Annotated in this window: 45 protein-coding genes and 1 pseudogene (2 of these 46 running past the window's edge); 20 read left to right on the top strand and 26 right to left on the bottom strand. The window is 65.6% G+C overall.

Features of this window, described 5'->3' with window-relative positions; genetic code table 11:
• The 6 genes in view from E0H50_RS18585 to E0H50_RS18560 are tightly spaced (at most 45 nt apart) and all read right to left on the bottom strand, a layout consistent with a single transcriptional unit that may run on beyond the window.
• Positions 1-215, bottom strand: the beginning of a protein-coding gene (locus tag E0H50_RS18585; RefSeq protein WP_165547200.1) for a carbohydrate ABC transporter permease. It extends 637 nt beyond the left edge of the window; the window shows 215 of its 852 coding nt (coding positions 1-215); its start codon is at positions 213-215; the stop codon falls past the left edge of the window.
• Positions 216-260: 45 nt separating this feature from the next.
• Entirely contained in the window at positions 261-1,604 is a 1,344-nt protein-coding gene (locus tag E0H50_RS18580; protein ID WP_165547199.1) for an extracellular solute-binding protein, read from the bottom strand.
• Positions 1,605-1,639: 35 nt separating this feature from the next.
• Positions 1,640-2,641, bottom strand: coding sequence for a Gfo/Idh/MocA family protein (locus E0H50_RS18575; protein ID WP_131289948.1), 1,002 nt, complete (start codon positions 2,639-2,641; stop codon positions 1,640-1,642).
• Positions 2,642-2,678: 37 nt separating this feature from the next.
• Positions 2,679-3,503, bottom strand: a complete 825-nt coding sequence (locus tag E0H50_RS18570) for a carbohydrate ABC transporter permease (RefSeq protein WP_131289945.1) — start codon at positions 3,501-3,503, stop codon at positions 2,679-2,681.
• On the bottom strand, positions 3,500-4,399 hold the full coding sequence (locus E0H50_RS18565; RefSeq protein WP_131289942.1) for a carbohydrate ABC transporter permease: 900 nt from the start codon (positions 4,397-4,399) through the stop codon (positions 3,500-3,502). Before E0H50_RS18565 ends, E0H50_RS18570 begins: the two co-directional genes overlap by 4 nt.
• Before the next feature lie 12 nt (positions 4,400-4,411).
• Positions 4,412-5,743, bottom strand: a complete 1,332-nt coding sequence (locus E0H50_RS18560; protein ID WP_131289939.1) for an ABC transporter substrate-binding protein — start codon at positions 5,741-5,743, stop codon at positions 4,412-4,414.
• Between the two features lie 51 nt (positions 5,744-5,794).
• On the opposite strand from E0H50_RS18560, the gene E0H50_RS18555 reads away from it, so the two are divergent.
• Positions 5,795-6,574, top strand: a complete 780-nt coding sequence (locus tag E0H50_RS18555) for a GntR family transcriptional regulator (protein WP_131289936.1) — start codon at positions 5,795-5,797, stop codon at positions 6,572-6,574.
• Positions 6,575-6,686: 112 nt separating this feature from the next.
• On the opposite strand, the gene E0H50_RS18550 is transcribed toward E0H50_RS18555, so the two are convergent.
• The 6 genes from E0H50_RS18550 to E0H50_RS18525 form a co-directional block, all read right to left on the bottom strand.
• Complete coding sequence (locus E0H50_RS18550) at positions 6,687-7,466, bottom strand: glycerophosphodiester phosphodiesterase (RefSeq protein WP_131289933.1); 780 nt, start codon at positions 7,464-7,466, stop codon at positions 6,687-6,689.
• Positions 7,467-7,485: 19 nt separating this feature from the next.
• Positions 7,486-8,280, bottom strand: a complete 795-nt coding sequence (locus E0H50_RS18545) for an inositol monophosphatase family protein (protein WP_131289931.1) — start codon at positions 8,278-8,280, stop codon at positions 7,486-7,488.
• Between the two features lie 121 nt (positions 8,281-8,401).
• Positions 8,402-9,466: a LacI family DNA-binding transcriptional regulator gene (locus E0H50_RS18540; RefSeq protein ID WP_165547198.1), complete on the bottom strand. Its 1,065-nt coding sequence runs from the start codon at positions 9,464-9,466 to the stop codon at positions 8,402-8,404.
• 72 nt (positions 9,467-9,538) lie between these two features.
• Positions 9,539-10,360, bottom strand: a complete 822-nt coding sequence (locus E0H50_RS18535) for a carbohydrate ABC transporter permease (protein ID WP_131289925.1) — start codon at positions 10,358-10,360, stop codon at positions 9,539-9,541.
• Positions 10,360-11,322, bottom strand: coding sequence for a carbohydrate ABC transporter permease (locus E0H50_RS18530; protein ID WP_131289921.1), 963 nt, complete (start codon positions 11,320-11,322; stop codon positions 10,360-10,362). The genes E0H50_RS18535 and E0H50_RS18530 overlap by 1 nt, the downstream gene beginning before the upstream one ends.
• Positions 11,319-12,569, bottom strand: coding sequence for an ABC transporter substrate-binding protein (locus E0H50_RS18525; RefSeq protein WP_165547197.1), 1,251 nt, complete (start codon positions 12,567-12,569; stop codon positions 11,319-11,321). The genes E0H50_RS18530 and E0H50_RS18525 overlap by 4 nt, the downstream gene beginning before the upstream one ends.
• A 272-nt stretch (positions 12,570-12,841) precedes the next feature.
• Here E0H50_RS18525 and E0H50_RS18520 point away from each other — a divergent pair, with 272 nt between their 5' ends.
• A complete protein-coding gene (locus E0H50_RS18520; protein WP_131289915.1) occupies positions 12,842-13,549 on the top strand; it encodes an MgtC/SapB family protein in 708 nt (235 codons plus the stop codon).
• 74 nt (positions 13,550-13,623) lie between these two features.
• Here E0H50_RS18520 and E0H50_RS18515 read toward each other — a convergent pair whose 3' ends face one another.
• The 7 genes from E0H50_RS18515 to E0H50_RS18485 form a co-directional block, all read right to left on the bottom strand.
• Positions 13,624-14,805, bottom strand: coding sequence for an NAD(P)/FAD-dependent oxidoreductase (locus E0H50_RS18515; RefSeq protein ID WP_131289912.1), 1,182 nt, complete (start codon positions 14,803-14,805; stop codon positions 13,624-13,626).
• A gap of 11 nt (positions 14,806-14,816) precedes the next feature.
• Positions 14,817-16,301 (bottom strand): tripartite tricarboxylate transporter permease, encoded by a 1,485-nt coding sequence (locus tag E0H50_RS18510; RefSeq protein WP_131289909.1) that lies wholly within the window; start codon positions 16,299-16,301, stop codon positions 14,817-14,819.
• 13 nt (positions 16,302-16,314) lie between these two features.
• Positions 16,315-16,875 (bottom strand): tripartite tricarboxylate transporter TctB family protein, encoded by a 561-nt coding sequence (locus E0H50_RS18505; RefSeq protein ID WP_131289906.1) that lies wholly within the window; start codon positions 16,873-16,875, stop codon positions 16,315-16,317.
• Complete coding sequence (locus E0H50_RS18500; RefSeq protein WP_165547196.1) at positions 16,872-17,837, bottom strand: tripartite tricarboxylate transporter substrate binding protein; 966 nt, start codon at positions 17,835-17,837, stop codon at positions 16,872-16,874. The genes E0H50_RS18505 and E0H50_RS18500 overlap by 4 nt, the downstream gene beginning before the upstream one ends.
• Positions 17,838-17,906: 69 nt before the next feature.
• Positions 17,907-19,946 carry a hydantoinase/oxoprolinase family protein gene (locus E0H50_RS18495; RefSeq protein ID WP_131289900.1) on the bottom strand — a complete coding sequence of 680 codons (2,040 nt, stop codon included), beginning with the start codon at positions 19,944-19,946 and terminating at the stop codon, positions 17,907-17,909.
• Positions 19,943-21,568 (bottom strand): hydantoinase B/oxoprolinase family protein, encoded by a 1,626-nt coding sequence (locus tag E0H50_RS18490; RefSeq protein WP_165547195.1) that lies wholly within the window; start codon positions 21,566-21,568, stop codon positions 19,943-19,945. Before E0H50_RS18490 ends, E0H50_RS18495 begins: the two co-directional genes overlap by 4 nt.
• Positions 21,569-21,591: 23 nt before the next feature.
• Positions 21,592-22,722 carry an NAD(P)/FAD-dependent oxidoreductase gene (locus tag E0H50_RS18485; RefSeq protein WP_165547194.1) on the bottom strand — a complete coding sequence of 377 codons (1,131 nt, stop codon included), beginning with the start codon at positions 22,720-22,722 and terminating at the stop codon, positions 21,592-21,594.
• Positions 22,723-22,836: 114 nt separating this feature from the next.
• Here E0H50_RS18485 and E0H50_RS18480 point away from each other — a divergent pair, with 114 nt between their 5' ends.
• From E0H50_RS18480 to E0H50_RS18450, 6 genes are all read left to right on the top strand, one after another.
• Positions 22,837-23,709, top strand: a complete 873-nt coding sequence (locus E0H50_RS18480) for a MurR/RpiR family transcriptional regulator (protein ID WP_131289891.1) — start codon at positions 22,837-22,839, stop codon at positions 23,707-23,709.
• 214 nt (positions 23,710-23,923) lie between these two features.
• Entirely contained in the window at positions 23,924-24,865 is a 942-nt protein-coding gene (locus E0H50_RS18475) for a MurR/RpiR family transcriptional regulator (protein WP_131289888.1), read from the top strand.
• A 1,053-nt stretch (positions 24,866-25,918) separates the two neighbouring features.
• Positions 25,919-27,181 carry an alpha/beta fold hydrolase gene (locus tag E0H50_RS18465; RefSeq protein WP_165547193.1) on the top strand — a complete coding sequence of 421 codons (1,263 nt, stop codon included), beginning with the start codon at positions 25,919-25,921 and terminating at the stop codon, positions 27,179-27,181.
• Positions 27,182-27,657: 476 nt separating this feature from the next.
• Positions 27,658-28,128, top strand: a complete 471-nt coding sequence (locus tag E0H50_RS18460; protein ID WP_202868210.1) for an aldehyde dehydrogenase family protein — start codon at positions 27,658-27,660, stop codon at positions 28,126-28,128.
• 214 nt (positions 28,129-28,342) lie between these two features.
• Positions 28,343-31,075, top strand: a complete 2,733-nt coding sequence (locus E0H50_RS18455; RefSeq protein ID WP_131289880.1) for a glycosyl hydrolase family 95 catalytic domain-containing protein — start codon at positions 28,343-28,345, stop codon at positions 31,073-31,075.
• Positions 31,076-31,111: 36 nt separating this feature from the next.
• A complete protein-coding gene (locus tag E0H50_RS18450; protein WP_131289877.1) occupies positions 31,112-31,894 on the top strand; it encodes a FadR/GntR family transcriptional regulator in 783 nt (260 codons plus the stop codon).
• Between the two features lie 68 nt (positions 31,895-31,962).
• Here E0H50_RS18450 and E0H50_RS18445 read toward each other — a convergent pair whose 3' ends face one another.
• The 4 genes from E0H50_RS18445 to E0H50_RS18430 form a co-directional block, all read right to left on the bottom strand.
• Positions 31,963-32,112 (bottom strand): hypothetical protein, encoded by a 150-nt coding sequence (locus E0H50_RS18445; RefSeq protein WP_202868209.1) that lies wholly within the window; start codon positions 32,110-32,112, stop codon positions 31,963-31,965.
• Positions 32,109-33,290 (bottom strand): mandelate racemase/muconate lactonizing enzyme family protein, encoded by a 1,182-nt coding sequence (locus E0H50_RS18440; RefSeq protein ID WP_131289874.1) that lies wholly within the window; start codon positions 33,288-33,290, stop codon positions 32,109-32,111. The genes E0H50_RS18445 and E0H50_RS18440 overlap by 4 nt, the downstream gene beginning before the upstream one ends.
• A 286-nt stretch (positions 33,291-33,576) precedes the next feature.
• On the bottom strand, positions 33,577-34,857 hold the full coding sequence (gene larA / locus E0H50_RS18435; RefSeq protein ID WP_131289871.1) for a nickel-dependent lactate racemase: 1,281 nt from the start codon (positions 34,855-34,857) through the stop codon (positions 33,577-33,579).
• Positions 34,857-36,779, bottom strand: a complete 1,923-nt coding sequence (locus tag E0H50_RS18430; RefSeq protein WP_202868208.1) for a beta-L-arabinofuranosidase domain-containing protein — start codon at positions 36,777-36,779, stop codon at positions 34,857-34,859. The genes larA and E0H50_RS18430 overlap by 1 nt, the downstream gene beginning before the upstream one ends.
• A gap of 174 nt (positions 36,780-36,953) precedes the next feature.
• On the opposite strand from E0H50_RS18430, the gene E0H50_RS18425 reads away from it, so the two are divergent.
• The 9 genes from E0H50_RS18425 (at position 36,954) to E0H50_RS18385 (ending at position 50,919) form a co-directional block, all read left to right on the top strand.
• Entirely contained in the window at positions 36,954-38,723 is a 1,770-nt protein-coding gene (locus tag E0H50_RS18425) for an extracellular solute-binding protein (RefSeq protein WP_131289868.1), read from the top strand.
• A complete protein-coding gene (locus E0H50_RS18420; RefSeq protein ID WP_238151053.1) occupies positions 38,720-39,661 on the top strand; it encodes a carbohydrate ABC transporter permease in 942 nt (313 codons plus the stop codon). Before E0H50_RS18425 ends, E0H50_RS18420 begins: the two co-directional genes overlap by 4 nt.
• Before the next feature lie 4 nt (positions 39,662-39,665).
• Complete coding sequence (locus E0H50_RS18415; protein WP_131289865.1) at positions 39,666-40,688, top strand: ABC transporter permease; 1,023 nt, start codon at positions 39,666-39,668, stop codon at positions 40,686-40,688.
• Between the two features lie 118 nt (positions 40,689-40,806).
• Positions 40,807-43,698: a glycoside hydrolase family 2 TIM barrel-domain containing protein gene (locus E0H50_RS18410; protein WP_202868207.1), complete on the top strand. Its 2,892-nt coding sequence runs from the start codon at positions 40,807-40,809 to the stop codon at positions 43,696-43,698.
• 36 nt (positions 43,699-43,734) lie between these two features.
• Positions 43,735-45,213 (top strand): alpha-L-fucosidase, encoded by a 1,479-nt coding sequence (locus E0H50_RS18405; RefSeq protein WP_238151052.1) that lies wholly within the window; start codon positions 43,735-43,737, stop codon positions 45,211-45,213.
• A gap of 100 nt (positions 45,214-45,313) precedes the next feature.
• Positions 45,314-46,567: a bifunctional glycosyltransferase family 2/GtrA family protein gene (locus tag E0H50_RS18400; RefSeq protein ID WP_131289859.1), complete on the top strand. Its 1,254-nt coding sequence runs from the start codon at positions 45,314-45,316 to the stop codon at positions 46,565-46,567.
• On the top strand, positions 46,564-48,723 hold the full coding sequence (locus E0H50_RS18395; protein WP_131289856.1) for an ArnT family glycosyltransferase: 2,160 nt from the start codon (positions 46,564-46,566) through the stop codon (positions 48,721-48,723). Before E0H50_RS18400 ends, E0H50_RS18395 begins: the two co-directional genes overlap by 4 nt.
• A gap of 67 nt (positions 48,724-48,790) precedes the next feature.
• Complete coding sequence (locus E0H50_RS18390; RefSeq protein ID WP_131289853.1) at positions 48,791-49,492, top strand: response regulator transcription factor; 702 nt, start codon at positions 48,791-48,793, stop codon at positions 49,490-49,492.
• Positions 49,492-50,919 (top strand): sensor histidine kinase, encoded by a 1,428-nt coding sequence (locus tag E0H50_RS18385; protein WP_131289850.1) that lies wholly within the window; start codon positions 49,492-49,494, stop codon positions 50,917-50,919. Before E0H50_RS18390 ends, E0H50_RS18385 begins: the two co-directional genes overlap by 1 nt.
• A 397-nt stretch (positions 50,920-51,316) precedes the next feature.
• Here the strand turns inward: E0H50_RS18385 and E0H50_RS18380 are convergent, their stop codons facing one another.
• Entirely contained in the window at positions 51,317-52,552 is a 1,236-nt protein-coding gene (locus E0H50_RS18380) for an ATP-binding protein (protein WP_238151102.1), read from the bottom strand.
• A gap of 597 nt (positions 52,553-53,149) precedes the next feature.
• On the opposite strand from E0H50_RS18380, the pseudogene E0H50_RS44535 reads away from it, so the two are divergent.
• Both E0H50_RS44535 and E0H50_RS18370 read left to right on the top strand, forming a co-directional pair.
• Positions 53,150-53,761: pseudogene (locus tag E0H50_RS44535) on the top strand (hypothetical protein); the annotation flags it as partial.
• A gap of 376 nt (positions 53,762-54,137) precedes the next feature.
• Positions 54,138-54,917, top strand: coding sequence for a helix-turn-helix domain-containing protein (locus tag E0H50_RS18370; RefSeq protein WP_131289843.1), 780 nt, complete (start codon positions 54,138-54,140; stop codon positions 54,915-54,917).
• Positions 54,918-54,928: 11 nt separating this feature from the next.
• Here the strand turns inward: E0H50_RS18370 and E0H50_RS18365 are convergent, their stop codons facing one another.
• Together E0H50_RS18365 and E0H50_RS18360 are read right to left on the bottom strand one after the other, a co-directional pair.
• Positions 54,929-55,927, bottom strand: coding sequence for a nucleotidyl transferase AbiEii/AbiGii toxin family protein (locus E0H50_RS18365; protein ID WP_202868206.1), 999 nt, complete (start codon positions 55,925-55,927; stop codon positions 54,929-54,931).
• Entirely contained in the window at positions 55,825-56,406 is a 582-nt protein-coding gene (locus tag E0H50_RS18360; RefSeq protein WP_131289841.1) for a type IV toxin-antitoxin system AbiEi family antitoxin domain-containing protein, read from the bottom strand. Before E0H50_RS18360 ends, E0H50_RS18365 begins: the two co-directional genes overlap by 103 nt.
• Positions 56,407-56,740: 334 nt before the next feature.
• Between E0H50_RS18360 and E0H50_RS18355 the strand changes: the two genes are divergently transcribed.
• Positions 56,741-57,671, top strand: partial view of a restriction endonuclease-related protein gene (locus tag E0H50_RS18355; protein WP_131289839.1) — the 5' portion only. It continues 182 nt past the right edge of the window; only the first 931 of its 1,113 coding nucleotides appear in the window; it begins with the start codon at positions 56,741-56,743; its stop codon lies off the right edge, out of view.

The following is a 57,671-nucleotide window of genomic DNA, read 5'->3' as shown; positions in this document are numbered from 1 at the left end:
GTCACCGCCACCGCGAACAGCACGGTGAACTTCGCGGCGGCGAGGAACCCGGGATCGGTCAGGACGGTGCCGAAGTTGTCGAGGCCGGTGAAGAGCGTCTCTGGGTTCTGCAGTGAGAGCCCGTAGAAGCCGGTCTGGATCCCTTGGTAGACGGGATAGGCCACGAAAATCGCAGCGAACAGGATCAGTGGCGAACCCAGCACCCATTTCGGCACGTGGGACCTGGTTGGTGTCCTCAAGATGATTCGTTCCTCCGGGAATCAGCCGAGCAACTTCTGCAGCGACGCGTTCGCCGTCTTCAGTGCGGTGGCGGCATCTTGCTGGCCGACCCAGGCACCGCTCAGGGACTCGGCGATCTTGCTGTACGCCTGGAAGGTGTTCGGGAAGACCGGCACGGAGTAGCCGTACTTGTCGATCGACTCCGAGATCTGCCCGAACGCCGGATTGATCGACATGTTCGCCTTGAGCACGTCGGGCATCGCGGGGATGCCACCCGCCTTGGCGTAGGCGGTCATCGCGTCCGGAGTGGCCAGGTAGTCGAGGAACTTGGTCGCCGCCCCCTTGTTCTCCGAGTACTTGTTGAGTGCGACCGCGAGCGCGTGCACGTGGGTCTTCTGCCCTGGCACCGGCGCGATCGCGATCTTGCCGGCGACCAGCGGCGACTTGGTCTTGTCGTTCAGCTCAGCGAAGCCGGCCGACCACTGCAGCGCGAAGGCGGTCTTACCTGCCTTGAGTGCGGCCTGGGTCTCGGGGAACTCAGCCTGCGAGCTGTCCTTGGACGTCCAGCCGTTCTTGTAGATCGTGCTGTAGACGCCGACCGCCTTGACTGCCGCCGGGCTGTCCAGGTTTGCCTTTCCCTCGGGCGTGGTCCAGGAGCCGCCCTGTCCCCAGAGCACGTCGTCCCAGATCATCGTGTTGTAGAGCAGGTTCTTGGCCTGCAGGATCGTGCCGTACTGCGTCGGCGACGATGGATTCGCGGACTTGCTGAACCAGGCCGCCATCGCGATGTAGTCGTTCCAGTCCCACTCCGCCGCGGGCTTCGGGTCGCGCTTCTCGCCGATCGCCTTCGAGGCCACCGCCGCGTACGCCGGCCACTGGCTTTTCGCCGCGAGCAGGGCGTCGAGGAGGTCCTTGCGGTAGAGCAGGAAGTGGTTGGACACGTCGAGCGGCAGAGCGTACTGCTTGTCTTGGTACTTCAGCCCGTTGACCGCCACCGGGAAGTAGTTGCTCGCGTCGACCGAGGTGAGCGGGTCGAGTGAGTTCGCGTACTGGCCGACGTTGTAGCTGGCAACGAAGTAGATGTCCTGCTGACTCGACTTCGCCGCCATCAGTGTTGCCTCCTTGGAGAAGGTGTCCTGACGCGACAACAGGGTCATCTCGACCTTGATCTTGTCCTTCGCGCCCTGGCCGGCGTTGTACGCCTCGACCACCTTGCCCATGGCCTCACCCTCGGGGCCGGGCCACAGCACCATCTTCACGGTCCCGCTCCCGCTCCCCTGGTCGCCACCGGCACCGGTGGTCTTCGACCCGGTGCTCGGTGCGCAGCTAACCAGTGCCAGACCTGCGGCGAGGGCGACGACCAACCTTGCTGCTTTCACACTCATGCTCGGCTCCAACCGACGTAGACCACTGTTACTTGTCATTGACACTGGCGAACTGGGATGAGCCGCCCGCTGCGGATTGATTCCTCGATCGCGTCGACCACCATCACGGCCTGCGCCGCCTCGCGCATCGTGATCGGCAATGGTCCACCGTCCAGACAGCACTGGACGAAGGAGGCGAGCTCCTCCCGCAAGGCACCTTGGGCTCGGCCGTACATCGGGGCTCCCGCCGGCATCGGCAAGGCGAAGTGATCGGAGGTGACGTGAATACCGCTGTCGTACGAGTCGATGGACAGTTCTCCCGAGGTACCGACCAGCCTGAACCGAGCGTCGAGGTCGGTCGGGTTGTTCTCCGGCAGCGCCCAGGCCGCCTCCAGCTGGATCAGTGCACCGGACTCGAGGCCAAGTGTGGCCATGATTGCCGCCGCCTGCCGGCCGGAGGCGTCGCGGATCCGTGTCTCGCGTGCCTGGACGTCGACCACGTTGGCCGACGCGATCCACTGCAGCGCGTCGATGTCGTGGATTCCGAGGAAGTAGCCAACGCTGACCCGGCCTGCCGCACGGGCGGCCACGGATACCTTGTTGTTCCGCCTCAGATACCCGTGGACGATCTGTCCGAGTTCGCTGCCGGACACTACCTGGCGGGCGTGGTGGTAGCGGGGCTCGAAGCGCAGCGTGTGCCCCGGCATCGCCACCACGCGCGAGCTTTCGGCGATCGCCACGAGCTTCTCGGCTTGATCGGGTACGGCGGCGATCGGCTTCTCGAGCAGCAGATGCCGGCCAGCCTCGATGATCTTCTTCGCGTCATCGAAATGGACGTGGTCGGGCGTACAGAGACTGATCGCCTCGATGCTGTCGTCGGCGAGGACTTCGTCGAGCGACGACTTGAGCTTGGCGTCGGGCCAGCGGCTGACGTCCTCGGATGCCGCCGCGGGGTCGACGACGGCGGTGAGGGTGACATCACGCAGTGTGCTGTAGATGTCGCAGTGTTCGCGGCCGATCGCGCCGAGTCCGATGACGGCCACATTGAGGCTGCTCATGGTCTGTAGTGCTCCTGGGTAGTGGTGGTGCGGGCGATCACTTGACGCCGCCGAAGGTCAGGCCGCGGGCCATGTACTTACGAGTGAGCAGGGCGAACACCACGATCGGCAAGGTGCCAATGACACCCGCGGCAGTGAGGTTCGACCAGTTGGTCCCGACGAAGCTGAGGAACCCGGAGACCCGCACCGGGACCGTCTGCGTCGCCCCGTTCGTCAAGATGAGCGCGTACAGGAACTCGTTCCAGGACTGGATCAGCGCCAGGACCAGCGTTGCGAACATCGGCCCGACGAGGTTCGGGATCACACAGCGGCCGAGGATCCGCCACTCCCCGATCCCGTCGACCAGCCCGGCCTCGCGGATCTCCCGCGGGAAACCGACCAGGAACGAGCGGAAGATCAGGAAGGCGAGCAGTACGGCGTAGAACGCGTGGATCAGCGTGATACCGGCGATGGTCTGGGACAGCTGCGCCGCGTAAAGCGTCCGGAACATCGGAGTCAGCCCGAGGATCGGAGGCAGCGTGGTCAGCAGCAGAATCAGCAGAGTTACCCGCCCGGACGCCTTGGACTCGGTCGGCCACACTTGGGTAACCAGGTAGGCCAGCGGGACGCCACAGATCACGCCCGCCACACTGCTGGCGGTCGCGACCGTAGTGCTGATCAGCATGGCCTGCGACATTCCGCCTTCCTGCCAGGCGTTCAGATAGTTGCCCCACTGGGGCGTGAAGACCCAGACGGGGGTCGGACTGAAGGCCTGGACGTCCGACTTCAGCGACGTGCTGACCAACCACAGAATCGGGGCAAGGCACCAGGCCAAGAACAGGTAGACAAGCAGAGGGCGCACGGCCCCATGTAGGAATCTCATCGCCGTCCTCCTCGAGCCGGCCCCGGCCTGCCTCCGGTCATCAGCCGCCGGGCGAACGGGAAGATCAAGACGACGAGCGCGATCGACGTGACCAAGCCGAGAGCTGATGAGTAGCCGATGTCGAAGGTCTCGAACCCGACCCGGTAGACGTAGTTGCTGATTGCAAGTGTCGATGTGCCTGGGCCGCCCTTGGTCATTGTCTGCGTTAGCGCGAAGGTCTTGACCGCATCGATCGTGCGGAGCAGGACGACGATCGACAGCACGGGTCCCAGCAGTGGAAGTGTCACGTTCCGGAGCAGCTTCCAGCCGGTGGCACCGTCGAGCTGGGCGGCCTCGAACGGCTCAGCGGGCAGTGATTCGAGGCCGGCCAGGACGATGATCACGACGTACGGGGTGTTCTGCCAGACGTCGACCAGGATGACAGCCGCCAATGCGGTGGACGGATCAGCCAGGAACGCGTGATCGGATCCGAGACCGAGCAGGCCGAGCAGATAGTTCGCGGTGCCCGCGGTCGGATCCATCAGCAGGCGCCAGGTCAGGCCGGCGACCACCGGGGTGAGCACCATCGGAATGAGAACCAACGACCTGACGATGCCCTTGCCCCAGAAGTGTCTCCACATCAGCAGCGCCACACCGACACCGAGAATCGTCTCGCAGGCCACCGCGGCGACGACGTAGATCACCGTGACCTTGATCGAGGCTCGCAACGTCGCGTCGCTGATGGCGTGCTTGAAGTTCTCCAGGCCGACGAACAACTGGCTGGAGCCGGGCTCCAGCAGGTTCTCACCGTGCAGGGCGATCCACAGACCGCCAAGTGTGACGATGAGGACGAAGGGAAGGAGCAGCAGTGCGGCCGGCACGGCCAGCGACAGCCGCTGCAGTCGACGGACTAGCAAGGAATGCGCTCCCTAGCCGGCTTCGACGCCGTCGAGGTTCTTCGCCGCGGCATCGAGCGCGGCCTTGGCATCCGACTGGCCGGACAACACCGACGACAAGGCCTGGCCGGTCTCGACGATGATCTTGTTGCTGTCCTTCCCGCTCGGCAGGTAGTTCACGTTCCCGGTCGACACCTGGTCGAGCACCGCCTTCTGGAACTTCCCGTACCGCGCGGCGTAAGCCTGGCCCTTGAGCACCTTGTCCAGCGTCACACCGACAGACTCGACGGTCTTGACGGCGTTCGACTGCACCGCCTCGCCCGTGGCCCACGACAGGAACTTGTAAGTCGCGTCAGGGTTCTTGCTGAACTTGGACAGGTAGAGCGCGTGCACGTTCAGCGAGTTGTCGGTGTTATCAGCCGGCGACGGCGTCGTGCCCGCCGCATAGGGAACCGGCGCGTACCCGACCTTGCCGGCCACCGTCGAGCTCTTCGGATCCTCGTTGAACGGACCGTTCGCGGTGGCGTCGATCGTCATCGCGGCCTTGCCTTGGGTGAACGCGATCCGGTTCTGCTCCCAGTCGAAGTTGGCCGCGCCCTTCGGGCCGTAGTTCCGCAGCAGGTCGGCCCAGTACTGCGTGGCCTTGATCGCCTCCGGCGAGTTGATCGCGATCTTGCCCGATCCGTCGAAGAAGTTGCCGCCGAACGAACGCAGCAGGCCGGCCCACGGATACACACTCTGGATCCCGGGAGCACCACGCATCGTGATCCCGGCGACCTGTCCGCTCGTCGCCTCCGAGATCTTCTTCGCTGCCGCCTCGAGCTGATCGGTCGTCTGGGGCACCTGTGTGATGCCGTACTTCTGGAACAGGTCCTTGCGGTACATCAGGAACGTGCTCTCGCCGTACACCGGAAGCCCGAACACGGCTCCTTCCGACGTCGTCATGGGCTTGATGTACGGCTGGTAGAAGCCGTCGAACGACCCGTACTGCGTGTCCTTCGCGGCGAGCGGTTTCAGGTCGACGACATAGCCCGAGGCGAAGTACCCGCTGCCGAAGACGTTGTCGGTGAAGACCGCGTCGTAGTACGGCGATCGCTGGGTGAAGTTCTGCAGGATCTTGGCCGACATGTCGCTGTACGGCACCGTCTCGATCGTCACCTTGATCCCGGACTCCTTCTCGAACTCCGGCAGCATCGACTTGATGTTGTCGGTGTAGGAGATGTCCTCCATCAGAACCCGGACCTGCTTTCCCCCGCCATCGGCACCGGAAGCGCCGGTGCCGCCTGAGCAGCCGGCGGCTGCCAGCACCGCCACGCCGGCCACCGCCGCGAGAACATCGCGCCGTCCGACCCTTCTCGTACCCATGACGACCTCCGTACGTGATTCCCTAGTGTTTTCGGATTACCCTAGGGTTGCTTGACCGTAGCAGAGCCACCTGGCGACTGCCAAGGCGTCGTGGAGACTGATTGCATTAGGGTTGAGCGCTGGCTGCCGAATGAGGGGACACCGCCCATGCACAAGTACGAGGAGATCCTGCAGGACCTCTCCGGACGCATCGCGACGCTCGAATCAGGGGCACGAATCCCGACCGAGAAGGAACTCGCCGCCGAATTCGGTGCGTCGACCATGACGGTGCGGCGGGCACTGCAGATCTTGATCCAGAACGGCCAGCTGCGGGGCATACCCGGACGCGGCACGTTCGTCGCCCATCCCCGGGTCACCAAGATGATCGCCAGCGCCGCATCGTTCACCGACGCCATGCGTTCGTCCGGCCGCCGGCCCAGCAGCCAGCTCGTCGAAGCCACCGTTCGGCGCTCGACAGCAGAAGAGGCCCAGTGGGTCGATACGCCGCCGGGTGCGCAGGTGTACTCGATCAAGCGCGTCCGCCTGGGAGACGGCGTTCCGCTGGGTTTCGAAGTCGCCACACTCAACGCGCGGTTGTTTCCAGGACTGCTGGCAACGAACCTCGAGCAGTCGCTCTACGACACGATCGCCACCCAGTACGGCGTCACCATCGTGCGCAAGAGCATCGTGGTCTCGACCCGCTGCCCACGTCCGGACGAAGCAGCACACCTGCACATCGAACAGACGCTGCCCTGCCTGCAGACGATCGTGACCTCCGAAACAGGCGACGGAACACCGTTCGAACACACCGTCTCGGTCTTCCGCGGCGACCTGTACGAGATCTCTCTCTGACACCTGAGCCAAGCGGCGAGGAGGCCGCCTAGTGCGTCCCGCGCAGCCGGCGTCGGCGGCCTGGACCGACCGTTGTCGTTGGATCCGATCTGGAGACTGCGCGGGTCGGCCACTACATGGCCGGAGCGGCGTCGTACGGACGAGGAAAGCGCGCCGTGAATTCGTCAGACGCGTTGAGCAGGTCGCGGGCGTAGGCGGGTGAGTTCGAGGCAGATGCGTCGACGTCGAGTTCGAGGATTCGGCGGATGTCGGCGGGGCCTTCGATCAGGGAGGCTTCGATGAGGAGTCCGTCTTGGTGGATCTCGTCGACGAGGTCGCGCGTCAGTCCGCGGAACGGCATCAGTACCGTCGATGCGCCGATCCGGTTGACTTCGTCGCGCCAGTTGCTGTCCGTGTTGTCTGGAACGTGCAGCCCGACTCCTCGCGGCAGGTACGGGCTTGCGGCAACGAAGTCGGCGAGGGCGAGGGAACTGAAGCTTGTCACGATGCATCGTGCTTGATCGTGCTCAGGTCGTTTGCTCAACAGCTCGGCGAGGGGCTTCGCCGCGGCCAGCGCTTTGATCTCGACGCGGAGCAGTGCAGTCGTCGAGTCCAGGACCTCGTCCAGCGTGGGGATCCGCTGGTCGTGGCCGAGGTCGACAGTTCGGAGCTGTTCGAGTGTCAGGTCCTTGATAGGCGTCCGCATGTGTGGGGTCGTGGTCGCGGCGGTGCGTTCGACGGTGTGGTCGTGGATGACAGCGAGAGCGCCGTCTCGTGTGAGGTGGACGTCGAGCTCGATCTCGTCGACGCCGACCTGCTCTGCACTTGCGAACGACAGGAGCGTGTTCTCCGGCGCGGCGGCCATGTTCCCGCGATGTCCGGCGAGGACGAAGTTCCGTGATGTGGTGGTCAAGGTGTCTCCTAAGCAGGTGTCAGTGCTGCAGGTGTGGCGTGATCGCGTCTGCGAGCCGAGGATGGGCCGCCAGGAGGAGTGGTGTTCGTGGTGAGTCCTTCCCGCCTCGGACTCGAGCGCCGGCGCGGGTGGCGATGAGTGCGGCGGCTGCGTAGTCCCAGACAGGGAGGTCCCAGAGGAAGAAGGCGTCGAGTCGCCCATCGGCGACACCGCAGATTTCTAGCGATGCCGCGCCGTTGAGCCTGAAGTCGCGGATCTTGGGCGCTAGCCCGGCCATGGTGGCAAGGACTCGGTCGCGTCGGGTGAGGTCATAGGGAAAGCCTGTCGCGACGAGGGCGTTGTCGAGGGTGACCTGGTCATCGACGAGCAGTTCGCGCCCGTTCAGGAGTGCGGGTTGATCGACGGTCGCGGTGTACTCGGCGTTGAGCTCGGGCGCGAACACGCAGCCTGCCAAGGTTCGGCGCCGGCCGTCAGCCTCGCTGACAGTGGCGGCGATGGACACCGCGTAGTACGGCGATCCGTACAGATAGTTCACCGTTCCGTCGATCGGATCGACGACCCAGGTAATTCCGGAGGTTCCGTCCGTCGGGTCGCCCTCCTCGCCGAGAAACCCGTCGTCGGGGCGGGCCGCCGCGAGCTGCTTGCGGATCAGCGACTCGACGGCGGTGTCGGCCTGGGTGACGATGTCCAGCCGATTCGATTTCGTCGACTCGACGCTGATTCCGTCGGCGCGCATCTCGGCGGCGAGTTCACCGGCCTGTTGGGCGCTGTTTCGGGCGATGTTCAGGAGCTGTTGGGTGTCGAGGTTCGTCAAGTCGGCTACCGCTTTCGCAGAGGTTGGTGGTGCGGGGACGGCGGAGCTGAACACGCGGGTGAGCGCTGTCAGGCTGAGATGTGTACTCAGCGCTGGGCGGCACCTGTCGGCGCGCGTCGGGCTAGCGTGCGGGCGCCGGTCCCGTTGTGCGGCTCACGAGCAGTTCACCGGGAACGAACACGCCGCCGCGTTCGACGTCCTGATCCCGGACGAGCTTGTGCACGAGGTCCACTGCCGCGGCCGCCAGGCCCGCGGTCGGAACGCGAAAGGTCGTGAGCCCGACCGCCTCATGATCGAACGGCGGCAGCCCGTCGAACCCCGCGACCGAGAGATCACCGGGCACCGACAGTCCGAGGTGCGCGGCGGCGGCCAGCACATCGAGGGCGGCGAAATCGTTGTTGCACAGCACTGCGGTGACGCCCGCTTCGTGCAGTCCTGAGACCACGTCGACGAAGTTCGTCTCGGGTCCGATGGTGACGATGCGGTTGCGGACGCCTTGGGCTTCGAGGTGGCTGCGCATCCGTTCGATCCGGACCCACTGCGTCGGAGAATGTTCAGGCGCGACGGCGGTCAGAGCCACGGACGTGTGTCCGAGAGCGGCGACGTGCTCGATGAGCACGACCCCGTCGTCGGGGTCTGGGGCAACGAACGGTACGTCGGGATTGGAGGCCTGGCCCATCTGACCGACGAGCACCAGCGGAACGCGTGCTGCGACCCGCCGTATCGTCAGCGGGTCGACCACCGGCGAGGCAACAACGATCCCGGCCGCCCGTAGGCCGGCGAGAACCATCAGCGACTGGTAGTTGGCGTCGTCCGGCTGATCGAACGAGGAGACCGACAGCACCTCGTACCCCCGTACGCCGGCCTCCGCGGCGAACCCTTTCGCGAGATGGCCGTAGAACGGGTACTCAGCGCTGCGCAGAAAGAGACCCAGCGTTGCCGGTGACGGCACCGACAGGCTGCGGGCGATCTGGTTCGGAACGAAGTCGAGCTGCTCGATGGCCCGCTGCACTTTTTCGAGGTTCGCCCGGCTGACTCCCGGCTGCCCCAGCAGCGCCCTGGAAGCCGTCGACTTCGAGACCCCGGCCGCCAGGGCGACGTCCCGGATCGTGCTCGCCTTCTGAGGGTCCCCCTGCGGACCGCCGCTCGGAGACACGCCGTCTGGCGAATCGGCGCTGCTGGGCATGGGACTCATGTTATCGGCCCTCAACCTGGTCAAGAGCTGCGGATGTCATACGGAAGTCCAATCTGTCGTCGATCACTTCAGCCCGCTTCGGGCGACGCTGGCGATGAACCGCTTCTGGAGGACGAGGAAGATGAGGATCATCGGCAACGCGGCGAGCACGCCGGCGGACATCAAGACGTTGTAGTCGGTCGTGTAGGAGCCGCGGAGCAGAGCGATTCCTGGTCCCAGGGTCAGCTTGTCGATCGATCTGTTGACGACGATCGGCCACAGGAGCTCTTTCCACTCCGCCAGGACCGTCAAGATCGCCAGCGTGATCAGTCCGCCGCGGGCGATCGGTACGACGATCGTGGTCATGATCCGCAGGTGTGACGCGCCGTCCATCCGGGCTGCCTCGACCAGCTCCCGAGGGATGCCGCGGAAGAACTGGTACAGCAGGAACACCCCGAACACGTCGAAGATCGACGGCAGGAACAAGGCCACGAGGGTGTCGGTGAGGCCGAACGCGGAGATGATCGCGAAGTTCGGGACGACGAAGATGTCACCGGGGACCATGATCAGGGCGAGGACGGTGACCAGGATGACCCGGGCTCCCGGGACCTTGATGACGGCGAGCGCATATGCGGCGAGGGTGCAGATCACCAGCGTTCCGATCACCCTGCCGATCGAGGCGACGACGGTATTGCCCAAGAGCGTCAGATACGGGATCCGGTTGAACACTCCCCGCGCACCGTCGAGCGTCGCCGGGTCGGGAATCACCTTCGGTGGGACCAACAGGGTCTGGCCCGGGCTCATCAAGGCCGTGGCGACCATCCAGGCGAACGGCACCAGAACCAGAAGCCCGACCACGGCGACCACGGCGTACGTCCATCCGCGGACACGGTATTGGTGCAGCATCAGCCATCCTCCCCGTAGTGAACGAACCGACGTTGGAGCCGGAACAAGACGATCGAGACGGCGAGGATCAACACGAAGAGCAGTAGCGAGACCGCCGAGGCGTACCCGCGGTCCCCGACGTTGAGGAACGCCAGCTGGTAGTAGTAATAGACGGCAGTAAGCCCGAAATTGACCGAGGCGGACTGCTCAGGCGGCAACAACACATATGCGACGTCGAACAACTTCAGTGTGCCGATCGTCGTGGTGAGAACGACGAAGAACAGCGACGGACTGAGAAGGGGCAAGGTCAGCGAGAAGAACCGGCGCACAGACCCCGCACCATCGATGGTCGCCGCCTCGTAGATGTCGGACGAGATCTCCTGCATGCCGGCGTACAGGATGATCGTCGGGACGCTGAAGGACAAGAAGACGACGATCACCGTGATGACGACCGTGACGCCGGCTGAGGACCCGAACCAGCTGACCGATGAGCCACCGGCAGCCTGGATGATGGCGTTGATGAGGCCGTACCGGGTCTGGAACAGCCATCCGAACAGCAAGATGGCCGCAGTGGGGAGACACACCGCGGGCAGGAACACAATCGCTCGGAACGCCGACTGCCCGCGGAACCTGTACTGCATCAAGGTGGCGCACAGCAGCGACACCACGACCACACCAGGGACGACGATCGCGGTGAACTTGAACGTGTTGACCAGAGCGATCCGCAACTGGCTGTCCGAGAACAACCGCTCGTAGTTGTCGAGCCCGGTGAACCTCGCCCTGCCGAAGGCGCCGGCCTTGTTGAACGACAGCCACACGTTGTAACCGAAGCCGTAGAAGCGGAACACGAGGAGTCCGGCGAACAGGGGAAGCAAGAACAGGAAACCGATCCGCGTGTCTCGCCGAGCGAGTTTGCGCCGTACTGCCGGGCGGCGCAAACCGTCCGCAACGCCCTCGGGCCGCCTTAGGGTCAAGTTGGTCATTGCTTCAGAGACCTCGTGAGGATCGCGTCGACCTTGCCCGCCGCCTCCGACGCGGACAGCGTTCCCGCGTAGTACGGCCCTGCCACCGTGCTCTCGATCTCCGGCATGACCGAACGGGTCTTCGGGAACTCGGTGGTGGTGCGCAGGTAGTTGTCCTTGAGCGTCACATCGAAGGACGCCTGCATCCCGTCGATCTTGCTGTTCGCCTTGTAGTACGCCGCTTTGACATCAGCAGACACGTTGGCGGGCATGGAAGCCCCGCCTTCGGCGTGCAGCTTGGCGCCGGCGTCGGAGGTGAGGTACTTGATGAGCTTCCACGCCGCGTCCTTGTCCTTGGAGTTGGCGTTCATGACGTAGGACAGCCCGTTGGTGTCGGTGGCCCGGGACCCGTTGACCGAGGGCTGCGGGACCATGTGGAAGGTGCCGCTCGGAACGTTGGCCTGTGCGAGCAGGGACAGTTCCCAGGAGGGAACCTTCGCCATCGCGATGCTGCCCGAGAGAAGCGACTGCGTCCCCTTGAAGTCCGCCGAGTCCTTGACCGGCGGGATGAGCAACTTGTCCTGCAGGTCCTTGATCATCTCGAACGCCTTGACGCCCTGAGGCGAAGACACAGTGCCCCTGCCGTCCTTCACGACGGTGCCCCCGAGAGCGTGGATCAGGCTGCCCACTCCACGGTTGAAGTCGTAGTTGTAGTACATGGGCACGTCCGCAGACGAGGTCTGCTTCGCCTTGACCTCCCCCGCGATGCGGACCATGTCCTCCCACGTCCAGCCGGTCGTGGGTACGTCGGTCACGCCGAGCTTCTTGAACACCGCGGCGTTGTAGACGACCGACCAGACGTCCTGATCCTTGGGGATGCCGTACTGCTTGCCGTCGAGCTTGTACAGGTTGACGAGCTTGTCCGGGTAGGCGTCCATGGACACCTTGTCCTTCTCGATGTACTGGTCCAACGGCTCCAGGGCACCGCCCTCGACGTACACCGGAGCCCGCGAGCTCTGCCACATCACATCCGGGCCCTGGCCGGCGCCCAGGGAGGCGTCGAGCTTGGTGTAGTACTGATCCTCCGGGACCTGTTCCAGCGAGACCTTGATGGCCGGGTTGGCAGCCTGGAAACCGTCCACCGCCTTCTGCACCCCCGCCTTCTGGGCGGGATCCCAGATCATCAGACTCACGGTCGCTGAGCCGTCACCCGACGAGCCGGTCGAGTCGGACGAGCAGCCGGCGAGCGCTGCGGCAGTCGCTGTCACCGCGGCCAAGACAAGCAGCCCGCACGGGCTTTTGAAACGGCGCATCTTTCATGCCTTCCGACGAGATATGGTTCGAAGCGTTCCAAACTGGGACCGGTCCCGGGATCGATCCCAGTCCGGGACGCTACCACCACCGGAACCGTGCGAGAAGAGGGAGCAATGCGAAATTCATCCTCGCTTCACCCCGTCCACACCGGCCGGGCCGAGCGGCCACTCCGCCGAAGCCCCGCCCTCGACGGCCCTCTGCCCCGGTCCCCTCGGAGGGGCTGACCATGGGGTGGGCCTGGACCACAACAACGACAACCGAGCTTCAACTACTCGGACTGGCGTTCGTACTGTGCGCGATCATCGGACTCGAACGCCTGTACCACCAGAAGGCCGCGGGCCTACGCACTCACACCCTCGTGGGGATGGGCTCCGCGGTCTTCACCCTCGTCTCCGCCTACGGATTCTCAGGCGTGACCGGGTCCGACGTCGTCCTCGACCCATCACGCATCGCCGCGCAGATCGTCTCCGGGATCGGTTTCCTCGGAGCCGGCGTCATCTTCATGCGCCGCGACATCGTCCGCGGCCTGACCACAGCGGCAACGATCTGGGTGTCCGCCGGCGTCGGCATGGCATGCGCCGCCGGGATGCCAGTTGTCGCCACAGCGGTCACCGGCTTGCATCTCGTCACGATCTTCGGACTCGCACCAATCGGGCGCATCCTCCCGACGACAGACCGGCGCCGTACTCTCACGGTCCGATACCACGACGGCGAAGGTGTGCTGCGCACGGTGCTCGCGACGGCCACAGACATGGGGTTCCACACCGCGATCCTGTCAACGTCGCTGGACGAAAGACCTGATGGCGCCCGCGTGGTCACGGCCAATTGCAGGTTCCGCGGCAAAGCACCCCTGCGTGACCTGATGACCGCACTGACGGCCGTACCCCGCGTCGTCGGCATCCAGCCCCAAGACGACGACACCGATGACGACTAGCCACCCAAGCCTCAGTATCCATGCCGCTGCCCGCCTATCGGAGAACGCTCGAGGCTTGGCTGTCGAATCGGTCGTTATTGGTCACCGGGAACTGTGGCGCGAGGAGGTTCTGGTTGTTGGTTGTAGTTGGCGAAGCGACCGGGCCGAAAGGGTGCTAGCTGGTGGACCAAGTTGCCATGAACGATTTCCTGGACTGCGTAGTCGGCCAGCAGGGGTGCGAGCGTGACGCCGCTGTGGGTGGCGATGGTGTAGAGCCAGGTGCCGTCGCCGACGAAGCCGCTGACGGTCTTCCCGTCGGCGGGAATGGATCGTCGGCCGATGTGTAGGCGTTCGATCTCCACCGGGCTGTCCAAGTTGAGGACCTCTTCAACCCTGTCCAGCAGTTCGGCTGCCACCGGTCCGTCGGTGCCGAGGTCGCCGGCCGGATCGGCGACTCTGTCGAGATCGAGCGCGTGCAGGATCATCCCGCCATGAGGCTGTGGCCGGACGTTCAGCCGCGACGTCGTGAGGAGGCGGCCGAGGCGCGGCGGGCGCGGTCTTGTGTAGGCCAGCAGGCCGATCGTCGGCAGGCCCTTCGAGTCTGTCGGAGCCATCGGGACCTCATCGACGCCGGCGGAGGCCAGCACTTTCTGCGTCCAGCGCCCAGCGCAGGCCACCACAACGTCCGCATCCAGCACGGTGCCGTCGGTCAGGTGTACCCGAGCCCCGTCCCGGTGCTCAATGCTTCTCACGTCGGCACCTGCAAGGACCTCAGCGCCCAGGGCACGGGCCGCCTGCAGTGTGGACGAGATCAGCATCTCAGGAACACAGAATCCTTCTTGCGGGTACGACACCACGCGGTCCACACGGCTGTCGAGACGCAAGGCTGGCTCGATCGCCATGGCGGCTCGTGGCTCGAGTACCTGAGCCGGGTAACCCCAGTCGGACATCCGCTCGAGCTTCGCATCGAGATGAGCCGAGTGCGTCGGATCCGTGCTCCATTCGAAGTGGCCAGTGCCCCAGAGCCACTGCCCCAGCGCATTGGCGCCGTCCGCAAGGTCCCGTTGCCAGCGGCCGTGCGCCCGCATGCCCTCGAGGTTGAGTTCGAAGTACTCTCGAGGCTCCTTGCGATTGGCATTGACCCACGCGTAGGACTCCCCTGATGTACCGGCGCCTGGGTACTGCGCTTCGCACACTGTGACCCGAGCACCAGCTCGGCTCAGTGCGTACGCCGTCGCACTTCCGACGACGCCCGCGCCAACGACGATCACCTTCATCAGTTCACCTTTCAGTCTTCGTCTCCGGCCATACCTTTGCGTCGCATGCGCATCCCGAACAGCACGGACAGCGCGGTCAGTGCCGCGAAAGTGATGAAGATCGGCCGCTCCAGGAAGAACGTAGGCGACAGCGCGAACGACTGCTGCGCTGCGACTTCCAGCAAGGGCCCGAGGATCATGCCCATCACCAGTGGAGCCAGTGGAACGCCCCATTCGGTCAGAAGCCAGCCGACGACACCGAACACCACACAGACCCATACGTCGGTGAAACTGTTCTCCGACAGGTAGGCGCCGAGCAGACAGCCGGACGCGACGATTGCCATCAACAGCCCGGTCGGCACTCTGGTCACCTTCGCCCAGAGTCCTACCAGCGGCAGGTTCAGCACCAGGAGAATGACGTTCGCGACGAAGAAGCTTGCGATGATGCTTGCGACGAAATCAGGGTGCTGACCGAACAGCAGCGGCCCTGGGATGATGCCGTAGACAAGCATTGCGGCGAGCACGAGAGCCATCGTCGCCCCCGTGGGGATCCCGAGGCACAGCAGCGGCACGAACCCGGCCATGGCGGCGGCGTTGTTGGCAGCCTCCGGTCCCGCCACGCCTTCGACCGCGCCGGTGCCGAATCGCGAGGAGCCGCGGCGGCGAGCCCGCCGCTGCTCGGAGGCGAAGCTGAGGAACGACGCGATCGTGGGGATCATTCCTGGCAGCAAGCCGAGAAAGAAGCCTGATCCTGTTCCGCGCACGCCGGCGCCCATGCCGGCGGTGAACTCCTGACGGGTGGGACGCAGTGATCCGACAGCCACCTCGTGCTGTCGGATCGGTGGTCTCAGGATGGTGCGCAATACCTCGGCGAGGCCGAACATTCCCATCATGACGGGCACGATGTCGAAGCCCTGCAGCAGATCGGTGGATCCGAACGTCAGTCTGGTCTCGCTCGAGGCGGGAAGGATTCCGACGGCACCGATCAGCATGCCCACGCCGCACGCCGCGACGCTGCGACGCAATGAAGTCGACGTGACGCCGATGATAGTCACGAGACTGAAGATCAGCAGACCCAGCATCTCGGGTGGGCCAAATCGCAGGGCGAACCTCGACAGCGTCGGACCAATCAGCCACACGCCGACTGTTCCGACGATGCCGGCGACGAACGACGTGATCGCGGCCATCGCAAGGGCTGCGCCCGCCCGGCCCCGCTTGGTCATGAGGTTGCCCTCGATCGCGGTGGGGACCGAGGCGGTCTCACCAGGGATGTTCAGCAGGATCGCTGTCGTCGATCCGCCGTACATGCCGCCGTAGTAGATGGCTGCGAGCACGATGATGCCCGTGGCTGGATCCAGATAGGTGGTGAGCGGGAAGAGGACTGCGACGGCGGTTACCGGCCCGAGCCCGGGCAGTACGCCGATGAGTGTTCCGGCCAGACAACCGAGGAGTGCCAGTAGTAGCACTGACGGGCTCAGCACGGTGGCGAAGCCGCCCGCAAGGTCGGTCAGTGACATCGGAGGCTTCCTTTCAGATCCCGATTCCGAGGACACCAGAGGGCAGGACGACATCGATGAGCCTCAGGCCGGTCACGAGACACGCGTCCACGACCACAGCGATCAGCAGGGCGTGCCACCAGCGCCGGTGGTCGATCCAGATGAGGTAAGCCGCGACAAAGAACCCGTTGGCGACGGCGAAGCCGACCCATGGCAGCGCCCAGGCGAACGCGACTGTTGCGACGAAGAAGATGACCGCCTTGTGTGCATGGGTCCGCCTCTCCGGCTCGGCCTGGACAGACGACTCGGGTGCCACCACATCCGGTCCCGGGACGGCCGGCGGCTTGGTCGCTGCCCGATCCGGCCGCGCGAGTGCACCGACCGCGATAAGCATCGAAACCAGCAACAAGTACCAGCCGCCCGCGCGTGCCTCCGAGGTCGCTCCCACGAGGATCAGCCGCAACGACTCTGCGACGCCGACCGCGGCCAAGACGGCGAACAGGATCGGTAGACCCCACGGGCCCCGGATGCCGTCGCTCGTGGCGCGGGCCGCGCGTAACCCAGCGCTCCTCAGCGTGGTCACTGGAGCGCTCATTGCCCCGCACCGAGTTTCCGCAGTTCAGTGAAGCTGCCGACCTCGGACGTGACGTACTTCTTGAACTCGTCGCCCATCAGCGGGGAGACGGAAACGCCGGCGTTTTCTAGCTTCTTGACGACACCGGGATCCTGGGCGCACTTCGTCAGTGCGTCCTGCAGACGCTGCCGAGTCGCGTCCGGGAGTCCGGGAGGTCCGGACAGGCCGACCCAGTAGGTCAGGTCGAGGTCGGCGTGACCGAGCTCTTTGGTCGTGGGCACGTCGGGCAGTTGAGTGATGGGTTCGGTCCCGGTCTGCGCGAGCACACGAACATCGCCGCTGGACGCGAAGGCGAAGGCCGAGGACGCACCTCCGACACCGAAGTCGAGGTTGCCGGCGGCAACAGCCTGCATGATGTCGCCCGAGCTCTTGAACGGGACGCCGCTCAGGTCCGAGAGCTTGACTCCTGCCTCCTTGAGAAGGCCCAGCATCGCCAGGTCGGTGGTGGTCGCTCCTCCCGACCAACTTGTGCGGAACTTCTTGCTGCCTTGCTTCAGCCCGGCGATCAGCTCGTCCAACGACTTGTACGGCGACTTGGCGGCGACGGTATACACGTGGGGACCGGAGGTGAGGCGGCCGATGAAGGTGCGGTCATCCCAGGCGAACGGCAGGTTGGCGCTCAGCGACTGGATGGAGCTGGAGGCTGCGCCGTCCGCGAGCAGCGTGGTGCCGTCAGGTCTGGCTTTGCGGACGTAGTCGACGCCAGTGATCTGCTCGGCGCCCGGCTTGTTCACTACGTTGACCGGCACACCCAGTTCTTTCGAGAGGGCATCCGCCATGACCCGGGCGGTCAGGTCGGTCGCGCCGCCTGGCGAAAAGGGCACGACCAGCTCGATCGGCTTGTCAGGGAAGGAGTTCGCGGACCCCTTCGTAGCCTGCTCCGGTGCACACGCGGAGACGGCGAGTCCAGTGCTGATGATCACGGCAATGAGAGTGCGGGTAAGTCGCATCGTGGTTCCTCTGTTCCGTGTCGATACCGGGGAGTTGAGCGGTTAGGGGATCCGCTGGATCGCGATTCCGCCGGTCTTGGCCAGCGTGCGAAAGCGATAGCCGGGGGCGACGGCACAGGTAGCGTCTTCCTGGACGAGGATGGCGGGGCCTTCAATCCAGTCCTCGTGGTGAAGGTCGGGGGCGGAAATCAGTGGGGTCGGGACGGGCGCGGCGGAGGTCCACCACACCGGCGTGTCCGGTGCGGCGAGTTCCACGCCGGACCCGGTCGCATACTGCAACTGCAGCTCGGAGCCACCGACGTCGATCGCGCAGGTGACGCGGAGACTGACCAACTCGATCTCTTCGTCGGTGACGCGATAGCCGTTGAGCTGCTCGTGCAATTCGTCGAAAGTCTCCTTGACGACCTCGACAGTTCGGGCGTCCCACGGCAGGTCTGGAAGCCGGGTACGGAGGGCATGTTCCTGGCCCCGGTATCTGAGCTCGCCCTCGATGCCGGCGGTCCAGGTCCCGGTCTCTCCCTGTGCGTCACGCCACGCCAGCGCATCGGCCATCAACAGCTTGACCTCGTCGGACAGTTGATCGATGTTCGGTGGGATCAGCTGCATGACCGACGACCGCACGAACTCTTTCCGCAGGTCGGACACGAGCAGGCCCAAGGCGCTGAGCATCCCGGGGTGTGGCGGGATGACGACTTCGTCGATGCCGAGCTCGCCGGCCAGCGAAGTGGCGTGCAGCGGCCCGGCTCCGCCGTACGCGACGAGTGTCAGCGTCCGGGGATCGATGCCCTGGGCGACGGTGGCGCGCCGGGCCGCCAGCGCCATGTTGGTGTTGACCATGTCGAGGATGGCGTGCGCGGCGCTGATGACGTCGAGTCCGAGCGGCTTTGCGACCGACCGTTCGACAGCCTCGACGGCTAGTTCACGATCGACCTGCAGCGAGTTGCCGAGCCGCGCAGCCTGCGGCAGCGTCCCGAGAACCACATGCGCATCAGTGACCGTGGCCTCCGTCCCGCCCTTGCCGTAGGAGGCAGGGCCGGGGACCGATCCCGCGCTGCGTGGACCGACTTGCAGGCGGCCGCCGCGATCGATCGAGGCGATGCTGCCGCCACCGGCGCCGATGGCTTCGAGCGCGACCGTGGTTCCGAGCACCGGGAGGTCCTCGAAGTGACGGATGCCGACGACGTCCGGTGCGCCCTCGCGGATGACGCCGATGTCGGCGCTCGTACCGCCCATGTCGAAGGTCAAGAGATCCGCGCGGTCGTGCTGCTTCGCGAGGTCGATCGCGCCGAGCACCCCACCGGCGGGGCCGGACAGGAGCGTGCGGGTCGGGCGCAACGCGGCTTCGGACATCCTCACCACACCGCCGGACGACTCCATCAGGTACGGCTCCGGGACGACACCCGCGGCCCGCGACTGGTCGGTGAACCGCCGCAAGTACGTCGTCATGGTCTGTCCGAGCGCGGCATCCATGACCGCGGTGGAGAACCGCTCGTACTCACGGAACTCCGGCACGGACGATGCCGACGTCCACACGCCGATGTCGGGGAAGGCGTGCTCGATCCAGGCGGCCGCTTCGCGCTCGTTGGCGTCGTTCGCGTAGGAGTGCAGGAAGCCGACGCAGAGCGCGGTCGCTCCCCCGGAGATCAGGTGTTCAGCAACTGCCAGGACCTCGTCGCGGTCCGGTGCTGTCAGGACCTGCCCAGTGAAGTCCGTGCGCTCGTTGACTTCCGCACGCAGCTCTCGCGGGACTGGCACCCACCGTGGTGTGAAGTCGAGCTGATACAGGCTGTTCCGAGTCTGCCGCCCGATCGCGAGTACATCGCCGAACCCGGCGGTCGTGATCAGGCCGACGACACCGAGGTCGCGCTCGATCACGGCGTTGGTCGCCACCGTCGTCCCGTGGATCAGCGCGGCGACGTCCGCACCGTCAGCTGCCGCCTTGGTCAGCACCGCCTGCACGGCGGCCGAGATGACGGCCGATGGGTCCGGGTACGAGCTGGGAACCTTGGCGATGAAGGTCTGGCCGTCCGCGACGGCGAACACGTCGGTGAAGGTGCCGCCGATGTCGATTCCGATTCTCACTGTACGTCGTCTCCCTCTCGCTCATCGGCTGCCGGAACGCTGTCGGTGTCGGGCGGGCTGCCGAAGCCCCCGCCTCCGGCTGTCATGGCCAGCACAGTGGTCTCTGCGGCCAGCACCGTCCCGTTGTCGGCCCGGGTGAAGCTCCGCGAGTGATCCGAGTCGGGATCGAGGACGAACGCGAGGGGCTGGCCGGCGCCGCCGCCTTGCAATCCCCATGGCCCGGTCGCTACCCGGTCGCCTTTGACTGTCAGCCGGATGCCGTCGTTCAGGGTCTTCAGTTCTCGAATGATGCCGACGCCGCCACGGCGCTGTCCGGCGCCGCCGGATCCGTCCCGGAGTGCGTACTTCGTGATGCGCAGCGGGAAATTCTGCTCCACGGATTCGATCGGGGTGTTGGCAGTGTTAGTGACATGGGTCTGTACGGCGTCCTGGCCGTTCGTCGTGGGCAGCGCGCCGGCTCCCCCGGCGATGACCTCGGTGTAGGCGAACGGTCGTTGCCGCAGAGCGTCGTACCCGTTGAAGGTGAAGGCCGAGATCGAGCCGTTCGACGCTGCGGGAATTCGCTCCGGCAGGATGCTGCTGAAGGCCCCGAGCATCGCGTCCACCGCACGCTGACACACATCGGACCGCTGGAGGACCGGTGCCGGTTCGGCCGAGTCCAGGATGGATCCGTGCGGAATGGTGATGTCGACAATGCGGTAGAAGCCCGCGTTCGCCGGCAGTGTGGGGTCAAGGATGGTCTTGACCGTGTAGTAGACCGAGGCTTCCACGGCCGCGCGCGCCGTGTTGATCTGCCCGGCCACCTGGGCACCGGTTCCGGTGAAGTCGAAGTGGATGCCTTCGGCATCGATATCGATCGCTACACGGATCGGGATGTTCTCCGTCCCGGCGCCATCGGAATCCATCCGGTCCTCGAACTGCACGCGTCCTCGGGGCAACTCCCGCAGCGCTGCCCATGCCTGCGTTTCCGCCTTGTCCAGCCACCTGCCCGTCGCCTCGAGGACGCCGTCCGCGCCGTACCGCTCGAGCAAGCCGGTGTAGCGACGTACTCCCAGCGACACAGCCGCGAACTGGCTCCGGATGTCGCCGAGCCGCTCGTCGGGTACCCGGGTATTCAGCTGGATGAGGCGGACCAGGCCTTCGTCCAGGGTTCCGCGGTCGACGATCTTGAGGATCGGCAACCGCAGACCCTCGGAGTAGATGTCGGGAGCACGTCCCTGGGAGCCACCGAACTCCGCATGATGAGCCACGGCAGCCGCGAATCCCACCAGGTCGCCGTCGACGTGCAGCGGTGCCACGACCGTCACGTCGGGCAGGTGAGTGCTGCCGCCGAGATAGGGGTCGTTGGAGATGAAGATGTCACCCGGGTGGATGTCTTCGCCGTACTGCGCGACCACCCCCGGGATGAACCCGATCATCGATCCCATGTGGATCGGGATGTGCTCCGCCTGGGCGATCGAGTGCCCAGAGGTGTCGAGCAGCGCGGTGGTGCAGTCGCGCCGCTCCTTGATGTTCGGAGAGTAGGCAGCCCGGATCATGGCGACTCCCATCTCTTCGGCGATGGCCACCAGGTTGTGGCCGATGATGTCGACGGTCACCGAGTCGAGCCCAGGACTTGTCATCGGGATGGCACCCTTCATTGGTCTCAGCTTCTTCGGATCTTGAACGGGGCAAGGACTTCCGGCCTTCGGCCTGTGATGAGCCACTCCGCGACGTGCCGCGCGACCGACGGGGCAATGGCGAAGCCGTGCCCGTGCCAACCGGCCGCGACGAACACCCGCGCGTCGAGGTCGAGGAAGTCGACGTACGGCAGGCCGTCCGGCGTGTAGGTCTCCGGGACGCTGGCGTCTGCCGCCACAAGCTCGCCGTCACACAGCGGCGGGAAGACCGACGAGGCGATGTCGAGGCTTTCGCTGATCATTGCTTCGACCGGTTCGCCGGAGGCGGTTGCCGGGTTCCACCTGCCCCGCATGCCGCCGGAAATCATCGTGATGCCGTCGGCCAGCGGCTTGACCGAGAGAGTCTCCTGCAGGTGAGCGACCAGGTGACGAGGCCGGTAGTTGCCTCTGGGCCGAACCATGAGTACCTGAGGCACCATCGTCCACAGCGGCAGCTGCGACTGCTCCGACCGCCCGAGCAGCGCGTTCGTTCCATAGTTGGTCGTGAGCACGATCGCCCGGCCGGCCTCCAGCCTCGTGCCGTCCCGCAGACGCACCGTCGGCCGCGGGCTCGTGCTGAAGTCTTCGACCGGACTCGATTCCCGGATCGACGCGCCGCGCTTCTCAGCGGCAGCAGCGTAGGCGTGAGCCGTGGCGCGCTGATCGGCGATCCCTTCGCCCGGGGTGTACAGGGCGGCGATCTGTGTCCCGTCCACGCCGGGTTCCAGTTCCGCCAGCCCTTCCCGGTCGACCAACTCCGTGGAAATACCGTGCGCGACCTGCAACCGCAGATGGGCCTCGGCCCGCGCCAGCCCGATCTCACCGAGACTCGGCATCGACCGCACGAGCATCAGTCCGCCGATCCGCTCGAATCCGGTCTCGGATCCCAGCTCCGCCGACAGGTCGGGCCATCTCGTCAGAGCTTCACGTGCCAAGGACAGTTCTCGTGAGTTCCGGCCGTTGGCGCGCACTCCACGCTTCCCCGGCCCACCGGACGCCCGGGTCGCGAGCCGGCCGGCCTCCAGCAGCGTGACCGACGCTCCTCTGACCACGAGCTCGTAGGCGAGCGCGGCGCCGTACACGCCGCCACCCACGACGACGAAATCCGTTTCCTCCACGTGCGACCTTCCTCCGTCTAACCTCACAGCCGAACCTCGACCACTGAAGTGTTTCCTTCGGATGGGCAGCGACCGTAGTGTATTCTTCAGAGCGATGACAAGGGGTAACTCGACTTGAACACCAGCACTCCGCTCCACGAGCGCATCTCAGAGGTCGCCGCGACCCTGACTCCCAGCGAGGCGCAGGTCGCGGCGTTCATCGCCGGCAACCCGGCGCTGGTAGCCGTGTCCTCCACCGTCGAACTGGGGACCTACACCTCCACGAGCGACGCCACCGTCGTACGGACAGCGAAGAAGCTCGGCTACGCGAACTTCCGCGAACTGCGCCGATCAGCCCTGGCCGCCTCCGGCCGCCAGCGGGATCCCTCGAAGGTCCTCGATGACCAACTCGGCCGGATCAACAGCTCGGGCTCCGGCGCGCGACGAGTACTGCGCGACACCGCCGACGTACTCACCCAGTTCGAGGCCGACCTGGACGAGCTGAGCTGGGACCGGGCAGTCACAGCCATGGCCGGAGCAGCACGCGTCATCACCTACGGCATCGGCCCCAGCGGCTGCATCGCCGAATACCTCAGCATCTGCCTCAATCGCGCCGGCGTACGCAGCTCGAACATCAGAGCCGCCGGATTCGCACTTGCGGACCATTTGCTCGACCTCAGCGACCGCGACGTCGTCGTCGTCTTCGCCACCATGCGCCGCTTCCGTGAGATCGACGTGGTTCTCAACCACGCAGCCAAAGCCGGAGCAACCACGATCCTGGTCAGCGAGACCCTCGGCGTGGCACTTCGCGACCGCGTCGACATCGTCCTGGCCACACCGCCAACCACCACCGGGACCAGCGACGGCGTCGTCACGGGAATGATCGTTGCCCGCGCGCTCGACCTATCCGTCGCCGCACAAAACCAGACGGCAGCCGTCGGAACCATGCAACGCCTGAACGCGCTCCGGGCCGAGATCGTCGGCGGCAAGCTCGACGCCGAGGACTGACGGCGACCTCGATCTAGGACGACCACACATCTGACCCCACCTCCTTCGAGGTCGAAGCTAGGTACTGTAGATTTTTCTACAGCAGACACTTTCGTGTAGATTAACAGTCATCTACTGGCGCGGGAAGCCCTAACTCACATCAGCCCGACGAAGTGCGTCGGCCGTACCATGTCCCACGCCAACCGGCGCTGGATCATCACAATGGGGAGGATCGATGGACGCCGATTCGGTGGTCGACGACTCGCTGTACGGGCGCGCGACCCGTATCGGGCCCGATCTGCCCGACGTACTCGGCAAAGTGGCGACGTTCTTCGCGCTCCACCCGGACCGCGTCGCCGGCCTGTCCGTTCAAGAGATCGCCGCAGCAATCGGCACCAGCGACGCCAGCGTGATCCGCACCGCGAAAGCGCTCGGCTACAGCGGCATGAAGACGGCACGGCAGGCCGCACTCGAGCTCGTGAACCAACGAGCCAACCCGGGCGCGATACTGCAGCGCCGGATGTACAGCACAGCTGACGGCAGTCACCTGAGGCAGGTCGTCAACGACACAGCCCGCGCAGTCGAACAGTTCGCACACCAGATGGACGAAATCGACTGGGACGGCTTGGTGACCGCCGTAGCCGAAGCGGACCGAGTCTTCTGCTACGGACTCGCCCCGACCGGATACATCGCCGACTACCTGGCATTCATCCTCGCCCGAATCGGCGTGGACGCCCGTGCCTCGCGAGCCAGCGGCCTACTGCTCGCCGACGACCTCGCACAGCTGCGCCCCGGCACCACCGTCGTCGTGTTCGCGCCCGTCCGCCAGTTCGACGAAGTAGCAGCGACAGTCCGAACCGCAAAGACTGCAGGCGCATCAGTCATCTTGATCACCGAGGCGATCGGCATGCCGGTACGAAGCGAAGCCGACTTTGTCGTGACCACCTCTCCGACGTCACTGACGAGCGCTTCCGACGCCGGGATTCCGCTGCTCGTTTCGCAGGCGCTTATGAGCGCTGTCGCCGCCCGCCACCCCTCGCGCGCACTCGATGCAATGGACAGGCTGAACCACCTGCGCCCCACAGTGACCCGGCAAAGCGCACAACTGTCGGCCGAGAGGCTCGGCATCCCCACGACCAGCGACGCCGATCCTGAGATTGGCCACACCGTGGACTGAAGGTCCTTGTGAGCCGTGCAAGCTGACAGAGGTCTGCTGGCATGCTTGCTCGGTGCGAAATTCAGCGAGCCTCCGCCGGGATCCTCGACACATTCCGCCACGGCACCAGATTTGATACGCCAGTCCGGAACCAAGCATGCGCTGGCTGCTGCGCGGGATGCTGATGGGTACCTGGGCTGCCCTCCTGACCATACCTGCCTGATCATCATCCCCGGCATGACAGTCGGTTGGTTCCTGCCTGACAGCGACCTCGACGGTCTTCGGAGAGCCGTGGGCGGCGGGGTACCAGGCCGACTACACAACTTGAACGCATGCGCTACGCCACTACTTCGCCAGCATCACGCTCGCGGACTGCGTGAAGATCAAGGAGCTGTCCGAGTACCTCGGTCATCACGATCCGGGGTTCACGCTGCAGATGTACACGCACATGGTGCGCTCATCGTACGGCCGCGCTCGTCAGGCCGTGGATCGTCGGCTCGAACAACTTGCTGCGGCTGACGGAGCAGCGGAGCAGGGTCGAAATGTCTTACGAACAGGGCTATTTGAACTCCCGCGGACGTCTTGCCCAGCAATCGTCGGGTGACGATGAGCTGCTGGATTTGTTGGGTGCCTTGGAAGATGTCGAGGATCTCTCTGGTGCTCAGCGCCAGGAGCGGCCAGGGTGCGCCAACGTGGCCTCTGACCGGACACCCGGTGGTCCCGAGCGTGAGAGCAGAAGGTCATTCGGCGCAGGAGCCTCTTGGCACTAATTACCGCGAGGCGATGAGCGAAGGGTGGAAGAACGACACCCTCGATCATTCGCCTGGAGGCGATATGCACGTCAAGAAGGGACCCGACGGACGCCCCACCGGTCCCGGATCCCGCGATCTGAGCACAAGGGGGACGGTACTCGCCGCTGCTGCGGCCGCAGCAGCGGGAGTATTCGCGGGATGGTTGATCCCCCGAGGCCCGGTCACCACCCTCGAGGCGGTCGTTGCCCTAGTCGCCGCTCTTGGGGTGGGGTTCGTTGCCGGACGCCTCATGGGCTCGCGCTGGGCCCTGCTCCTCGTTCCCGTGACTTTCGCCCTCGTGTTCGAGCTGGTCCGGCTGCGGATCGACGGTCCAACGGTCGACGGAGTCCGGCTGGACGGCATCTATGGCGTGCTCATGTTGATCGCCGGCCGGGGCGTCGACGCCATCCTGATGCTCCTCCCGTTCACTGTGGGAGTCGGTTTCGGTCTCGTGGCCTTCCGCCGCAGCTCAGGATCCGTCCCGCGTCACCGCTGGCCTGGACGGATCCTCCTGACCCTGGGAGCCGTCACCGTCCTCGCCCTGCTCGCCGCGCTCCTTCGTCCTGCCTCGACCGAGCAGATCGCGACGGACGGCAGCATCGCCGAGCTGGTGGACGTCCGCATCGGCGGACACGACCAGTCAATCCTGATCCGCGGGCGTTCTGCCGATTCACCCGTGCTGCTGTACCTCGAGGGCGGCCCCGGTGGCACCGGCATCGGCCGGATCCGCAACGCCGGCACAGCGCTCGAGCAGAACTTCGTCGTCGCCGTCTGGGACCAGCGCGGAACCGGCAAGTCCTACGACGAGCTCGGCCCGACTGCCAGCCTCACGGTAAAGCAGATGGTCGACGACACCCTCGCGGTCACCGACTACCTGCGAGAGCGGTTCGGCCAGTCGAAGATCTACATGGTCGGCAGTTCCTGGGGCACCACGCTCGGGGTCCTGGCTGTGCAGCGCGAGCCGGAGAAATTCCACGCGTATGTGGGAACCGGCCAGATGGTCGACCAGTTCGCGACGGACGAGTTGATGTACGCCGAGAGCCTGAGCGATGCCGAGGCGCGCGGCGACAACGATGCTGCGGAGAAGCTGCGCGAGCTTGGCCCTCCGCCATATGACGACACTCTCGACTACCCCTTGGCCCTCTCGTCGAACCCGAAGTGGCTGAACTTCGAGCACGGTGACGACTACAACGCCGCAGCTGAGTACCCTGCGAGCCTCTTCGTTGCGGAGTACACCCTCGTCGAGCAGTTGCGCGGCATGGGCGCGATCGCCGAGACGTTCCACGTGCTCTACCCGCAGCTGCGGGAGATCGACTTCCGTGAGCAGGTCCCGCGCCTCGAGGTACCTGTCTTTGTCGTCCAGGGTGAGCACGAGGCGTCCGGGCGGTCGACACTCGCGCGCGAGTGGTTCGAGTCCCTGTCCGCGCCGGACAAGAACTACGTCGTGTTCGACCAATCCGGCCACACCCCGCCGTACGACGAGCCCGGTCGCTTCGCCGCCTACATGCGGGGTGTCCACGACCAGGTTGAAGGGCAGTCACCATGACCGGGCGATCTGTGCTCTGGGCGGCCGCGGGAGCTCTCGTCCTCGGTCTGGCGGCGGCGCCGGCGGCCGGCACCGGCAACGATGTCGACGCTGCGGGCGCGCAGCAGTAGGTACTGGGCGAGTTGGACAAGCGGTTGGTGTCGTTGAGCGCAGCGCAGCGGCGAGTTCGCGCAAGCCCCTGTCGACGGGCCCAGCCTGGGGTAGTGCAGTACACCGACTGGGGTGACCGCGCCGCTCGCTGGTCCGGGATCGCAGCGAGACATCGATGTGCATGGCACGCAGGGGTCAACAGGAGGTCGGGTTAGTGCAGACGACTTCGGTACACCGCGATGACTCGTACTCGCATGGAAAACCAGTCACTTCGGAGTGCTGAACCTTTGCAGGCGACGCGGGCCCAGGTTGCACGTCCTCCATCGACAGGCGCACCCGACGGTGCGGAGTCAGGACACCACCGCAGACAGGTGATCGGCCGATCCATGCGTTCACCCCGAGTCGTGCCGAGCGCGCCGCGATCGCGCCATCGCGAGGTGGTCGAGGTCATCACAGCGCTGGCCGATTCCCTCGTCGTCGGCGACGCACTCGATCCGGCGACCCAGATCGGTCCGCTGGCGACCGCGGAGCACCGGACGCGAGTTGAGGAGTGCATCCGGCTCGGTCGCTCCGAGGGCGCGAAGCTCACGGCGGGCGGCAGCCGGCCAGAAGGGGCCGGCTGCGGATGGTTCGTCCAGCCGACCGTGTTCGACGAAGTCGACAACGGGTGGCGAATCGCCCAAGAGGAGATCTTCGGGCCGGTGCTGACCGTCACCGTCTACGACGACGAGGCCGAGGCTGTCCGGCTCGCCAGCGACTCGCCGTACGGGCTGGCTGGGACGGTGTGGTCGGGCGACCACGAGCACGCGAACGCTGTGGCCCGGGAGCTCAGAACCGGTTCGTACGCGAAGGCCTGAAGTCTTGTGGCAAACATAATACGTATGCTAAATCTTCTGCCGGGGCGACAATGATCCGCATGGTGCCGGTGCCGAGCAACGGAAAGACGAACCGTCCCGCCCGGTGCCGATGCCCGGCCACTGTGAACCGTCACCCGTCCCGCGGCGTGAATCGTCATACCTGCAACGAAGACGGCGCAATCACAGAAAGCTTCCCGGCACGGAGGAGTACAACATGCCAGCAGACGACACCTCGCCGGCGAACGGGGTCTCGCGGCGTCGCTTCGTCAGCGGAACACTGGGCGTCGGGCTATCGGCGACAGCGTCCGGAACGCTGTCCGCGACGGTCTCCCAAGCACAGGCCACGCCGGCACCGCCGAGCGACAAGACCACTCCACTTTTCGACCCGGACTACGGCCGCCTGATCGGTCGGTCGGACCTCGACCACACGGGAAGTATCCCGACCGGGACCCAGGGCATGTCCGTGGCGAACGGAAGGTTCGGCGGGCCTGTCTGGCAGAGCAACGGCAGCACCCTCGTCATGCAACTGAACCACACCGACATGTTCATGTTCAACGACGCCTCGGCGGCTTCGAAGGATCACCAGAACTCCGGCGGTGGCGCTGTCGGACGGATCCACATCGGCTTCGGGACAGGGACTGTCTTCGACACCACGACACGACAGCATCTGTCGCTGTACGACGGCAAGCTGAGTATCACCGGCACCGGCGTGCACGCCGCCGTGATTGCAGACATGGACTCAGATGTCATTGCGATCCAGGTCACCGACGACCGTGCCACACACCAGCCGATCACCGTCGACCTCGCCATGCTGAGAGACGCCAACCAGATCTGGGGCGCGCACAGCGCGATATCAACCCTGACTACCGTCGGCGGCAGAGGACGACCGGAAGCCCGGAGCGAGACGATTGTGCTGGAACAGGTTGTTCAGGAACCATCCGACACCGGCACGAAAATCAACGACCACTACGTCAACACAGCCGTAGCGGCAACCGTGCGGGGCCGGCAGATCTCGGACGTCGTCAGCAACACCATCGGCAACCGGGCGACGCTGAGGATGAATCTACCTGCGCGACAGGGCACCTTCACCGTCGTCGTCGGCGGTGCCGCCGATTCGCGGACGGCGCTTCGTACAGCCAAGGCGACCGCCGTGGCGAACACCAACAAGGCCCCGGACTACGCTCGGATCCGGGCCCGCGGTCAGGCCTGGTGGCGCGACTTCTGGCACAAGTCGTACGTCTACTTCCCCACACAGTTCAATTTCGAGCAGCGTCGAAACTACTACATGTACCTGGCCGCCATCTCGAACCGTGGCTCCTACCCCTCCAAGTACAACGGCGGTATCTGGATCGGCGAAGAGGACCGGCGGGACTGGGGGAGCTTCTACTGGAACTGGAACCAGGACTGCCTGTATCAGCCCCTCCTGGCCGCCAACCACCTGGATCTGCTGGAGCCGATGTTCAAGATGCGGCAGACCAGTTACGAACAATACCGCGTCGCCGCGCGGCAGATGTGGGGCAGTGAAGGAATCTTCATCGGCGAGACCGTCGGCATCCTGGGCTGGGAAACGCTGCCCGACGGCATCGCCGACGCGATGCAGCAGTACTACACGTTCAAAACAAGTACCCGCACCCAGGAATTCACCGACATCACCATGCGGAGAAACAGATTCCTCTCCCCCTGGAACTGGAACGTCTTCGGCAGCAACAACCAGGCGAGCTACGTCACGCACACCATGATGGCGGCCCAGGAGACCGCCGAGTACTACTGGCAGGTGTATTGCTACACCAAGGATCTCGACTGGCTCCGGGAGGTCGCCTATCCCTTCATCAAGGGCGCAGCAGAGATGTACCGGAACTACGACGGTCTCCGGAAGGAAAGCGACGGGAAGTATCACTTCTACAACACGAACCTGCACGAGCACATCTGGGCCGGCAAGGACGTCATCGATGATCTGTCCATGGCCAGGGGCGTGTTCGCGGCAGTGGTCAAGGCCTCCGAACTGCTCGGGGCCGACCAGACGAATCGCCCACTGTGGAAGGAGATCCGTGACAATCTCGCCGCGTACCCGCTGCGATCGGATGCCGGCGCCCTGTGGGCAGCAAGCACAAATCCATCGCTGGCCTCGCAGTTGGCGACAGACCAGCCTGCCTGGGCGCAAGGACTGCAGCCCGCGTACTTCGTCAGGGATCTGCACGGCACCGAGAGCCCGATCTTCAAGATGCTCGAGAAGTACGACGTACTGAACCTCGAGACACGGGACCAGGGCCTCGACAACGGCGACTGGGAGATCGCGCTCAACACCTATCTCCACTCGCCCGGCTATCTCAACCAGGTGAACGGCCAGGTCATCGACAGGAACGGGTCCAGCCGCTTCCACGTCGACGCCGCCAGGCTCGGACGCGCGGACGACATGGCGAAGATCCTGAACACGCAGTACGGCGTGTTCAGCACCTACGGCGTGTTCCCGAACCTGCTGTTCAACCAGCTCGACTACTACTCGGCCGAAGGCTACGGAACCTTTGCAGCGGCACTGCAGGAAGCGCTGAACCAGAGCCTGAGCCCAACTACAGCAGGGGATCCCGTGATTCGCGTGTTCCCAGCATGGCCCAGAACGTGGGATGCCAAGTACAAGCTGCTCGCCAAAGACGGCTTCCTGGTCTCGTCGTCGATGGTGTCCGGCGATATCCAGTACGTCGAGATCGAGTCGCAGCTCGGCGAACGCGCCTGCCTCCGAAACCCATGGGATTCCGATGTCGTGCTGTACCGCCAGGAGCGAAAGGCGGAGACACTCGTCGCTCCGGAGGATGGGCTGCTGCAGTTCAGGACTCACAAGGGCGAGCACATCGTCCTCGTCCGGGCGGGCACGACGCCGGACATGTACCGGACCTCGGATCTGATCGGCACGACCGCAGGCCATGGTGTTTCCGTTGCCCGCGTGGGCTGAGCGAGGCCCCAGCGTGTCGCCGCTAAGATCATACGTATGGTGAAAAAGCCGGTCCCGGCGGTGCCGCTCATCCCGCGACGTCTGCCCGTGGGCCGGCTCGGGGTGTCGGTAGTCGCCGAGCTCGTCGCCCTGATCGTGACCGGGCGCCTGAAGGAGGGCGACCTGCTACCTCCGGAAGCCCCGTTGAGCGAGCACTTCGGCGTGAGCCGGACGGTGTTGCGTGAGTCGGTGAAGAGGCTCGAGGAGAAGGGCCTGGTGACCGTCTCGCAGGGTCGCGGCACTCAGGTGCGAGCGCCGGGGTACTGGAACATGCTCGATCCGGTGGTGCTGTCAGCCCTGATCGACAACGACGAGAGCGTGGGCGTCCTCGACGAGTTGACGATCGTGCGTGCGAGTCTCGAGTCGGCGATGGCAGGAGCGGTGGCCAGGTCCCACAACGCCAACGAGCTGAGACGCCTGGAGAACGCGCTGACGGCGATGCGGCAGAGCGAGTCGGAGACGGACTCGTTCCGGCAGGCTGATGTGGTCTTCCATTACGCGGTCATGGAGATCTCCGGCAACCGGCTGGCGGAGAACATCGCCAAGCACATCTACAAACGAGCCGTCGAGTCCAGCCGATACCAGGGCATCGACCCGCCCGACGCAGTAGCGCTCACCCTCAAGGAGCATGAGGCGATCGTCAAGGCGATCGCCCGCAACGACGCGGTCGCCGCCGAGAAGGCGATGCACGACCACATCCACGGGTCGTGGGAGCGCCGTCGGCTGTCCGACCACCGTCCCCGGCCACGCGTCCGCAAACGCAGTCAGAAGCGGCAGTAGGCCTCCGAGGCGTTGTCGACCGAACACCTGCGATCGTTCTGCGCTGGACAACCCGCTCAGCAGGTCGTCTATCGCGGCCTTCCAAGCCACCGCTCCTGCGCGACCGGGTCGTCCACGATCCGTTGCATGTCCGCCTCGTGGTCTTCCCCGACATACTCGCGGTACGCGAACAAGATGTCGTCGAGGACGAATGCCCGGCGCTCCGGTGCGCGCGTCACGAGTCCGGCCTCAGCGGCATCGCAGGTACGTCGATCACGTCCGGCTCGGCCACCAGTCGCAGAGCGGCGCGCTCGGGGCGGATGTGCGGTCCTGTCGACGCAGGCGCGGTCGCCACGGAGTTCCCCGATGACAGTTGGGCCTCGTCCACCAGGATGCCGATGCCCGGACGGTCGCCCAGGATGATCCCCCCGTCGCCGAACTCCTGGTCGACGTCGAGACCGACGGGGAAATGAAGATCCTGGACCTCGTAGGTCAGGAGGTTCGGTACGGCGGCAGCCGCGTGCGCGATCGGATTCGCGTTGTATGCGACAGGACTCACCGGCAGGTCATGTCCGTGTGCCAGCGTCGCCACCCGGAGGAAGTGGGTGATCCCCCACACGTTGCCCACCTGCACGATGTCGAGGGCCTTGGCGTCGAGCAGGGGGCGATACTGCTCGAGCCCGGTCAGGTTCTCACCGCTCGCGACGGCCGCACGGATCTTGCCGCGCAACGCCGCCAGTCCAGCCGCATCCCAACGGCGTAACGGCTCCTCCACCCAGGTGAGGTCCAGGTGTTCCTCGATGGCGGCAACGTAGCGGGCAGCCTGCGCCTGGTTCCACGACTCGTTGGCGTCGAACATGAGCGCCGGCCGACGGGAATTGCGGCTGAGCGCCTCCCTAACGATCTCCAGCCGGGGCAGGTCGCGGTCCAGGTCGCGGCCGCCCTTGACCTTGCCCGCCTTGAACCCGCGGTCCGCGAACCGGCCGTACAGTTGCGCGACTTCCTCATCGGTCAGGCCGTACTCGAGGCCCGACGCGTATCCCGGGACGAAGCGTTCGCGCGCCCCCAGAGTCCGCCAGAGCGGTTCGCCGGCCATCTTGGCCTTGAGATCCCACAGCGCCATGTCGACGGCCCCGATCGTGCCGAACACAGGTCCGGCGTGACCGGCTTTGAACACCCAGTCGAGCATCCGGTCGTACAGGGCCACCACCGCTCGCGGGTCCTCGCCCTCGACCGCGGGAAAGACCCGCGCGATGTCGGTGTGGACGCCGAGACCGACCCCCTCGATGCCGGCGTCCGTCTCGATGACGAGCACGGGGACCGCCGTGGTGTCCCCGCTCTGTACGCCGTTGACGTCGCCGGTGATTCTCCCCCAATCGTGAACGGTGCTCAAACTGCGATATCCAGTGATCTTCATATTTCAGTCCTCCTGAGAACCGGCGCGGTCGTCATTCCTTGGTTCCTCCCCGCCGTCATGCCCCTCGACGAGGAATCGGAGTGGTTCGCGATCCGAGACTATAGGCATACGTATGATGTTTGTCAGCAGCCCTGTGCGCCGGCCACGCGAGCAGGTCAAGCACAGCGGGCAGCCGTGAGATCGAGGGAATCGCGTTCGCAGCAGCCGGATCGGCGAACTGGCACCTGGTTGCACGCAGTTCCTCGAGCGCAGCCAGGGCTCCGTGCAGACGTAGTACAGCTGTGTGTTAGTGCTCTCGCGTCACGTACGGAATGGTTTGTGGTCCCTCCGGGAGGACGCACATCGTCGCGCCCGGGCCGGCGGCAGCGAGGGCCTCGGCGGCGGTTGCCGAGATGTCGCGCGTCTGCTCGAGTTGGACGGCGGCGAGGTCCGCGTCGCTCAGAAATCCGGTGTGCATGACGACTCGATTCGCCGACTGGATCTTCGCCTGGATCTGGATCTGCCATTGATCGGGAACGGCGACCGACCGGGATGTGATCTCCGCCAGCAGCGCTTGGGGTGAGTCGGCCGACTCGAGGGTCTTGCGGTACAGACCATGGTCCGGGAAGCCGTCACGGCACTCGGCAGCACAGATGATCGTTCCGCCCGGCCGGACGACTTGATAGGCGGCCGACATGCCCTTGACGGCCTGGTACAGGTTCTGGTCGAGCGGGAACCCGGAGTTCGTGGTCACGACGACGTCGAACCGTCCGTCGACGGGCCGCATCGCGATCTGCCGCGCGAAGGACGCCGCCGCCGCGTGCATCGGCAGCAGATCACCGCCGAACGCCGCGACGATGTCCTTGTCCCGGTTCAGTACGACGTCCAGGGCGAACGTCACTCCGGTCGCCTCGGCGATGGCCCGGACGTCGTCGTGAACCGGGTTGCCCCTCGTGACGCCCCACGTCGCCCTCGAGTCACCGATCCTCGACGCGTCGTGCAGGACCAGGACCGTCTCCAAGCCGGCGAGGCCAGGCGCCACCAGCTTCGGGCCTCCGGAGAAGCCCGCGAAGAAGTGCGGCTCCACGAAGCCGGTGGTGATCCTGACGTCCGCCTCGGTCCACTCCCGGTTCAGCCACACCGGTACGCCGTTGCCGTGCGTGCCGCGCCAGACCAACTGGGACGAGTCCCGGCCGTCATGGTTCACGACCCGTACGGAGTCGACGACCTCGTCGCCGAACATCAGCCGGAGTTCGGCTTCGGTGTTTCCGCGATGGGTGCCGGTAGCAACCAGGACCACGATGTCGCTCGGAGCCACGATTCCGTCCAGCTCCTCGAGGATGGCAGGAATCATCAACTGCCGCGGCTGTGGCCGGGTCCCGTCGCAGGCGGAGATAGCCACCGACTGTCCGGGGCGAACCCGCTCACGTAACGGCAGTCCTGCCACGGGCTCCCGCAGCGCCGCCCGGACGGACCCCAACTGGCTGGGAGCCGCCAGGCTGTGCTCCGGCTCGACGACCGTCGTCACATCCGGATCTACTGCCAGTCGCAACCCGCTGTCGCCGAACGCCAGTCGCACATTTGTCATCAAGGCATCTCCCGATCAGTGGCTCTTTGGGCCCGCATCGGGAAGTAGACGGTGTAGGGCTCGTCGCGGATTTCGGCGAGTGGGACGAATCGGATGCCTGTGGACTGACCGACGGTTCGGTACGTCCCCGTCCGCCACCAACTGTGCTGCCGCTCCTGATCGGGTACGAGGAAACTCGCCGGCTCGTCCGCTTCGCCGAACAGGATCGGCTCTTGGCTCGTCAGACCGGCAAGGACCACCGGACCGTCGAGCACCGCGACCGTATCGGGTCGATCCGCCAGCCGCACCGTGCTCAGCCCTGACGGCACGGTCAGCCTGATGCGCTGCCTGCTCCAGACCTGTGCGGCGACGATCCAGCCGTCGTCCACAGTCACCGGCACCGACTCGCCGTCGATCTCGAGCATCGGCGCCCCGACTGCCCAGGACGGAACTCGAAGCCTGAGCTCGAACCTCGACGGCCGATCGCAACGAACGTCGACCACGTAGACGCGGTGGTTCGGCCGCCGCGGCGGTAGTGGCCTTGACAGCAGTTCCTGGATTCCGGCGGCCCCATGGAGGGTCTGTCGTTGCCCGAGGACGACCCCCTCTTCGGAGTCGGCTGCGATGGTGAGCTGCACACCTCCCCCGAACAGATCGGGCCAAGTCGTGACCGAGTTCAGGTACTGGGTGATCGAGATCCCGGCACCGTCGACGTACAGCGCGGCCTCGTCGATCGAGGCGTGGGCCTGGAGCAACGTTCCGTGGCAGCACCAGAAGTCCTCGGTCGGCCGGCCCCACTGCTTGCGGCTTCCGGCCGCCAACGGCAGGAAGTACGCCGGCATGCCGGTATCCGGATGCTGCTGCGCCCAGATGCCGTTGACCAGGTTGCGTTCCCAGTAGTCGGCGTAGCGGCGATCGCCGGTCCAGCCGAACATGACGGCGGCCAGTCTCATCATGTTGTAGACAAGGCAATGCTCCTGCACCGCATGGAGACGCGCGGACTGTTCGCCGGCCGGCTGCCAGACTTCGCCGCAGCTGCTGCCTCCCGTGCAGTACGTTCCACGCGCCTCCACCGCGCCGTCCCAGAAGGCTTCGACGATGTCACGCCAGCGCTGCACGCCTGTGACCTCCCACGCACGCGCGGCACCCAAGACCTCTGCGATCTGAGTGTTCGCATGCTTGTTGGTCAGCACATCGATGCCGGCGAGCAGCGGCTCGAAGAACCGCGGACGGTCGTACCGATCGACGAGATCGGCGGCGCGCTGGTCGCCGGTGAACGCGAGGAGGTCCGCCCAGACCTCGAGCATCCCACCAGTCTCCTGGTCGAGCACGTCGTCAAACTGCTCTCGCGACAGCTTCCCGCTCCAGTCGTGGAACCACCCGGCGAAGGCCGACACCACACTGAGAGCCTCTTCATTACCGGCGATCCGGTACTGATCGAGCAATCCCATCAGCGTCTTGTGGACGACGTACTGTGGAGCCCACACCGGCTTACCCGCAACCAGCCGTTCGAAGTACGTCGGTGGGATGGACGCGGCCCATCGCCCGCCGTTGGCGCGCTGGCACCCAGCCAGCTCAGCGACGATCGTGGACGCTCGAGCGGCGACCTCAGCGTCCTGGCGCCCGATCCGAGCCGCTGCGGACAGCCAATGCCCGAGAATGTGCCCGCGCAACTCGCAGGTGATCGACTCCCAGCCCCAGTGCCAGTTCTCCGGCCCGTCGTTGGCCGCCGCGCCAATCGTCGTGCCCCACGACCCGGAGTAGCTCCACAAGCCGGCCTGCGCACGGTACGGCCGCAGCAAGTTGCTGACGCTGAGACTCCGTAGGTAGCGCGAGTTGAGCTGCCATCGATCCTTGGCCGGGCCGTCCGTCAGCTTCGTCTGCCCACCCGCTCCGATGACCGTCCGCAGCGACCCCGCCTTGTCGGCAACAGAATCCGGCACTGTCCGACTCCTCGTCACGACGATAGATGGGATCTTTGGTTATCTTCGACGCCGTTCAGTATGGACCTTCCTCCGCGTCGAGCGCTACGATCCCCAAAATCATGGGATTAATACACCGCCCTCCCACCGCGAGCGGCTAAGCGCTTAACTCACGATTCGAACGAAAGAGGTCCTATGTCTGGACGAGAGAGAGCATCGAGCTCGGCACACGGAATAGGCCGCCGGGAGTTCATCAACGGAGCAGCAGGGCTCGCCGCGATGCTGGCCGGCGGGGGCGTCCTGAGCGGCTGCAGCGGTTCCGGTGGCTCGGGCAGTGGTGACGCAAGCGGCTCCGGCGTCGCCCCGAAGGTGACACCCGGCCCGAAGACGGCCGGCGTGCTGTACCCGCCGGACTACGTCGGCCCGATCGCGCGCGATCTGAAGCCGATCACCACCGAGAAGGTCAAGTTCTCGATCGTGGTACCGCAGGACCTCAAGGTCGGCGACTGGTCCACGAACGCCTTCACCAAGTGGCTGGAGCAACGCACCGGCATCCATATCGACTTCCGCCAGGTCGCCAGCGGCGACGACATGATGACCAAGGTCAACGCGATGATCGCGGCCGGCGACATCCCTGATGCGTTCCTCGCGGTGCCCTGGTCCCGTTCACAGCTGTACCTGTTCGGCCAGCAGGGGCTGTTCCCGGACCTGAGCGCCCACATCGACGGGTACGCAGTCAACCTCCAGCAGGCGATGAAGGACTACCCGGACAGCCGCAAGCTGATGCAAGCGCCGGACAAGAAGATCTACTCGTTCCCCTCCTACAACGACTGCTACCACTGCCGGGCCGGTCGCGGCCGGGCCTACCTCAACACCCAGTGGGTCGAAAAGGTCGGACTCGCGACCCCGAAGACCACCGACGAGTTCCGTGAACTGCTGACGGCGTTCAAGAAGGCCGACCTCGGCGGCAACGGCCGGACGATCCCGTTCGCCGGCTACAAGGACTCGCCGCTCGACACGTACTTCATGAACTCGTTCCTCTACAACCCCGGCGAACCGTGGCTGTTCGTCAAGGACGGCAAGGTCGATGTCACGTTCAACAAGGACGAGTGGCGCGAGGGCCTGAAGTTCATCCACGGCCTGTACGCCGACGGCCTGATCAACAAGGACGCGTTCACCGCCGACTCGGATCAAATGCGCAAGTACGGAACTACCCCGGGCCAGGCGATCGTCGGTGGCGCCCGGGTCTACTCGCTGGGCGAGTTTCTCGATGTTGCGAGCACCGATCCGAACGCGCGCTACCGGCAGTACACCGCTGTGCCGCCGCTCGAAGGGCCGAACGGCGTACGCCAGGCGACCTGGGACTACTTCGGTGCTCTCGGGGTCGGCACGCTGGTGATCACCAAGAAGTGCCAGCGGCCTGAACTGCTGGTGCAGTGGGCGGACTGTCAGATGGAACTCCAGGCCATCCTGCGCTCAAGCTTCGGACCGCAGGGACCGAACACCTGGCAGTGGGCCAAGGCGGGCGACCTGGGGCTGGAGGGCAAGCAGGCGATCTACCGGCAGAACTACGACTGGGCCAACACGACCGGACAGTTCTGGGATCAGTACGGCGTGCTGTACCGGTCGCGAGGCTACCGGAGCGGGGAACGGTACAACTCGAAGGGCAATGCCTTGGAGAAGGGCCTGCTCGACGACACGCAGAAGTACTACGAGCCGTACAAGCAGCCGCAGGAGATGCAGTTCCCGCCGGTCGCACTCGATCAGGACCAGGCCGCGCAGGAAGCCGAGCTGTCGACCAACCTCAACAGCGAGGTCAACCTGTCGTTCGCGAAGTTCGTCACCGGCCGGCTCGATCCGAACGACGACACCGCCTGGAACGATTACAAGGACCGAGTTACGAAGATCGGCCTGAAGTCCTACCTCGAGGTCCAGCAGGCCGGCTACGAGGCCTATCACGGATGAGCACCACCGAGATGAACCTGGCCCCCGACGACCGACGGCTTGGAACCGGTGCGCCGATTCAGGACACCCGGAGTGACAAGATCGCAGTGGCCTGCATCTACACCGCACTCGGCCTGTTCTGCCTGGCGATCCTCTATCCGATCGTCTACGTCGCCAGTGCTTCGGTGAGTAATACCAGCAAAGTGGCCGCGGGTGAGGTGTGGCTGTGGCCGGTCGGCTTCACGCTGGATGCGTACAAGGCGATCTTCGACTACAAGTCGATCGTCACCGGTTTCGGCAACTCGGTGTTCTATGCGGTGGCCGGTGCGCTGGTCGCCACGGTCCTCACGTTGCTCGCGGCGTACCCGTTGTCGCGAAAGGGGCTGCCGGGCAAGGGGCTGATCATGGCGGCGTTCGTGTTCACGATGATGTTCAGCGGCGGGCTGATCCCGACGTACCTGGTGGTGGATCAGCTGGGGCTGCTGAACACGCGGTGGGCGATGATCCTGCCGGCCGCGCTGGCGGTCTGGAACGTGATCATCACCCGGACCTACTTCATGGTGACGATCCCCGAGGAGCTGGTGGAGGCCGGCAAGGTCGACGGCTGCAGCGACTTCGGGTTCTTCTGGCGGATCGTGCTGCCGCTGAGCAAGCCGATCATCGCGGTGAATCTGCTGTTCTACGCGGTCGGGCAGTGGAACTCGTTCTTCAACGCGCTGATCTACCTCACCAACGAGCACCTGTTCCCGTTGCAGGTGATCCTGCGGCAGATCCTCATCCAGAGCAAGGTGGACCCTTCCCAGATGGCCGACACGAGCAAGCTGATGCACCTGAAGGAGTTGCAGGAGCAGCTGAAGTACTCGCTGATCGTGATCGGGATGATCCCGCCGTTGCTGGTCTACCCCTTCGTCCAGAAGCACTTCGTCAAGGGAGCCATGGTCGGCTCCCTGAAGGGGTGACGAGATGACTGGACCGACGGAAACCCGCGCTGACACCCAGCCCACGGCAAAACCGCCGGCCGCCCGCCAGTCGCCGGAGGCCCGCAGGAAAGGGCGCGTCGAGGCGGCGAAACCAGCTCTCGGTCTCGGGCTGCGGATCCGCCGCAACTGGCAGTTGTACGCGATGCTCGCGCTGCCGCTGATCTGGCTGGCGATCTTCGCGTACTGGCCGATGTACGGCGTGATCATCGCGTTCAAGGACTACAACGTGGTGTCCGGGATCTGGGGCAGCCCGTGGGTCGGGATGAAGTACTTCGAGCGGTTCGTGGAGTCGTACCAGTTCTGGCGGCTGATCAAGAACACCGTGTTCCTGCACGTCTACGAGCTGGTCGCGACGTTCCCGTTGCCGATCATCCTCGCGCTGTGCCTGAACACGGTCCGGAAGAAGTGGTTCAGTCGGTCGGCCCAGCTGATCACCTACGCGCCGCACTTCATCTCCACGGTCGTCGTGGTCGGTCTGGTCGTCGTACTCACCAACCCCAACACGGGCGTCGCGAACAAGGTCATCGGGCTGTTCGGCTTCGGTCCGGTCGACTTCCTGGGTGACGCCGGGCTGTTCCGGCACATCTATGTCTGGTCGGGGGCGTGGCAGACGATGGGGTTCGCCGCGATCATCTACCTGGCCGCCCTGACCAGTGTCCCGCCGGAGTTGCACGAGGCGGCGATCGTGGACGGGGCGTCGCGGTTGCGGCGGATGTGGCACATCGACCTGCCCGCGATCGTGCCGGTGGCCGTGATCCTGCTGATCCTGAACATCGGCTCGATCCTGTCGGTCGGGTTCGAGAAGGTGCTGCTGATGCAGAACAACCTGAACCTCGACACGGCCGAGGTGATCGACACCTATGTCTACAAGATCGGCCTGGCGTCGGCGGTACCCCAGTTCAGCTACGCCACCGCGATCGGGCTGTTCAGGTCGGTGATCGGGCTGGTGCTACTGGTGCTCGCGAACACGTTCGCCCGCCGCTTCGCCAAGTCAAGCCTCTGGTAGGCGATCGCGCCTCTGCTCTCCGTCGATCGATGTCCGCGAAGGGACCTCAGAATTGTCTCCGCATGCCTATGTCAATGATCTTTCGCCTGGTAACAACCGTGTCTCGCCTCGGGCGCTGTTGTCCTCGTCCGCGGCTCGCCTGAGCCTGGACGGCGACTGGCGCTTCCGGCTGGCGACCGGCCTGGACGACCTGACCCTCGACCTCGGGAGTCCCGAACTCGATGACTCCCGGTGGGACACGATCGCGGTACCGTCCTGCTGGCAGATGATCGGCCGGCCGGACGCCCCGCGCTACGGCGCTCCGGCATACACCAACATCAAGTTCCCGTTCCCCGTCGATCCGCCGTTCGTGCCTGACGAGAACCCGACCGGCGAATACCGGCGTACCTTCGAGCTTCCGGAAGAGTTCGTCGCCGACGGGCGCTGCCTGATCCGTTTCGAAGGGGTGGACTCCGCCTTCGCTCTGTGGTGCAACGGCGTCTGGATCGGTGACGGCAAAGGCAGTCGCCTGCCTACCGAGTTCGACCTGACTCACGTGGTTCGGCCCGGCATCAACCAGGTCGCGGTGCGGGTGCATCAGTGGAGCTCAGGAAGCTACCTGGAAGACCAGGACATGTGGTGGGTTTCCGGGATCTTCCGGTCCGTCACAATCCTGCACCGCCCGTCGGGCGGTATCGACGACGTGTTCGTCCACGCGGACTACGACCACGAACAAGGGCTCGGCCGGCTGCGGATCGACGCACCCGCGGGAACCACGCTGACCTGCCGAGAGCTCGGCCTGGACCGCGTCGACACAGCCGGGTCGTACGACGTCGCAGTGGATCCGTGGACGGCGGAAACACCCCGGCTCTACTCGATCACGGTCGCCAACGACGTCGAGGAGGTCCATCTCCGAGCCGGATTCCGCACGGTCGAGATCACCGACGGTCAACTGCTGGTCAACGGCGTCCCGATCCTCCTGCAAGGCGTCAACCGGCACGAGTGGCATCCACTCACCGGCCGCACCCTGTCCGAGGAAACCATGCGCCGCGACGTCGAGCTGATGAAGCAACACAACATCAACGCGGTCCGCACGTCTCACTACCCGCCGGATCCCCGGTTCCTCGACCTGTGCGACGAGTACGGCCTGTGGGTCATCGACGAGTGCGATGTGGAGACGCACGGATTCGTACTCAACGACTGGCGCAACAACCCGTCTGACGATCCGATCTGGCGCGATGCCTACCTCGACCGGATACAGCGCATGGTGGAGAGGGACAAGAACCACCCGAGCGTCGTGTTCTGGTCGCTGGGCAACGAAGCCGACACCGGTGCCAACCTGGCCGCGATGTCGGCCTGGGCACTTCGACGCGATCCCAGCCGCCTCATCCACTACGAAGGCAACCGCGAGTGCGACTACGTGGACGTCTACTCGAAGATGTACGACTCACTCGACTTCGTCGAACAGGTCGCACTTCGCACCGACCCGCCGACCAGCGATCCCAGCAACGACGCCCGTCGCCGATCACTTCCCTATCTGCTGTGCGAGTACGCCCATGCCATGGGCAACGGTCCTGGCGGCCTCGCGGAGTACCAGGAGCTGTTCGACACCCATCCGCGGCTCATCGGCGGATTCATCTGGGAATGGATCGACCACGGCGTCGTTCTCCGGCAGGACAGCGGGCCGAACGCCGGCCGGCTCTATTACGGGTACGGCGGCGACTTCGGCGAACAGGTCCATGACCGCAACTTCATCGCCGACGGGCTGGTGCTCCCCGATCGCACACCGTCTCCAGGGCTGACCGAGTACGCACAGGTGATCGCCCCCGTGCGGATCACCATCGATCCGGCCGCCGGCACGATCCAGGTGCGCAGCAGGCTCTCTTTCGCCGACACCGCGCACATCGGCTTCCGCTATGTGATCAGCGACGACGGGATCGAGGTGGCGATCGGCGACGTCGACGTACCCGTTCTCGCCGCCGGTGAGACCGCGACAGTCTCCCTTCCGGCTGCTGCCGTGTCCCCTCCTCGGCAGCGCTGCGAACGATGGATCCGGCTCGAAGCTGTTCTGGCCGGCAAGACCGACTGGGCACCCACAGGACACCGCCTGGCGTTCGGCGAAGCGCAACTCACGCAGATTTCGGTGCCGCAACGGCCTCGAACCGCCCTCCCTCCCCCACCTGTTCACCGCGATTCCTCACCGGCCGGCGGGCCTCTCACCATCGGCCCTGCGACGTTCGACGTACGCGGTCGTCTCGTCGCCCTGTTCGACCACCCGGTCACGCTGCTGCCGGCGCTGTGGCGCGCGACGATCGACAACGACAAGTACGCCGGCGGGCAGGCTGTCGAGACCGTCTGGGAGCCACTCGGTCTCCATCGGCTGCAGCACCGAATGGCTCATCTCGCGGTAGACGACGACCACGTCAGCGTGGTCGTGCGCAGCGGCGGCGCGATCACGGACCGGATGATCGACACCACCCTCGTCTGGACCGCGGTGGACGACGGCATCCAGTTGCAGACACGGTTCGACCTCGTCGGCCCTTGGCAAGGAACGATCCCGCGGATCGGACTCCAACTCGCCGTACCCGCAGCCTGGGACGAGATGACGTGGTTCGGGCTGGGTCCACAGGAGACGTACGCCGACACGCGGAGTGGAGCGTGGACGGGTCGGTTCACAGCGTCGATCGAGCAACTGCAGACGCCGTACACACGACCGCAGGAGAACGGCCAACGCAGTCTGGTACGCCGGCTCGAGCTGGCGAACGACTCCGAGCCGGTACTGCGGATCGACGCCGAGGCACCGATCTCGGTGACCTACCGTCCCTGGTCGACCGACCACCTGGAAGCTGCCCGCCATCCCGTGGATCTAGTTCCTGATCACAACAACAACTGGCTTCACCTGGACTGGGCCCAGCACGGCGTCGGATCAGCAGCCTGCGGGCCAGGCGTGCTCCCCGCCCACGCACTGACCGCCGATCAGGTGGTCGACGCCGGATTCACGGTGACGTTTCGCTCACCCCACGACCATTGACCGCCGGGCAGATGTACCGGCGAGGAAGGTGACCACGTGACTACGTCCACCTCGATCGACCAGCGGCTGACAGCGATCCGCCCTGCCGATCGGCAACTGCACTGGCAATCCCTGGAGTTCTACGCGTTCATCCACTTCGGGATGAACACCATGACCGATCGCGAATGGGGTCTCGGACACGAAGACCCACAACTGTTCGACCCCGACGAGCTCGACGCCGACCAATGGATGACTGCCCTGTCGAGCGCCGGGATGAAGGGCCTCATCCTCACCGCGAAACACCACGACGGCTTCTGCCTCTGGCCCAGCAAAGTGACCAGCCACTCGGTCGCCGCCTCCCCCTGGCGACACGGCCAGGGCGACGTCGTCGCCGAGGTCTCAGCAGCCGCTGCCAGGCACGGCCTGGCCTTCGGGATCTACCTCTCCCCGTGGGACCGGACGGAGACCAGCTACGGCAGCGGCACGCCATACGACGACTTCTTCGTCGCACAACTGGAAGAGCTGCTGACCGGGTACGGGCCCGTCTTCTCGGTCTGGTTCGACGGAGCCTGCGGCGAAGGCCCCAACGGCAAACGCCAGGTGTACGACTGGGACCGTTACCACGCAACCATCCGCAGGTTACAGCCCGGAGCTGTGATCAGCGTGTGCGGACCGGATGTCCGCTGGTGCGGCAACGAAGCGGGCCACACCCGGCCGAACGAATGGAGTGTCGTGCCGCGCGTTCTCCAGGACGCGGAGGGAATCGCGCAGCACTCCCAGCAGGCCGACGACCCAGAGTTCTCCCGTCGCGTCCGCAGCCAGGACGACGACCTCGGCAGCCGCGCAGCACTCGCCGGGCACGAGGACGATCTCGTCTGGTACCCCGCCGAGGTCAACACCTCCAACCGTCCCGGCTGGTTCTATCACCAGAAGGAGGACGACAAGCTCCGCAGCATCGACGACCTCCTCGACGTCTATCTCGGATCCGTCGGAGGCAACAGCACCTTCCTGCTCAACGTGCCACCGGACCGGCGCGGTCTCGTCGCGGACCCGGACCTGGCGGCCTTGCGCGAGTTGGGCCGGCGGATCAACGACCTCCGCTCCCGTGTCCTCGATGCGACGATCTCGTTCTCATCGGGCGAAGTCGCGGTCGCAGGCGATGCCTTCCTGGCATCGGCGAAACGCTGGGGCGCCGAGGAACCGGGTGATCCGAACCTCGGCCTCGCCAACGGGACCGGCTGGTGGCAGCCGTCCGACAGCGACCCCGAACCCCAGCTCACACTGACACTCGACAGTCCGCAGCAGATCGAGGCCGTCATCCTGAAAGAGGAGATCACCCTCGGTCAACGGCTCGAACACGTCATCATCCGCGGCCGCCGTCACGGTCGGGACGAGATCCTGGCCGAAACCCGCTGCGTCGGCTATCAGCGCATCCTCACCTTCCCGTCGACGACCGTCGACCAAGTCACGGTGGAGATCCGCGCGTCCCGTGGAACCCCGGCCATCGCCGCAGTCGGCCTCGTAGCAAAGACCTGACCCGGATTCTCAGGTCACTGCCAGCTTCTTCCCACACGTTTCCCACACTCGTCCGGCTTGATGGGTCACCGAGCCGATACGGACCGAGAGGTGAGTGCGGATGACTGGGGTTCCGCTGGCAGTGACCCGTGACGGGCGAGACATACCGCGGTCGACCGCCGTGGTCGACGTGGTGGTCCCGGTGTACAACGAGGAACGATCGCTACGGGGATGTCTGGAGGTGTTGTGCCGGCATCTGGCCGAGCACTTCCCCTTCGAGTGGTGCGTCACGGTGGTCGACAACGCCAGTACGGACGACACCTTGCGGGTGGCCTCCGACCTGGCCGACTCGATGGACAACGTGCGCGTGCTGCACCTTGACCGGAAGGGCCGAGGACTCGCTCTCCGTACGGCGTGGGGCTACAGCGATGCCGACGTCGTCGTGTACATGGACGTCGATCTGTCGACCGGACTGGACGCGTTGCTGCCCCTCGTCGCTCCGCTCGTCAACGGACACTCCGACCTCGCCATCGGCTCACGGCTCGCACCAGGTGCGAGGACGGTCCGCGGCACCAAGCGGGAGCTGGTCTCGCGGTGCTACAACGCCTTGATCCGCTGGACGCACGGCGCGCGGTTCTCCGACGCGCAATGCGGCTTCAAAGCCGCCCGTGCCGACGTGATCCGGCCGCTGCTGCCCCACATCCAGGACGACTCCTGGTTCTTCGACACCGAACTGCTCCTGCTGGCCGAGTACAACGGCCTGCGGGTCCACGAGGTCCCGGTGGACTGGGTGGAGGACGTCGACACCCGGGTCGATGTCCTGCGAACCGCCCTCGACGACATCGCCGGCCTGATTCGCGTCGCCCGCGCCAAGGTCAAGGGGGTGGCGCGTGTCCCGGGCCTGCCGCGGCGTTCCGATCCGCAGCCGTCCCACCCGGACGCGGTGCTGGCCGACCCCAAGGGCGGACTGCTCTGGCAACTGGTGTCGTTCGGTGTCATCGGAGCCTTGTCGACCGTGATCACGGTCCTGCTGTACGCCGTACTCCGGACGTGGTGGCCGCCCTTGATCGCCAACCTGGCCGCGCTGACGGTGACCACGCTGTGGAACACCGAGGCCAACCGCCGGTTCACCTGCCTGCACAAGACGGGAGCATCCGGCCGGCTGCATCTCCAGGGCCTGCTCGTGTTCGCTCTGTACTACGTGATCACGTCGGGCGCCCTCCTTGTTCTTCACCACTCGCACCCCGATCCGTCGCGTTGGCTCGAGGTGACGGTGCTCGTGGCATCGTCGGCGGCCGGAACCGTCGTACGGTTCGTGCTGCTGCGCTCCTGGGTCTTCCGCTCCACTCCGACCGCCGCCGAAGAGGTGTCATGACGACCGTCGCACCGGCCGCCGCCCAGAAAGCGCCGCAGAGCTTGCAGCAGAACTTGCGCCGGTGGGAGCCGTGGGCGCTGGTCATCATCTGTCTGCTCGCCGCCACCCTCTACCTGTGGGGTATCGGGAGTTCGTGGGGAAACACGTACTACGCGGCTGCCGTCAAGTCGATGTCGCGGAGTTTCGAGACCTTCTTCTTCGGCAGCCTGGACGCCGCCGGAGTGGTCACCGTGGACAAACCGCCGATGGCGCTGTGGGTCCAGGTGATCTCGGTCAAGATCTTCGGCTACAACCAGTTCGCGGTGATGTTCCCGCAGGTGGTCGCCGGCGTGGCGGCGATCGTCGTACTGCATCGCACCGTCCGGCGTTGGGCCGGTGAGCACGCGGCGCTGATCGCGGCCCTGGTCCTCGCGCTGACTCCGATCACCGTGATGATCAACCGCGACACGAACCCCGACACCCTGCTCGTGCTGCTGGTCGTCGCCGCGGCGTACGCGATGACCCGCGCGTTCGACGGTCCGCGGTCCGCGGCCTGGCTGGCGTTGGCTGCGTTCCTGGTCGGATGCGGCTTCCTGACCAAGATGCTGCAGGCGTGGATGGTACTGCCGGCCTTCGCCGCCGCGTACCTGATCGGCAGCCGAGCCTCGTGGAAGCGGAAGGTCGCCGATCTCTCGATCGCCGCCGGTGCGTTGCTCGTGAGTTCGTTCTGGTGGGTCGCCGCGACCGGGCTGTGGCCAGATCCCAAGCCGTACGTCGGCGGCAGTACCGACGGCTCGGCGTGGGATCTGGTGTTCGGCTACAACGGGTTCGGGCGGATCTTCGGCGGCAGCAACAACCCCGGCGGTTCGGGCGGCTTTCCCGGTGGATCCGTGCCCAGTGGTGAACCTGGTGGCGGTGGACCTGGTGGCGGCGGTGGACCTGGTGGCGGATTCGGTGGTCAGCCCGGTGCGCTGCGGATGTTCGGCGACCAACTGGCCGGTCAGATCAGCTGGCTGCTCCCGTTGTGCGGACTGGTGATGATCGCGATGCTCGTCACCGGCGTACGGCGTTGGCGCGCCCGCCGACCGCTCGACCGGAAACTGACCGCCGGGTGGGTGCTCTGGAGCGGCTGGCTGCTCGTCGTCGGCGGGACGCTGAGCTACGCCGAGGGCATCATGCATCCCTACTACACAACGATGATGGCCCCAGCGGTGGGCGCCCTGACCGGTGCCGGGCTCATGCAGCTGTGGCGCTGGTACCGCCGGCCGTCTGGCAGGTCGTGGCTGCTGCTGCCCCTCGCGGTAGCGACCACCGTTGCCTGGGCATTCGTTGTGGTCGCGCGCAATCTGGACTGGCACGGGTGGGCGGGATACCTCGCGCTCGGAATCGGCGTGGCGGGCGTCGCGGCGCTGTTGTTCCGGCGGCGCGAGGCGATCGGGAGAACTGGCCTCGCAGTGGGCCTGGCTGCGGTGCTGACTGTGCCGGCCGCCTGGTCGGTGATCGGCGCAGTGGACTCGGAAGGCGTGGTCGGCGGCACCAACCCGATGGCCGGACCGGGCGAGAGCATGTTCGGCCGTGGCTCCGGCGGCGGGCAGCTTCCCGGAGGGTTGGGCACCCTGCCGCCAACGGGCAGCGGCCAACCCGGACAACCCACCCAGCCCGGACAACCCAGCCAATCGGGACAGCCGGGGCAGTTCCGGCCAGGCGGGGCGGGTGGCCCGGATGCTGCGGGTGGCCCGGGTGCAGGCGGAGACGGATCGCTGACGGACGACCAGAGCAAGTTGCTGCAGTACGTGCAGGCCAACGCGGGCAGTCTCAAGATCCCGCTCGCGGTCGAAGGCGGCTCGATGGGCGCGGCGTCGTACATCATCAACTCCGAGCTGACCATCGTCGGCATGGGTGGCTTCGGCGGGATGGACGACGCGCCGTCGGTGAGCCAACTGGCGGAGTGGAAGAAGGCGGGTCAACTCGGCTTCGTCCAGCTCGGCGCCGGGATGGGCGGCTTCCAGCCACCGGCCGGCGTCGAGCTGCCCAGCGGTCTGTCCGGGGCGATGAACCGGATGAACGGGACCGGCAACCAGCGCGGCGAATGGGTGAAGCAGAACTGCAAGCTGGTCGACTCGGCGCGCTCCGGGCTGTCGGCACAGATCACCGAACAGCTGTACGACTGCCGCTGACCCCCTTCCCGCACAATTCCCAGGTTCCTCCCAGGGTTCTCCCAGGAACATCGGAAAGGCTCGGACGGTGGACGAGTCGGGCAACGCACGGGTTCTCGTCGTGGACGACGAACCGAACATCCTCGAACTGCTCACCGCGGCCCTGCGGATGAGCGGTTTCGAGGTGTACGGCGTCGACACCGGCGCCAAGGCCTTGCGTGCCGCGGACGAATACCGGCCGGACATCGTCGTACTGGACGTGATGCTGCCCGACACCGACGGATACGCCGTCGCCGCCGAACTGCGGGCCGGCGGCAACACCGTCCCGGTGATCTTCCTGACCGCCCGAGATTCGGTGAAGGACAGGATCGCCGGACTCACCGCCGGCGGCGACGACTACGTGACCAAACCGTTCAGCCTGGACGAGGTGATTCTCCGCATCCGCGCCATCCTGCGCCGGGTGCAACCGGCGCTGAGCACGGAATCCACGCTGCGCTACCACGACCTGGAACTCGACGAAGACACCCACGCCGTCCGCCGGGCCGGCCGGCTGGTGAACCTCTCGCCGACGGAGTTCAACCTGCTCCGCTACCTGCTCATCAACGCCGAGCGAGTGGTCAGCAAGATCCAGATCCTCGACCGGGTGTGGAACTACGAGTTCGCCGGCGATCCCCGCGTGGTCGAGTCGTACATCAGCTATCTGCGCCGCAAGATCGACTCGGAATCGCCGCCGCTGATCCACACCATCCGCGGCGTCGGGTACGTCCTGCGGCTACCTCCCGACGCCTGATGAACGTACTGCGCACTCTGCGCGGGCGGCTCGTCCTCGTGCTCGTCGGAGCGTCGCTGGTGGGCCTGGCGCTGATGGGATCGGCCAGCATCGGACTGCTGAACCGCTCCTTGATGGGCAAAGTGGACCAGCGACTCGCCGAGATGTCCCGCCCGTGGGCCGAAGGATGGCAACTGCCGCCCACTCCACCCGGCGACATCGGCCAGAACGTCGGCCTGCCGACCGATTTCCGCGTCCTGTTCTTCGACTCCTCCGGCCGGCAGACCGGAATCCTCGGCCAGACCGACCAGGAGGTCGGTGGCCCGCTCCTGGAGAATCCACCGCACAAGGCCTCGCTGGCGACGGTGCCGGACCGCGCCGGAGGCACGGCGTGGCGGGTCCGCACAGTCGTCCTTCCGAACGGCGACGTGATCGCGCTGTCCCTGTCCCTGGACAGCGTGTACTCGACGCTCAACCGATTGGTCGCGATCGAACTCGGCGCCGGCGCCCTGGTCCTCGCCGTCCTCGCCGTCGTGGCGACCGCAACCGTACGACTGAGCATGCGCCCGCTGACCCGGATCGAGGAGACGGCCGACGCGATCGCCGCCGGCCAACTCGAGCGCCGAGTTCCCGAACAGGACCCCTGCACCGAAACCGGACGGCTCGGCACCGCGCTGAACACCATGCTCACCCGACTGGTCGACGCGCTCCAGCAACGCGAACAGTCCGAGCAGCGGCTGCGCCGGTTCGTCGCCGACGCCTCACATGAGCTGCGCACCCCGCTCACCTCGATCCGCGGCTTCGCCGAGCTGTACCGACGCAGCGACAACCCTCGCACCGAAGACGTCCGGATGATGATGGGCCGGATCGAATCCGAGGCAGTCCGGATGGGTGGACTCGTCGAGGACTTGTTGCTGCTGGCCCAACTGGACCGCGAACGCACCGTCGACCTGACCGATGTCGACCTGGTCAAGCTGGCACAGGACGTCGTCCACGACGCCGGGGCCCGGGACCCGGGTCGGGAGATCGTCCTACGCGGCACGGACCACCCGCTGCGGGTAGTCGGCGACAGCCACCGGCTCCGGCAGGTACTGACGAACCTCGTCAACAACGCGCTCGTGCACAGCTTGCCCGACCATCCCATCATCGTGGAGGTCTCTCATGGCGTTGCCGACGGGCCGGCCCTGGCCGCCGTAGGCGCCGAGCTACCGACCGGCAGCCCCACGGCAGTTCTGTCGGTCTCCGACGACGGCCCAGGCATCCCCCGGGAACACGCTGCGCGGATCTTCGACCGGTTCTACCGGGTCGACGACGCGCGATCACGAGGCGGCACCGGTCTGGGGCTGGCGATCACCGCAGCCATCGCCGAAGCACACAACGGCCGCCTCGAACTCCACCGCAACAACCGTGGCGGCAGCACCTTCAAGTTCCTGCTGCCACTCAGCTGATCGCGTCCGTTGCCAGCAAGAGCCTTCGCTCCCGACTCGCGTTGAACAGGCAAGCTCACAGCTGGCTGGAGGAGATACATGCCGAAGACAGCTCCAGAACCGCGCAGAGACCAACCGCTCCGGCCCCTCCGCAGCCCACAAGGTCAACCAACCACCTCCTCGACCTCTGGGAGCCAAGGGCTGGTCTCCGACGGGACAGGCTCACCCACAACATCGCCCGGCCACCCAGCGAAGGCCTGATCCGCACAACGATCAAGTCCAGATCCAGCGAACGCGTCCTCAGCGTCCCCATCCAGGCCCATCACCACGCCCGCTGGTCAACGTCGTCACGTATCCCCACCGAACACGGCGTTGGAACGCCGATGCCGGCGCTCCTCGCCGAGGATCAGGGTCCCGCTCAGGGCTCCAACTCCCAGAGTGCGCTGATCGGCATGGCGCGTAGTTTGGGGCCGAAGGGGAGAGTGTGCTGGCCGGTGTGCAGGACCACGCCGGCGATGAAGTCGTCGCCGAGTCGGTCTTGGAGATGTCGTAGGCCGCGGAAGTCGTCGGAGCGTGGGGTGGATGATGCTTTGACCTCGATTCCTACCACCTGGCCGCGCCGATTCTCCAGGACGGCGTCGACCTCGACCTGATCGCGGGTGCGGTAGTGGTACAGGTCAACACGCGTCTCGTTCCAGCTCTGCTGCCTGGCGAGTTCCATCAACACGAAGCTTTCGAGCAGAGGCCCGAATGAGCTCCCCGGTCGCTTGAACTGAGCTGTATCGGCTCCCACCAGGTTCGCCGCGATCCCCGAATCGGTCATAGCGACCTTCGGGGTACCGGTGATCCTGGTGCTGAGGTTGCGCGACCAGGCAGGGATCAGCTTGATCAAGAAGATCTCCTGCAGCAGGCTCACGTACCGCGCGACTGTGTGATTCGCCAGCCCCGCCTTGCCGGCCAGCTCATTGATCACCAACTGCCCGCCGGAACGGGCCGCTATCAACCGGACCAGCTTCTCCATCTGGCCGACCTTCTCGATCTCGCCGACCTGGCTGACGTCGCGGGTGATCAGATTGCTGACATACGAGTCGAAGAATCGTTGCCGCCGGCGCGGTTGATCACGCGCGACCGCCTCTGGAAAGCCGCCTCGCACCACACGGTCGGCATAGTCGGCACGCTCGAGACTCGACGAGTGCCGAAGATCGGGCCCATGGGTGAAGATCGCGTCGATGAAACGATCGGGTCGTCCGTCGATCTCACCCTGCGCGAACGGCCACAGCTCAATCGTCTCCATCCTCCCCGGAAGTGCATCCGGCAACGTCCGCAGACCCAGGACCCGCGCCGACCCCGTCAGCAGAAACTGTCCGGGCACCCGCCGCTCGTCAACCCGCGCCTTGATCGACAGCAGAAGCTCCGGAAGCCGCTGGATCTCATCGATGATCATCGGCTTGACCCCGGCAACGAACTCCCGGGGGTCCTCGCGAGCCGCCTCACGAACATCCGTTTCATCGAAGGTGTACCACTCCGCGTCCACGGCCGCCCCGACCAGCCGCACGAGCGTGCTTTTGCCGCTCTGCCGGGCACCGTTCACCAGAACAACCCGGGTATCGGCCATCGCCTCGTCGACGAGCGCACGCGCATGCCGTGGCACCACATGGCCCAACGGGGACTCCGGCTCGATCAGGGGTTCCGATTCATCGCTCACCCTCCGAGTATGCCTCAGGCTGCAAATCTGCCGCCCATCGACCTGCAAATTTGCCAGCACTTGGCTGCAAGTCTGCCGATGAGCTGCCTGCAAATTTGCCGCCCAACCTACTGCAGATCTGCCGCTCGCGGCGCCCTGTCAACAAACAGTGTGGATCGCCGGGTTGCGAACGCCCTGCCGCGGCACCGTAGCGGGCCGGCCGACCCACCACGACGCAGCCGGAACTCGGGACAAGTCCGATTCCGGCGAGCCGACCGCACAGTCCGGCAAGGCCACGCATACCCTCTTTACGCACCTCAATCAGCGCGAGAGGATGGTTGCCGATGAGAACTAATGCGAACTGAGCAGTCGCGAGATCCCTTATTTATAGGAGCTTTCGATCATCATCGGCAACGATGATCGGTCTCCGGTGGAATTCAGCGGGTTCGGGGGTCGAGTCCCTGGCGGCGCACAAAAGCCCAGGTCACAGCGTGGCCTGGGTTTCTTCTTGCCCGCAACACACCTTTTATTCGACGCTTTCAACCACGCGTCTCCCTCGCCGACCGGATGTGCTCACCCCATCTGATCGTGACTGTGCGTCACATCACATCGACTCGCGACGCCGCCAGCCGCACCAAATCACCGCGGCGGCCAAACGTTGAACCACCAACCCACACCGGTTGGAGGCAAGACATGCCGAGGACACCGCTGCCCATCGGAACCTGGGGAGAGATCTCCACCAGGACGATGGAGCCCACCAAGACCAAGAAGAACGGCAAGCCCGTCAAGCATCTGGCCCACGCCAGGTTCCGCGATCACGACGGCAAGGTCCGCGCCGTCACCGCCACCGGCACCACCAAGACCGCCGCCCGAACCGCCCTGCTCACCAAACTCCAGAACCGCGCTAAGACCAACTACTCCGGCGACCTCAGCACGAACCACAAGATCAACCACCTCCTCGACCTGTGGGAGCGAAGGTTCGAAGAACTGGTCGCTGACGGGACACGCTCACCCACCTCTCTCGCTACCTATCGGCGCGCCCTCAAGAACCATGTCCGTCCTGCCATCGGCGAGCTCCACATCGGCGAAGCCACCACCCAGCGCCTCGACAACGTCCTCGCCGACATCAAGCACCATGCCGGCGCCCCCACTGCCAGAACCTGCCGTGCCGTCATCTCCGGTGCCATGAACCTCGCCGTCCGCTATGGCGCCATGACCACGAACCCAGCCAGGGAAGTCGACACCATCGAAGCCAAACCCAAGAGACCGCCCCGAGCACTCACGGCCGACGAAGTCACTCTCCTGAAGAGGAGTCTGGTCGCCGACGAACACGCCGTCGAAGCGGATCTACCTGACCTGGTCACATTCATGCTCGCCACCGGCGTCCGGATCGGCGAAGCACTCGCCGTCCTCTGGAACCAAGTCGACCTCGACGCCGGCACCGTCGAAAATCACCCACGCCATCGACCGGCTCCCCGGCGAAGGCCTGATCCGCAAGACCACCAAATCCAGAACCGGCGAACGCGCCCTCACCCTCCCCAGCTGGGCCTTCGCCATGCTCCGCGGTCGCCACACCGCCGATACCCGTCCCGACGCGCCCGTCTTCCCCGATACGACAGGCGGCTACCGCGATCCCTCCAACACACGCCGCGCCCTCCGCACCGCACTCTCCCCAGTCGGCAGCACCGCCCGCCGCGAACTCGGCCAAACCCTCCGCACCCTCCGCCGCCAGACCCACCTCAGCCGCAAGCAAGTCGCACAGACCCTCGGCTGGCCCCAAACCAGACTCGAACTCCTCGAAGCCGGCCGCCTCAAGCCCAACCCCCGGCTCATCTCCACCCTCACCAAGACCTACGGCATCGACCTCGACGGCCGCCCCGACCTACTCACCCAACTCACCGACGCCACCCAACCCGCCGAATCCGACAAGCTCGCCTGGATCCACACCCACGTACTCCGCAAAACCACCGCCACCGTCCTCGACCAAGCCGGCCACACCGCCCGCCAAATCGCCGACCAACTCGGCCAAGCCAAAGTCTCCATCACCCAGACATCTACCTACACCGCCAACCCGCCAACCCCGCCGCCCAAGCCCTCGAACACGCCTTCGACGACCCCAACCTCATCTGACGAGACAGCATTCGCCGAACGTCGCGCACATCCGAGGGCAGGACTGGGACCGTCGGCCAGACGAATAGAGGCCAAGCCTGGCGGAGACGGAGGATTCGTCCGACGCCGCGAGATCGATCGCTGTCTGGCGCGCTCTGTCCCTACCGGAGCCTACGGCAGAAGCAATCAGCTGCCCCTGGACCGGAACGCTCGCAACCTGTTGTAGCTAAGGCAGGATCAGCTCCGCCAGGTCCCCGCGTCTGGATTCCAGATCAGGTCGTTGACCTCCGCGCGGAGCGGTTCATCTGCGAACCGCAGAACCCCGTCGAGGACGTCGACGAACTGCTCGGGCAGGTGATCCGCACCGATCCGGCGCCGCCAGGCCGCCCACTTGGCCTGAGCGAACTCGGGGTATCCGTCGAGAACGTCCGAAAGCGGTGCGAGGGTCGCGCCGCGAGCCTTGGCGACTTCGAGGATCGCGCGCTGGAGGTCCGAACCGGCGACAGGATGCCGTCGCGCGAGCGTCCAGATGTCCCCGAAGTCGCGCCACCGGGTATTGGCAATGCCTCGCTGGACAGCCGTCACGATCTTCTCGGCATGAACCATATGCATCGGATAGCCGGACAACCGGATCGGCTCGCCGCCACGCAACCGCGGGACCGCGACCGTTGCCGGCGCAGGCCAGATCGGGTCCCCGACATTCACATCGACATGAAAGGTCAACCGCGCACTGGCCACCCGAGCATCGACATGCACCCGTACGCCGGAGTACTGCTCCTCATCCCGGATGACGCCCGCAGTAGCAGTCTCGGGAAAGAACTCGATGCCATCGTCATCGGCGACCGGAACACGAAGGACACTCCGAACGAGATCGAGCACCGCCTCAGTGGAGTTGACAACCTTGACACCGGCAAGATCGACGTCCTTCGTCGGACGACGCGTATCGAACGCGGCCAGCAACACGCCACCCTTGAGCACGAAGCTGTCGCGTAGATCGCTGGCAGCCAGCCGGGCGAGGAACCCTTCAAGGACATACAGCTGAAGCAGCTCCTGGGTGGTCCGCCCTGTCCGCTGCGCCTGAATCTTGAGGTCGAGGTAGGCGTCCCCGGCGGGCGTTCCCCGAGAGATTGGGCTCAAAGAAGTATCTCCAGTGTCTGACGCAACGGCGTGATCGTACGCGGAAACGCCTTCGCAACCCGCAGCAGCTCCGACGGCTGACCTCCCCGCCGCAGCCAACGCTTCAACGCCTCGTTCGCCAGATCGGCACCGTCAAGATGCCGCATCCGAAAGGCATCAACGATGCTCCGCTCAGCGGAGTAGATCCCGATACTACGGCCACCTCCGATGTCCAGCAGTTCCCGCCCGATCGAGAACGTGGCCGGATCGAAGCTTCGCCATCGAACCGGAGCCATCGTCTCTGGCGTCCACGATCCACGGGGAACCGCAATGTCCAGCTCAGCCGGGATATCGTCGATCAGGTCATGCTTGGCCAAGGCCGAGCGCAAGCAGATCGTGGCCTGCGGCGACTTGGAGGCGATCTCAATCAGGCCGTCGTCGCCGAGCCACTCGCTCTTTCGGTACAGACCACGCGAGACAGGCGTGATCCGACCGTCCGCGAGCAGCCTGCGAAGCTGACGCTCGCTGATCTGCTCCAACGCCTCGGAATAGCGGAACGTGTCAGGCAACTCAGCCAGCAGCTCATCGATCGTCGGCATCACAGCAACACCTCCCACGCAGGAAAAACTATACACCAACACCCCTAGTGTGGAGGAATCCCGACCGAAGTCCCCGGTTCTCTCTCCAACGGAGGCGGCCGCCGATCTAGGAAGAACTGCTACCGGTTCGAACGCCCGAGCCGCCGCTGAGCCAGCTCAAACTCGCGGGCGTGCTCAGGCGTGAACCCACGAAGATCGTCCAAGCCGCCATCGCGGTGCATGTGGCAGAGAGTCCCACATCTGCAACATCGCTTCTGAATGAGGCGCGCCGAATTGTCGGCGGTCTGATCCAGAATGCCGTCTACTGGATCTGGCCTCACAGAGAGCGACGAGCATGACCACAGCGGTACAGGCACCTTCGTGGTTGCCTGATGTGCGCATCACCCTGGCGCAGCTTGCCTCCGGGATCCTCGAGTACGCCGAGGGCTTCACCGGCGGCACGCCCTTTCGGCTCCCCTATCCGGCGAACCTCCAGCTGGCCTTGGATCGGCTGACCCTGCTGGCCTGGCATCAGGGTGTGCCGCCACCGGGCAGCGTCGTCGAGCTGCTGCAACTCGCACACACGCCGTTCGCGGAGTGGTCGCTAGTTCTGACAGATGCCGACGTAGACCCGGAGGAAAGCCTTCTCGCGTATGGCCGCCCGACGGTGACCTGCGAAGAGCTGGGGAAGCTGCGCGGCGACGTCGAGGCCGAGCTCCGTGAGAACGCGCTGATGCACGGGGTGCTGGACAAGTCGCAAGCACACGACGCACCGGATTCCTACGTGGCATTCCGGAAGCTGCTTATCAGCAAGCCTGCGATCACGGCGTTCGACCTCGACGCCAACCTGGCCGATCCGCACCTTGCTCTCTTGGCAGAAGAAGTACGGCAGGCATACGCCGATGCGCCGCCGGAAGCGATCGCCGACGGCATCGTCCGCACCTGCCAGGGCTGCCACGGGCTTCGCCTGCCACTCGACGATGACCGCACCTGGGCGTGCGTGGACGATTCATGTCCTGATCCGAGTACGGCCGGCCCGAACCATCGTGCGGCCGACGGCGTCCAATGGCTGCGCCGGGAGCTTCGGACTTTCATCGCCGGCCCTGGCCGTGCCGAGCTACGGATCGCTGAAGCCGTGTCCGAACTGGGCGTCATGGCACGCCTCTGGCCCGACTTCGACGCCTATGATTTGTCGGCCTTCGACCAGAAGCCCTGGGTCGCCGACATCAAGGCCTGGCGGAGCCCGACGCGGCTGGCTCGCCGCCTGCGGCAGGGCCTCTTCGCCG

Source organism: Kribbella sindirgiensis (genome assembly GCF_004331435.1).
GTDB lineage: Bacteria > Actinomycetota > Actinomycetes > Propionibacteriales > Kribbellaceae > Kribbella > Kribbella sindirgiensis.
The sequence above is the reverse complement of the archived record's forward strand: the minus strand, read 5'-3'. Positions and strand labels throughout refer to the sequence as shown.

Bases quoted from the DNA above. Each gene is read 5' to 3' on its own strand.
- E0H50_RS18575 (WP_131289948.1), bottom strand. From the start codon at position 2,641: ATGAGCAGCCTCAATGTGGCCGTCATCGGACTCGGCGCGATCGGCCGC.
- E0H50_RS18490 (WP_165547195.1), bottom strand. From the start codon at position 21,568: ATGACAAGTCCTGGGCTCGACTCGGTGACCGTCGACATCATCGGCCAC.
- E0H50_RS18415 (WP_131289865.1), top strand. From the start codon at position 39,666: ATGACTGGACCGACGGAAACCCGCGCTGACACCCAGCCCACGGCAAAA.
- E0H50_RS18515 (WP_131289912.1), bottom strand. From the start codon at position 14,805: ATGAAGGTGATCGTCGTTGGCGCGGGCGTCGTCGGAAGTGCGACGGCG.
- E0H50_RS18440 (WP_131289874.1), bottom strand. From the start codon at position 33,290: ATGAAGATCACTGGATATCGCAGTTTGAGCACCGTTCACGATTGGGGG.
- E0H50_RS18535 (WP_131289925.1), bottom strand. From the start codon at position 10,360: ATGCTGCACCAATACCGTGTCCGCGGATGGACGTACGCCGTGGTCGCC.
- E0H50_RS18580 (WP_165547199.1), bottom strand. From the start codon at position 1,604: ATGAGTGTGAAAGCAGCAAGGTTGGTCGTCGCCCTCGCCGCAGGTCTG.
- E0H50_RS18560 (WP_131289939.1), bottom strand. From the start codon at position 5,743: ATGGGTACGAGAAGGGTCGGACGGCGCGATGTTCTCGCGGCGGTGGCC.
- E0H50_RS18530 (WP_131289921.1), bottom strand. From the start codon at position 11,322: ATGACCAACTTGACCCTAAGGCGGCCCGAGGGCGTTGCGGACGGTTTG.
- E0H50_RS18520 (WP_131289915.1), top strand. From the start codon at position 12,842: ATGGGGTGGGCCTGGACCACAACAACGACAACCGAGCTTCAACTACTC.
- E0H50_RS18570 (WP_131289945.1), bottom strand. From the start codon at position 3,503: ATGAGATTCCTACATGGGGCCGTGCGCCCTCTGCTTGTCTACCTGTTC.
- E0H50_RS18510 (WP_131289909.1), bottom strand. From the start codon at position 16,301: ATGTCACTGACCGACCTTGCGGGCGGCTTCGCCACCGTGCTGAGCCCG.
- E0H50_RS18455 (WP_131289880.1), top strand. From the start codon at position 28,343: ATGCCAGCAGACGACACCTCGCCGGCGAACGGGGTCTCGCGGCGTCGC.
- E0H50_RS18370 (WP_131289843.1), top strand. From the start codon at position 54,138: ATGCTCCGCGGTCGCCACACCGCCGATACCCGTCCCGACGCGCCCGTC.
- larA (WP_131289871.1), bottom strand. From the start codon at position 34,857: ATGACAAATGTGCGACTGGCGTTCGGCGACAGCGGGTTGCGACTGGCA.
- E0H50_RS18450 (WP_131289877.1), top strand. From the start codon at position 31,112: ATGGTGAAAAAGCCGGTCCCGGCGGTGCCGCTCATCCCGCGACGTCTG.
- E0H50_RS18360 (WP_131289841.1), bottom strand. From the start codon at position 56,406: ATGCCGACGATCGATGAGCTGCTGGCTGAGTTGCCTGACACGTTCCGC.
- E0H50_RS18395 (WP_131289856.1), top strand. From the start codon at position 46,564: ATGACGACCGTCGCACCGGCCGCCGCCCAGAAAGCGCCGCAGAGCTTG.
- E0H50_RS18505 (WP_131289906.1), bottom strand. From the start codon at position 16,875: ATGAGCGCTCCAGTGACCACGCTGAGGAGCGCTGGGTTACGCGCGGCC.
- E0H50_RS18460 (WP_202868210.1), top strand. From the start codon at position 27,658: ATGCGTTCACCCCGAGTCGTGCCGAGCGCGCCGCGATCGCGCCATCGC.
- E0H50_RS18475 (WP_131289888.1), top strand. From the start codon at position 23,924: ATGGACGCCGATTCGGTGGTCGACGACTCGCTGTACGGGCGCGCGACC.
- E0H50_RS18425 (WP_131289868.1), top strand. From the start codon at position 36,954: ATGTCTGGACGAGAGAGAGCATCGAGCTCGGCACACGGAATAGGCCGC.
- E0H50_RS18540 (WP_165547198.1), bottom strand. From the start codon at position 9,466: ATGCCCAGCAGCGCCGATTCGCCAGACGGCGTGTCTCCGAGCGGCGGT.
- E0H50_RS18420 (WP_238151053.1), top strand. From the start codon at position 38,720: ATGAGCACCACCGAGATGAACCTGGCCCCCGACGACCGACGGCTTGGA.
- E0H50_RS18385 (WP_131289850.1), top strand. From the start codon at position 49,492: ATGAACGTACTGCGCACTCTGCGCGGGCGGCTCGTCCTCGTGCTCGTC.
- E0H50_RS18400 (WP_131289859.1), top strand. From the start codon at position 45,314: ATGACTGGGGTTCCGCTGGCAGTGACCCGTGACGGGCGAGACATACCG.